This window comes from Citrobacter sp. Cpo045 (assembly GCF_030332875.1).
In the GTDB taxonomy this organism is placed as follows: Bacteria; Pseudomonadota; Gammaproteobacteria; order Enterobacterales; family Enterobacteriaceae; genus Citrobacter; species Citrobacter portucalensis.
In genome coordinates, this window is record NZ_JAOWGZ010000096.1 from 287,471 (window position 1) to 345,141 (window position 57,671).

A 57,671-nucleotide genomic window follows, 5' to 3' on the forward strand; every position below is an offset into this window, starting at 1 on the left:
CAGGCGCTGGAAACCCGTATCAATCAGCTTGCGCCAGGCATGGCGGGGCAACAGACGGCGATTGGCGACGCGTTGGGCGTGACGGTGAAACTGTTAGATTCCAGCGGTGATAATGAAGCCAGCAAATTGGCCATTCTTCTGACCGACGGTAACGACACAGCTTCGCAGTTGACACCTCGCCTTGCCGCACAGCTGGCGGCCAGCCATCACGTACAGGTCCACACCATCGCTTTTGGCGACGTCAACAGCAGCGGCGATGACAAGGTGGATTTAGGTCTTTTGCAGGATATCGCCCATACCACCGGCGGGCGCGCATGGACGGCGCAGAACAGCGGTGCGTCGCTGGATGCGGTCTGGCAAGAAATTGACGCCATCACGCCGGTGCAGGTGAAGAGTATTGGCTGGTCATGGCGAATACCGTTGTTTGCCTGGCCTCTCGCTGCCGCACTGGTTTTATTGCTGGCTTTTAATATTTATCGCGCGCTCAGGGAGAGAATGGCATGAGTGATTTTCACTTTTTATACCCCTGGCGTTTGCTGCTGTTGATTCCTGCCATCGCGCTGTGGTGGTTACCCTCTGCCGGGCGTAGCGCCTGGTCACGCATTATGGATAAGCCGCTAGCAAACGCGCTGATCGTCGGGCGACAACGTAAACTCAGTCGGGCGCTGCCGTGGCTGGTGATGCTTGGTGTTATCGCGCTCGCAGGCCCAAGCTGGCAGCGTCAGCTTCCCGCCGCCCTGACGCCAGAAAGCAACGTGATGGTGATTTTGCAGCAGGATACCGCGATGCTTGCCAGCGACCTGCCTCCCAGCCGACATCAGCGGATGCAGACCAAAATCATGTCGCTGATGGAACGCATGCCGGGAACACGCTTTGGCCTGGTGGTCTATAACGCCGGGGCCTGGCTTACCACTCCACTTACCGTCGATACGGCCTTTTACTCGCTGTTCCTGCATGCGCAAACGCCTGCACTATTACCCTCTGGCGAAGGTTCTGGATTACAACATGCGGTCTCGCTGGCAATGCACAATATGCCCGCCGCGCCGCGCAGCATTATCCTCGTGACCGATACCTTAAGCGCGGAAGACGCCAGATGGCTTGGTGAACAAAATACGCCGCTACAAATCTGGGTGCCCGGAACCGCGCAAGGGGGCGCGCTGCCCGAGAAATATGCCGCCAGCGGTACGGATACACGGTTGAACGTTTCGCGCTTCGAGCAGATGCGTGACGACGGAATTCCGGTCACGCTGGTAACCACCGATGATGAAGACCTGCCCGTGGTACAGAGCCACATCCAGCAAAGTGTCACCGCGCAAAACAATGCCCGCAGCGATTTACACTGGCGGAACGATGGCTGGATGCTAACGATCCCAATACTTGCCCTGCTGTTAATCTGGCGACGCCAGCTCTTTTGCTGGGTGTTGGTCGCGCCGCTGCTGCTCTGGCAGCCTTCCGGCCACGCCGCCTGGCTGGATGCCTGGATAAGCCCCGATGTGCAGGGGCAGCGTGCGTTCTCCAAAGGGGATTACGCCCGCGCGGCCCAGCATTTTAACGATCCACTCCGGCAAGGTATCGCATGGTATCGGGCGGGAAATTATCCCGCCGCTACCGCCGCGTTCCGACAAGCGGAACAAACCCCGGAAGCACTGCTCTGGACAGGCAATAGCTACGCCCAGCAAAAGCAGTGGCAACAGGCGTTGAACAGCTACGATCGGGCGTTAAGCCTGCGCCCGGACTGGAAGCTGGCGCAGGGTAACCGCGCAAAAATCGCCGCAATCATCATGCAACTGCGACAAAAGGAGCGCGAAAATAAATCGGCTCAGGAAGAAGAAGAAGATTATAAACCCGATGAAATTAAGCACGACCTGAAGCCCCACCAGGGGGCAGAACAAAAGGATATTCAGCCCATTGCCGGAGGGAATCCACAGGTGAATCAGTGGTATGAAAATCTGGCGGTTTCACCTTCTGGGCTGTTAGAAAGCCTCTACCGAACCCAGCCAGGAGAAGACCAATGAAGCTTATCTGGTTATTACTGCTGGCGGTACTTCCCTGCCAGGCGGCAATGACGGTCTCCCGCGAATTGATCGCCCCCGAACACGTTGTCCCTGGCCAGCCGGTGCGGGTAGCGGTAACGTTCTGGACAGATTCCTGGTTTAACCCGCCGCCGCAGTGGCCCGATTTCCCAGTAGAAAATGGCGATATTCTAACCAGCACGTCACCGAATCAATTGCTGACCCGTCACGATGGCGGTACAAGCTGGAGCGGCGTGCGCATGGAACGCCAAATCACTGCATGGGATCAGGGTAAGCTGGATTTACCGGCTTTCGAAATGACATTAACCGCATCCGGGCAAGCACCCGTTACGGTCAAACTGCCTGCACTGGAAACGGCGGTTAGCTGGCCGACAGGAGTCCAACAACCGGACCGTTTTCTGCCCGCTTCCAGCTTTTCGCTCAGCCAGAAGGTCAATATTTACCGCAGTGGTGAAGATAAAACGCTGCGCGCCGGTGACGTAATCGAACGCGTCGTCACAGCCAACGCTACCGATGTGATGCCCGCTCAGATCCCACAGCTGCTGTATGCTATAAACGGCACGCACACCCAACGGTTGACACCAGAAAACCGTATGCTGACGTCGGGGCGCGGTGACATTACAGGCGCTGAACGCGTGGAAACACTCCGCTATTTACCGGTTGTTGCAGGAGAAATCACACTACCGCCGATTAAATTACGTTGGTGGGATACAACCCATCAGCAATGGCAAATCGCTGAACTGCCCGGCAGTAAATATACCGTTGCCGCTTCACGCACCGCTGGGGCAGAATCTGTGTTAAAAGGCAGCCGCGACACCTTCACATGGTCGACCGTGCTGCTGCTGACGGGCAGCCTCGCTTTACTCGTTCTTATGTTTATTTTCCGCCGCACATTGCTGCGTAGCGCGCGTTATTTATCTCACCGCTGGTGCCGATTCTGGCAGCCGATTTCGTTACCGGGACAAACCCCAGATAACAGGAACTCACAATGAAGCGTACGTTAATTACACTGGCTTTATGCGGCCTTTGCAGCACCGCCGCGGCTGAGCCCCTCTCCGCATGGAATGACACGGCAGCCAAACACGCTATTGAAGAATGGGTACAAAATGCCACCAACCCCGATCGTCCAACGTTTATTCCCACTGATAAACGCTACGTCGTATTTGATAATGACGGGACACTGTGGCCGGAAGCGCCGATGACGTTTCAGATCCAGTTCGCGCTGGACGAGATTAAACGTCTTGCCCCAGAAAATCCCAATTGGTCGAACGATCCGCTGGTGCAGGCCGTATTGAAAGACGACCTCAAAAGCGTCGTCGGTTCAGGAGAAAAAGGGCTTATGCACCTGCTATCGCTCACGCACAGTGGCATGACAACGGAGGACTTTACTCAGCGGGTTGCCAACTGGGTTTCAACGCATAAAGACCCACGTTTTGGCTGCCAGTATGACCAGATGGGATATCAACCTATGCGTCAGTTGCTGGATTATCTACGAGAGAATGGCTTTAAAACCTGGATTGTTTCCGGCGGCGGGATAGATTTCATGCGCGTGCTCTCGCAAAAAATGTATGGTATTCCGCCAGAACAGGTGATCGGATCGTTCGCGCTCGGCGAGTTCGCGTTATCCGGAGATGGGACAACAATCACCAAGACGATATCGGGAGCCTTCAATGATGACGCGGCGAACAAGCCCGTGGCGATCCACCTGTTTATGGGGCAGCGCCCCGTGGGCGCATTTGGCAATAGCGATGGCGATCTCGCCATGCTGCAGTACACGGCCGCCAATCCGGACGCGAAAACCTTCGGACTGCTGGTCCATCATACCGATGCCGCACGTGAATACGCCTATGATAGTCACCCACCCGCAAGCGGAAAACTTGTTGATGGATTAACGCAGGCGAAATCGCATGGCTGGACCGTGGTTGATATGAAACAGGACTGGAAGACCGTATTTGACCCGGCGCAGTGCGTCGTGAAATCATCACCATAACGATCTGTTTAAGGCATCAGTCCATGTTCCTAAAAGACGATAACATCTTCTTACGTATCATATTATTACTACTTTCTACCTCTACGCTGTCGAGCTGCACATTAACCCGTGTTTCCGACAGCACACATGCCAAAGAGGTCGATGAGCTGAATGTTATTGGTCTGAGCCTGGAGGGAGCAAGGCAAAGAGCAACTGAAAAAGGTTTTGTGTGCAGCGAATACGGAAACGTGAACACGGTTGTAACCGAACAGGGTGAGCATCGATGGCTACAAACTGAATGCAGCAAGAAAAGTGCAGAGCTGTTCTGCCCGCAAATGCGTTTTGTCGTTCTTAATGTCGATCCCAACACGAATAGAGTCGTTGATGTTGGCAATTATGTTAATCAACACACCTGTTTTTAAAGACAACACCTGCATCTTGCGCTAATTATCGTATCGACTAAAGGACGTTATCTTGCTCATCAGAATCATCATCGCAATGGTCGCATTTGCCGGCAACTCCGTACTTTGCCGACTCGCATTGAAGGGGATGCATGCTGATGCTATTTCATTCAGCAGCCTCCGGTTGATAAGTGGCGCAATTGCCCTTTTCTTTTTTATTGCGATAACATCTGACAGCAGAAAATTTGAGTTCAAGTGGTTAAATGCCCTGCTCCTTTGTATCTATGTTTTTTCATTCTCCATTGCCTATGTTTCTCTCAGCACCGGTGCTGGTGCCCTGCTGCTCTTTGGTACCGTTCAGCTCGTCATGACAGTTTGGGGGATAGCTCAGGGAGAAAAGCTCGTAATTTTAAAAATAACAGGAATACTCGGGGCATTGGCTGGAATAGCCATATTGCTGCTTCCTGGTGCAGAACGCCCTTCCTTGTATGCTGCAATAATGATGGTTATTGCTGGGTTAGCCTGGGCTTTCTACAGTATCACAGGGAAAAAAATCACGGATGCTGCTGCCTCAACCGGGGGGAATTTCATCCTGGCAATCCCGGTCGCATTGATTATCCCTCTGTTCTTCCGCTCTCATCTTCATATTGATATATATGGATTAGTTCTGGGCGTGCTTTCTGGTGCAATTACATCGGGAGGTGCATATCTGCTCTGGTATTCATTGCTCCCCTTACTCAGGTCCACAACGGCCAGTACTATTCAACTCAGCGTACCTTGTCTGGCCACTCTCGGTGGGATCCTATTTTTGGGCGAAACGCTTACCGTCAGAATCCTTCTCGCAAGCGTCATTATTTTGGCTGGAATTGGCTTAGTTATTTTCTCTGATATGAGAAAAGGAGCAAAATAGACTGATTAATTATCGGCAAAGACGATACAGAACATGTTGTGCCAATCGATGATCTGGCGGCAACGCGGGATGCGTAAACTCTTCTGTTTTATTCATACCAAGTCGTATCATCAGATTCTCTGACGGTTTATTCAGCACAGAAGTAAATGAAACGACTTCATTTAGCGCCAGTACGTCAAAAGCAAATGCAAGACTCGCTTGCGCGGCTTCTAACGCCAGACCCTGGTGCCAGTATGCTTTAGCAAGGCGCCAGCCAATTTCGGTACAGGGTGAAAAATGAAATTTATCAGGTTGTGGATGCAACCCCACACAGCCCACAAACTGGTGTGTTTCTTTTAGCTCTACGGCCCAAAATCCCCAGCCGCGTTCTGCAATACCTTCACTAAATCTATCGGCCAGGTTATCGCTTTCAGCTTTCTGTAGCGGCGCGGGGAAAAAACGCATCACGTCAGAATCGGCATTGAGTGCAGCAAAAGGGGCTCGGTCTTTAGCCTCCCACTGTCGTAATATCAACCTTGATGTTTCCAGCATATTCCTGCCCTTATCATTCATTTTCATATAATCTTCTAAAATAAGTGGCTCATCGGCAAGGTCTTATACCGTCCTTTTCCGACTTTTCCTCTCATACTGGAGATTTATACATGGCCGACTGGAACCCTTCGCTTTATCTGCAATATGCAACTGAACGTTCAAGACCCGCAGCAGAATTACTCAGCCGTGTGGCGTTAGAAAATGTCCGCTCAGTTGTTGATCTTGGTTGTGGTCCGGGAAACAGTACGGCATTGCTGCATCAGCGCTGGCCCACGGCAAAGACAACAGGTGTCGATTCTTCACCTGCTATGCTGAATGAAGCGCGCAACGCATTACCTGACTGCCATTTTATCGAAGCGGATATTAGCCAGTTTCAGCCCGAGCATCCCGTGGATCTGCTTTATGCAAATGCGTCGTTACAGTGGGTGCCCGATCACTATGAATTATTCCCACATTTGGTCTCACAACTGAGTCACAACGGCGTTCTGGCCGTGCAAATGCCGGATAACTGGCTGGAGCCCACGCATGTACTGATGCGCGAAGTGGCTTATGAACAAGATTACCCCGACCGGGGGCGTGCTCCGCTTCCTGGCGTTCACGCCTACTATGATATTTTGACCGAAGCGGGTTGTGATGTGGATATCTGGCGTACAACGTATTATCACATTATGGATTCGCATCAGGCGATTATCGACTGGGTAAGCTCAACGGGACTACGCCCCTGGTTGCAGGATTTGAGCGAAAGCGAGCAGCGTCATTACCTGGCTCGCTACCATGAACTGCTTCAGGATCAATATCCGTTGCAGGAAAACGGCAATATTTTGCTGGCATTTCCGCGGTTGTTTATTGTTGCCAGACGCAATAGTTAAGCGTTTATCATCAGACAGATCACAGGACAGGGCTACCGAGTATGCGCGCCCTCGCCTTTTTATCATAAGGATCTAGTGGCTATGTCAGGCATCTGCTAGTGTCTTGCCACATGTTTCTGACGGGGGTTGTTATGTCTAAAGTCTACATTGGTGGGTGTCTGTGTGGCTCGATCCGCTTCACTGCCAGCAGTCCTAATAATTCCCATACCTGCTCATGTGATATATGCCGGAAACATACGGGTGCCCCGACCGTCGTCTGGATTGAGTTTGATGCAGAAAATGTAGAATGGACGGGAAAAGCCGGAAAACCGACAACCTGGCGCTCATCTGAAACCACCAGTCGGGCTTTTTGCCCTCAGTGCGGTAGTTCCGTGGGCGCCATCGATGACGCTCCGGTCATTGCGCTTTTAGCCGGCGCTTTTGACGATCCTAATGATGAAGATCTGGCGCCAGAGTTTCATTCGTTTTCTGATATGCGGCCAGCATGGTGGGAAACTGAACGAAACTAAGTTAGTTGGTAATGTTTATCCGGCATATGTTTTGCTGGCACATTGGTTTCATCGTTCATTTGCAGTAAATCGATTTCGATTGCATTGCAAATCGCATCCAGCGGCAGGTCATTGTTCTCAGTACCAAACGGATCTTCAAGCTCTTCCGCAAGCGCATCGAGCGAGATAAAAGTATAGGAAATAAGCACTGAAATAAACGGCGTCATGTAGTGAAGATCCACCACCAACGCGAATGGCAGCATGATACAAAACAGATAAACAGTGCGATGAAGGATCAAAGTATAAGCAAACGGAACGGGTGTATTCGCGATTCGCTCACAACCTGCCAGTACTGCCGACATATCATTTAATCTGTTGTTTAAACTATGAAATAATATATCGGACAGCTGTCCATCACGTCTGCGTACGGCCAACCACTCCCCCATCAGCAACAAAATGCGGTTTGCTGGCGATTGTGCGGCAAATACCGTCTGCAGATCTTTCTCGCTGAGATATTTCGTCAACGGCTCTGCCTGTGGGTTTCGACGTAATGTCATGCGTAAACAGTGGGCAAATGCGATTTGCAGACGAACAAACTGCCCCAGTTCAGCGTCATCCGGTAAGGTGGTTTTCACCTCGCGAAGTAGCGATCGGGAAGCAATCATCAACTGTCCCCACAGGTGTCGGGCTTCGACATAACGTGAATAGCAGGCGTTATTGCGAAAACCTAAAAAGATAGCAATCGCCACGCCCAGAATACTGAACGGTGCCAGGGTAAATTTGATACCCAACATCGTATACCAGGGCAACATGATGATAACGGCGATGGAGAGCAGGAAGTTCAGCAGCAACCGTGAGAATATTTTAGATAATACTGAACCATGCCAGACGAATATCAGGCGCAGCCAGTGTTGTTGGGGACGAACGATCATGGTTATCTTCGGGAAAATGTGAAATCCGTCACATTAGACGCGATAGCGATCAATGTTGCAAGTTAATAGCAACATTAACCCAACAACTTTTGCCCTGCTTAAAATGAAGCCGCACCTAAGTCACAGACCGGGTTTATGATATAAACCACACAGTATGTTGTAACTAATGTATATCCAGAAAAAACCCGGCCTGAGCCGGGTTGTCGGTAGTCGTCTTAGCACAGTGGCTTAACGGCTTCACGCATACCTTTTGCCAGAATGGTATCCAGATCGGCAGAGACCTGTTCCACCAGTCCAGAAACCTGCGTCAGATCTTGTTCCCAGTGTTCTTTGACACCCAGTACAGATTTGACCAACGCTTCGGTACTTATTTGGCGATCGCGATGCTGGGACCACAGCTGTTGAAAACGCTCTATCCAGTGCGCATCATCCTGAACCGGATAAGACTCACCGTTGCGCTCTCCACGATAAAAAGCAATTAACGCGGCAAGCGCAAACGTCAAACGCGCCGGCAGCTTACCGCTGGCCTGTTGCCCTGCCAGCAGTTGCGGCAATATACGGGTGCGGAATTTGGTCATGCCATTCAGGGCAATCGACAGCAGCTGATGTTTTATATACGGGTTGCAGAATCGACCGGTTACCGCGCTGGCGAAAGAAGCTAACTCATCACGTGGTAAATCCAGTACCGGAATGATCTCTTCATAGATCGCTTTCTCCACGAAAGCACAAATCTCAGCGTCATTCATCGCCTCGCCCACGGTGTCCAACCCTGCCTGCCAGGCAACAGGGACCAGCGCGGTGTGAGCACCGTTGAGAATCGCCACTTTGCGCTCTTTGTACGGTTTGATGTCATCCACGATCAGGACATTCAGCGGATACTTATCCAGACGTAGTTCTGCGGCTAATGACTTCGGCCCCTGAATGACAAACAGATAGAAATGTTCTGCGGTATCGAGGAAAGCATCATGATAGCCCAGTTCAGCTTCGAGCTTAGCTACCTCATCACGCGGATAGCCGGTAACAATACGGTCCACCAGCGTGGAGCAAAATGCATTGGCCTGATCCAGCCACTGAATAAACGCTTCCGGCAGCGCCCATTCCTGAGCGTAGCGCAGAACCAGTTCACGCAGCGCATCGCCGTTATAATCAATCAGTTCGCAAGGGATGATAATCCAGCCTTTATCCAATGCGCCGTTAAAATAGCTGAAGCGTTCGAACAGCAGACGCGTCAGTTTAGCCGGATAACTAACCGCTGGCGCGTCGTCAAACTTATCGCCTGCGTGGTAACTGATACCTGCTTCCGTGGTGTTAGAGAACACAAAACGCATATCAGGATTATGCGCCAGCTTCAGGAACTCATCGTATTCGCTATAGACGCTGATTTCACGGTTAACTGAACGAATTAGACGGGCATCACTGACGGCCTCGCCCTTCTCATTCAAACCACGAATGATAGTGGTATAGAGGCCATCCTGCGTACTCAGCGATGGCGGGAAGGAACTTTCGATAGGACGAACAATGACCACTCCAGCGTTCAGATCGGTATGCTCGTTGAGCAGATCTACCTGCCAGTCTACAAAGGCGCGCAGGAAGTTTCCTTCACCAAACTGAATAATGCGTTCAGGATACTGAGCACCGGGGAAATCGCGACGATTTAGTGTTTGCACAATGGGTTCCCTTTATGATTAGTCATACAACCTGATTGAATTGGTCCAATAGGTTAGCAAACTTTAATACATTGAAACCCTGTTTTGATCAATCCCCGGCGACAAATTAGAGCGTTTTATAGAAAAGTGTGGTTCCGGTCAGCGTCCCGTTGGGCATTTGGGCATAGTCAGGTATCACCCCTACCTTTTTCCACCCACAATTGTGGTAGAACAACTCCGCACCACTGCCCGTCGCCGTATCAAGCACCAGCAGCGTTTTACCTTGTTGACGCGCGCAACTTTCCAGTTCGTTCATCAATTCACGGGCCAGGCCACCGCGTCGCGCTGAGGGGTGAACCAGCAGTTTGGCGACATCAGCACGATGAGGTTGATTTTCGGGTTGATCGATAATGAGTTGGACGGTACCGACAAGCACCCCCTGCGCATTCTGCGTAGCAAGAACGATCCGTTCACCGCGAGAAACACTTTGCGCGACCTTCATCCAGAAAGGCTCTGATTTTTCGCGATTAAAGGGCAGCATAAAACTGATGGAGGCGCCGTCATTGACGCACTGTTCAAGAACATCGCTGAGCTCGTCGATTCTCGACAGAATCTGTGCCGCGCTCAGCACAAAGCAGGGTTTGCCGGAAGCCATGGTTTCTCCTTAGATTGACCCCTTCATACTGCTTTTAACAATTACACAACTCAAGGGGGCATATCATAGGATAATGTTATCTATGGCTTGTTCATTTGGAGCACTAACCAGTAGTAAATAACCGTGACAACGTAACGTTGCTGTTCATCGTTTAGCGCTACACCCTGAGGTATATCATGCCATTTCGCCAGACACCCTCGACAGCACGTCGCCGTAGCATGTTGAGCAATAAATACCGGGTGACCACGCATAGGAGTCTGTTTTCCATCATTGGCGGGAAACGCAGGTGCCAGTCGTTTAGCTATAAAATCCGCAGCATGTTGTTCGATAACTGGCGCCCCTTTATCCAGACAATACTGCCTTTCTTTCTGACCAAGACGAAACCGCGAGCGAAACGTTGATTTCGCCAGCCGGGCAAAAAGAGGATCGAGCGTTTTCATCAGTAAACCGAGCGCCCCAGCTGTTGTGTTAATTGCTCCAGCACGGCGATACCGGCCAGTGAATTTCCCGCCGGATCCAGTTCCGGACTCCAGACAGCAATCGCCATCTCGTGTGGCACGATCGCCACGATGCAGCCACCCACGCCTGATTTCGCCGGAAGCCCGACCCGCCAGGCAAATTCCCCTGCGTTCTGATACATGCCGCTGGTCGCCATCAGCGCATTGATCTGCCGGGCCTGCATCGGTGTGACCACAGGCTCCGCAAGATGAAAGGCATGCCCTTGATTTGCCAAAAAGACAAAAGTCCGCGCCAGTTCCACACAGCTCATTTTCAGCGCGCAGTAGTGAAAATAGTTCTGCAAAACGGTGGGCACGTCATGGTGAAAATTGCCGAAGGATTTCATCAGCCAGGCAATAGCGGCGTTACGCGCCGAGTACTCAAACTCCGATCGCGCGACCGTCGCATCATAGGCGATATCCGAAACGCCGCTTAATGCCCGCACCACTTCCAGCATCCGTTGACGCGGTGCGCTTAGACGCCCTTGCAGCATATCGCAAACCACCAGCGCCCCGGCATTAATAAAGGGGTTGCGAGGGATACCCTGCTCCATTTCCAGCTGCACCAGGGAGTTAAAAGGATGACCGGAAGGATCTTTGCCGACGCGCTGCCAGATCTCCTCTTCCTGATAGTGACGCATCGCCACGACCAGACTGAGCACCTTTGAAATCGACTGAATAGAAAAACGTTCTTGCGCATCTCCCGCCTGATAGTGCTGTCCATCAACGGTACAGATAGCAATACCCAGTTTTGAACCGTCGACGGAGGCTAATGCCGGAATGTAGTCAGCGACTTTACCCTGACCAATCAGCGGACGAACCTGCTGCACAATGGTCTCTAAAATTGAATTGTCCATGGCCCTGGCCACAACATGCTCCTTGCTCGCAGGTATGAAAGGCCTGCGAGTATAACAGAGCTGAATACGCAACGTCAGGCCGGAAGGCGGAATCTGGCCACGGCCTGCATAAGCTGGTTAGATTCATGGTGAAGCTGTAAGGAAGAATCAGATGCAGCATTCACCAGATCACTGGTTTGTCGGGCTTCGCCGTTCAGGACATGGAGCTGACGGGTTAACTGGTGAATACTGTTCCCCTGATTTAACGTTGCAGTCGAAATGTCGTTCAGTAACGCGCCGAGGTTTTCCACCAGTGCGATAACCTGCTGCAAATTCTTATCCAGTCCGTTAACCGCGTGAAAGCCCTCTTCAATGCCCTGTAACGAGTGTTTAATCAGTGTCTGAATGTTTTGCGTAGACTGACCGCTTTTTCGCGCCAGCAGCCCAACTTCTTTCGCAACCACGGCAAACCCGCGCCCTTGCTCTCCGGCATGTGCTGCCTCAATTGCGGCGTTGAGAGCCAGGATATTTGTCTGAAATGCAATGTTGTCGATAAGCGTTGTAATCCCTCGCATTTCAGACGAGCGAGTCACAATCGCCTGCATTGACGCATTTACCGTCGCCATCATTCGGTCTCCACCTGCCGCAATATCACGCGCCTGCACTGCGCGTTGATTCGCCAGTTCAGCAAAGCCACTGTTATCCTCAACATGCGTTTCCAGAACCGAAATATGCGATGTCACAGTGCTCAACTCTTCACTTTGTTTTGCCGACTGCTGGTATAGCTGTTTATTGTTCTGCGCAAGTTCGTTGATATTTCCTACCATTGCGGTGGTGGCATCATTCACCTGCCGCACCAGCGCGCAGAGCCCCAGCTGCATTGCAGCAATACGCGAACTTAATTGCGTCACTTCCCGATTAAACTGACTCACCTGCGGGGCTGGCCGAGAAAGATCCCCCGCCGCTAAAATATCGATATGATCGATCAGCCGTCGCAGCGGCATAATCACCCAACGGAACATACTACGCCAGACCAGAAAGGCGATAACCACCAGCACCAGAGGAATAAACAAAAATAGATTCTGTAAACGCTCAAGACTGGTCAACAGCTGCTGACGCCCAGCTTCCGCATGTCGCCCACTGTCCTGCTGAAAGCGCGCGTAATTAGCGTTAAAGTCTGTCTGAAAGGCCTGCACGGGTACGGCAAAAAACGCATCAATGGAACCTGACTGCATCAGCCCATCCGCCTGCTCCTGAATACCGCTATAAAAACGCTGATAGCTCTCAGTTAGTTCCTGATCCGACTGCGGCTTCATATCCCGCCAGGCATCCCATGCACTTTTTGACTGCGCCAGTGCCCGGTACGCCTCTTCCATTAACGGCCGCCAACTCCCGTCCGAACCGGTGGCGGCATCCTGCATAAAATAAATTCCCGCACGGTTAAGTAAATCGCTGGCAGATAATAACGCCACCCGCGCTTCATCGACCTTTGCCTGCTGCAAAAGCGCGAGTTGATTACGCCCTTCATTATGCTGTGCGTCACTGACTGAGGCCGAGAGCATCAAGGAGGACACGACCTGCAAAACAGAGAACAGCGCAATAATGCAAAAAATGCCGGTTAACAGACCGAACTGACGGGGTATTAGACGATGGAAAATTTGCGTTATGTTCATATTACTCTTCTGTATCAAAGCGTTAGCCGCGAGTGTACGGAGAGTAAATGACAGAAAAATTGCAGAAATAAGACAGGTGCCCCCAGCGGAGGCACCCACACCATCAAAGGCGGTTTTTCCAGACGGTCTGCACGTTACAAAACTCATGCAGGCCAAAGTGCGAAAGTTCGCGGCCAAAGCCACTTTTCTTCACACCACCAAACGCAACGCGGGCATCGCTGGCACTGTAACCATTGATAAATACGCCACCACACTCCAGGCGTGACGCCATCTCCTGCGCCAGCGCTTCATCCGCAGTAAACACCGTGGCGGATAAGCCGAAATCACTGTCATTCGCCAGCGCTAAGGCATGCTCAGCATTCTTCGCCACGGTAATTGCCGCAACCGGACCAAACAGCTCCTGGCGGAACGCCGTCATCTCTGGAGTGACATCGCCCAGTACCGTCACGGCATAGTAATTGCCCTGACCAGCAATTTTTTCCCCGCCGAGAAGTAACCGTGCCCCTTCGGCAAGGGTAGCTTCTACCTGCTGGTGCAGCTCATCACGCAGATCAAATCGCGCCATCGGCCCCAGATCGTTTTCTTCGTTCAGCGGATCACCCATTTTGAGCGCGCTCGCAGCGGCCACAAAGCGTGAAGTAAACTCTGCCGCAATCCCTTCTTCAATAATAAAGCGCTTGGCTGCCGCACAAACCTGCCCGGTGTTCTGATAACGCCCAGCGACCGCCGCCTTAACGGCCAGATCGAGGTCAGCATCATTGAGGACAATAAACGGATCGGAGCCGCCCAGTTCAAGCACACATTTTTTCAGAGCGGCCCCAGCCTGAGCGCCAATCGCCGCACCGGCACGTACACTGCCTGTCACCGTTACCGCCGTAATACGCGGGTCATTGATCATCTGACTGACCCCGGTGTTATCGGCATTCACCCAACCGTAAACCCCCGCGGGTACACCAGCATCAGCGAAAACCTGCGCAATAATTGCAGCACAGCCGGTTACGTTAGGCGCATGCTTTAACAGGTAGCCATTTCCGGCCAACAGAATCGGGACGGCACCTCGCATTACCTGCCATAGCGGGAAGTTCCACGGCATGATCGCCAGAATGGTTCCTACCGGACGATATTCAATCACTGCCTGGTTATTCTCCACCAGCGTAGGTTCCGGATTGAGCATCGCCGGTCCATGCTCGGCGTACCAGTCACACAATGCAGCTGACTTGGCGACTTCAGCACGCGCCTGCTTAATGGGTTTACCCATTTCACGTGAGATACACTGCGCCATCTCTTCCGCACGATGGCGCAGAGATTGCCCGATCTGGCGCAGCGTTTGCACACGGTGCTCAACGGAAGTATGTTTCCATTCGCTATAGCCATTCGCGGCAAGGTTCAGCGCATGATCAATCTCTTCCGCGCTGGCCCACGGCGTCGCCGTCAGCCTTTCACCGCTGGCAGGGTCAATGGAAATCGCATGTGTTGCTGCTGTGATAGTCATAAGTGCCTCTCTTTATCGCAGGGTATGGTTATATCATGAGCATATTTACTCTTTCTGAAAAATGAATAATATTAACCATACCATTCACGAATAGAGAAGATTATGGATCTGACGCAGCTGGAAATGTTCAATGCCGTCGCGGAGACTGGCAGTATTACGCAGGCCGCCGCGAAGGTGCATCGCGTGCCATCCAATCTCACCACCCGTATACGTCAGCTTGAAGCCGACCTGGGCGTTGATCTGTTTATTCGTGAAAACCAGCGCCTGCGGCTTTCACCATCCGGGCACAACTTTTTGCGCTACAGCCAGCGGATCCTGGCACTGGTTGAGGAAGCCAGGATGGTCGTCGCCGGGGATGAGCCACAAGGACTCTTCTCTCTCGGCTCGCTTGAAAGTACAGCAGCAGTTCGCATCCCCGCTACGCTGGCTGAATATAATCAGCGTTACCCCAAAATTCAGTTCGCGCTGGCGACAGGTCCTTCAGGCACAATGCTGGACGGCGTACTCGACGGAACATTGAACGCGGCCTTTGTCGATGGTCCAATTACCCATCCGGGACTTGAAGGAATGCCGGTCTACCGTGAAGAGATGATGATCGTGACGCCGCACGGCCATCCCCCCATTCAGCGGGCCAGCGACGTCAACGGTTGCAGTATTTACGCCTTTCGCGCCAACTGTTCCTATCGCCGCCATTTTGAAAGCTGGTTTCATGCAGATCGCGCCATGCCCGGCACCATTCATGAAATGGAGTCATATCACGGTATGCTGGCCTGCGTCATTGCCGGCGCGGGTATCGCACTGATCCCGCGATCGATGCTGGAGAGCATGCCAGGGCATCATCAGGTCAACGCCTGGCCACTAAGCGAGAACTGGCGCTGGCTGAATACATGGCTGGTCTGGCGCAGAGGTGCGATGACACGTCAACTGGAAGCGTTTATTGAGGTGTTGAACCCTCAGTTATCACACGACCCGGAGTAACTGGCGATCCTCAAAAAACATGAATACCTGTAAATCCGGGTGAAGTCATACGCCCGGAATTTCATTATTATTGAAATACTTAAAAATACGAGGAATGTTCGGCAGCAAATTGTAGCGCCCTGCCAATGAAATGAGATCCATATCACAAAATGATTGTATTTTCGCCAGCAAACGTTTTAAGATCGTGGCCTTACCTTTTCGCAGCTAATCCTCTTATTTGATATGACAACAGACACTGTTTCCCGCAAGGTCGCGTGGCTACGGGTAGTTACGCTTGCCATTGCCGGTTTTATTTTCAATACCACCGAGTTTGTCCCTGTCGGCTTGCTGTCCGACATCGCACAAAGCTTCAATATGCAGACCGCTCAGGTCGGGATCATGCTGACGATCTACGCCTGGGTTGTCGCCCTGATGTCGCTCCCTTTTATGTTACTTACCAGTCAGGTGGAGCGCCGAAAACTGCTGATCTGTCTGTTTGTTGTGTTTATCGCCAGCCATATGCTCTCTTTCCTGGCATGGAATTTTACCGTGCTGGTAATTAGCCGTATTGGTATTGCTTTTGCGCACGCTATTTTCTGGTCGATTACCGCATCGCTGGCGATCCGCCTGGCCCCTGCCGGTAAACGTGCACAGGCTCTCAGCCTGATTGCCACTGGCACCGCACTGGCGATGGTGTTGGGGCTGCCAATCGGGCGTATCGTCGGTCAGTATTTTGGCTGGCGCACGACCTTCTTCGCCATCGGTATGGGGGCGTTAGTTACCTTGCTTTGCCTGATAAAGCTCCTGCCCAAACTACCCAGTGAGCACTCCGGCTCTTTAAAAAGCCTGCCGGTGTTATTCCATCGTCCGGCATTGATGAGTCTGTATCTACTGACTGTGATTGTGGTCACCGCACATTACACGGCCTACAGCTATATCGAGCCGTTTGTGCAGACCGTCGCGAGCCTGAGCGCAAACTTTGCTACCGTGCTATTGCTGGTTCTGGGTGGCGCGGGAATTGTCGGTAGCGTCATTTTCGGTAAGCTGGGGAATCTGCATGCGTCAGTGCTGATTAGCAGTGCCATTGCCCTGTTGACGGTATGTTTGGTGCTGTTACTTCCCGCTGCTGACAGCGAAATGCACCTTGCTGTCCTGAGTATTTTCTGGGGCGTCGCCATCATGCTGATAGGTCTGGGTATGCAGGTGAAAGTGCTGGCGCTTGCTCCGGATGCGACTGACGTCGCAATGGCACTGTTCTCAGGTATCTTTAATATCGGTATTGGCGCTGGTGCGCTGGTAGGCAATCAGGTGAGTTTGCACTGGTCGATGTCTACGATTGGTTACGTCGGCGCAGTGCCTGCCGTGGTGGCGTTGATATGGTCGGTGATTATCTTTCGTAAATGGCCGGTATCGCTGGAAGAACAACCTCAGCATTCATAAAAAAATATGCCCGGTAGATATTACCGGGCACAGTGTTCTAAGCGTAGGTTTTAATAATTTCCAGCACGCCGTTAATAATAAACTGCACGCCCATACACACCAGTAAGAAGCCCATCAAACGAGAAATCGCTTCGATACCACCTTTGCCGACGAGGCGCATGATCCCCCCGGAACTGCGCAAACAGCCCCACAGGATAATCCCAACAACCGCAAAAATAATCGGCGGTGCGACCATGATCACCCAGTCCGGAAATTCGGAACCATGACGCACGGTTGACGCGGAACTGATGATCATCGCAATCGTCCCCGGACCGGCAGTGCTTGGCATAGCCAGCGGTACAAAGGCGATATTGGCAGTCGGCTCGTCTTCCAGCTCTTCTGACTTACTTCTCGCTTCCGGAGAATCATGCGCCTTCTGCTGCGGAAACAGCATCCGGAAGCCGATAAACGCAACGATTAACCCACCCGCAATACGTAGTCCGGGAATCGAAATCCCGAAGGTATTCATCACAAGTTGCCCGGCATAGTACGCCACCATCATGATGGCAAACACGTAAACGGACGCCATGAGTGACTGACGGTTACGCTCTGCGCTGTTCATATTGCCGGCAAGGCCAAGGAACAACGCTACGGTGGTTAACGGGTTTGCCAACGGTAACAGGACTACCAGCCCAAGTCCTATCGCTTTAAACAAGTCCATCATAATGTCATCTTTCCTGTGCGTTAATCGTCAACGGCAAGTATACGGTGAAATCCGCGAGATAAGCCATTTTCGTGGTGTAAGGATTCATTTTTCATCAGCACGTATAAACCATAATTATCAAACCGTTAAAATTCCACTCGCCAGGTATTAAGTCTGATGATTTAGCAAAACGTGGCATTTGCTGACTCATTCATTTGACTTATATTTGCCTAAGCAATAATATCAGCCGTGACTAACTACTTGCCAGGGCAACCATTGTGAAAAACACCAGTGATCTGTTTAACGAAATCATCCCACTGGGTCGTTTGATCTATATGGTTAATCAGAAAAAAGATCGTTTGCTAAACGACTATCTGTCACCGCTGGATATCACGGCATCGCAGTTCAAGGTGCTCTGCTCCATCCGTTGCGCGGTGTGCATCACCCCTGTCGAATTGAAAAAAGTGCTGTCTGTCGACCTTGGCGCCCTGACGCGAATGCTGGACAGACTGGCCTGTAAAGGCTGGATCGAAAGGCTTCCGAATCCACATGACAAGCGTGGCGTGCTGGTGAAACTCACTGAGCATGGCGCAGCAATTTGCGAGCAGTGTCATCAATTAGTAGGGCAAGACCTGCACCAGGAACTAACAAAAAACTTAACGGCGGATGAAGTAGCCACACTTGAGCACTTGCTTAAGAGAATCCTGCCGTAAACAGAAAGAGGTATGACGATGTCCAGACGCAATACTGACACAATCACTATTCATAGCATTTTGGACTGGATCGAAAATAACCTTGAATCGCCGCTCTCGCTGGAAAAAGTGTCTGAGCGTTCAGGTTACTCCAAATGGCACCTGCAACGGATGTTTAAAAAAGAAACCGGTCATTCACTGGGTCAATACATTCGCAGCCGTAAAATGACTGAAATAGCGCAAAAATTAAAAGAGAGTAACGAGCCCATTCTTTATCTGGCAGAGCGTTACGGTTTTGAGTCTCAGCAGACGCTGACCCGGACATTCAAAAACTATTTTGATGTTCCGCCGCATAAGTACCGTATGACGAATATGCACGGCGAATCACGCTATTTGCTTCCACTCAATCAATGTAATTGCTAATCGCCAGTTAACGACGTAACCGAGGAAATCATGAAACTTCTGTCTTATGCAATGCTGGCCCTGCTGTTTGTTGTTTCGGGCCAGAGCATGGCGGAACAGACCGCGCAACCTGCCACCCAGAACAGTCGCGACGCGATGATTATGCCCCCTGCGCACGATCAGTCCCCGTTCGATTTTAATCATATGGGTGCAGGCAGCGACAAGTCCGACGAATTAGGTGTGCCTTATTACAATATGCGCAACCTGTAATTATATTGCCCCGCCACTGCGGGGCTTTTTTAGCCCCTCACCGACGCAACCTTACGCAACCGAAAGCCAAACACATTGATATACAACCCTGCCATGATCAGTAGCGCACCGAGCAGTTGCAATCCGGTCAGCGTTTCATCCAGCAGCACGACCGCACTCGCCAGTCCAACGACCGGCACCAGCAGCGACAACGGCGCGACACGCCAGGTTTCATAGCGTCCGAGTAACGAACCCCAGATACCGTAACCCACAATGGTCGCCACAAACGCCAGATAAACCAGTGAAAGAATGGTGGTCATATCTATCTCCACCAGACTGTGGGTCATTTGCGTTGGACCATCCAGAAGCCATGATGCCAGGAAGAACGGAACAATGGGAATTAACGCGCTCCATACCACCAACGACATAACGGCCGGACGCGATGTATGCTGCATGATTTTTTTGTTAAAGATATTACCGCAGGCCCAGCTTAGCGCCGCCGCCAGCGTCAGCATAAAACCGAGCATGCCAACATGCTGACCATTCAGACTGGCCTCAATCAGCACCAGCACGCCAAATACCGCCAGCGCAATCCCAACCAATTGTTTACCCTGCAGGCGCTCACCGAAAGCAAATGCGCCCAGAACAATGGTAAAAAACGCCTGAGCCTGCAATACCAGAGAAGCTAACCCTGCAGGCATGCCGAATTTGATAGCGCTAAAGAGAAATGCGAACTGCCCAAAACTGATGGTCAGGCCATAGCCGAGCAATAACGAAAGTGGGATTTTCGGCCTGGCAACAAAGAGTATTGCCGGAAACGCCACCAGTAAAAAACGTAATCCCGCCAACATTAGCGGTGGCATATTGTGCAGACCCACTTTAATAACGACAAAGTTCAGTCCCCAAACCACGACAACCAGTAACGCTAACAACCCGTCTTTACGCGACATACCACCGCCCCTGCAAATATTAAATTTTTGTAAACAAGTTAAAGTAACGGAAATCGTTGTGCCGTAACAGATCATTATTTCAGGTAGGCCACGCAAGGCATTTTCGGACAACTTATTGAGTGTACATCACAGTTTTGGCATGCTATTTGTTTCTTATATCTAAAAAAAACATAACAACAGCATTGTCGGGCAGGCAAATGAATATCTCCTTGAGAAGGTCCACTCTCGCGTTACTCGCGTCATCATTATTATTAACAATTGGCCGTGGCGCCACTCTGCCATTTATGACGATTTACCTCAGTCGGCAGTATCATCTGAGCGTTGACCTGATCGGCTATGCGATGACGGTCGCGCTGACCATTGGCGTGGTGTTCAGCCTTGGCTTTGGTATTCTGGCCGACAAGTTCGATAAAAAACGCTATATGCTGCTGGCAATTTGTGGCTTTGCTTCTGGCTTTATTGCAATCCCGCTGGTGCATAACGTGGTGGTAGTGGTTTTACTCTTTGCCCTGATCAACTGTGCCTACTCCGTCTTCGCCACGGTGCTGAAGGCCTGGTTTGCCGATAATCTGTCTGCCACCAACAAGACTAAAATTTTCTCGCTTAACTATACCGTGCTGAATATTGGCTGGACCGTTGGTCCACCGCTGGGCACTCTACTGGTGATGCAAAGCATTAACCTGCCATTCTGGCTGGCTGCCGCCTGTTCAGCATTGCCACTGGTGTTTATCCAGACCTGGGTAAAACGTTCGACAGCACCATCAGAAGGTTTAAACGCCGCGGTGTGGTCCCCTTCGGTACTCCTGCGCGACCGGGCATTATTTTGGTTTACGTTATCGGCCTTTCTGGCATCGTTTGTTGGCGGTGCTTTTGCGTCCTGTATTTCGCAATACGTTATGGTGGTAGCGGATGGCGATTTTGCCGAGAAAGTGGTAGCAGTCGTCCTGCCCGTTAACGCCGCCATTGTAGTATCACTGCAATACGCACTTGGCCGCAGGCTCACCGCCACGAATATCCGCCCGTTGATGACAGTGGGTACAGTCTTCTTTGTCGTTGGCCTGGTCGGTTTCGCTTTCTCCGGCAACAGCCTGTTGTTATGGGGAATTTCTGCTGCCTTTTTCACTATCGGCGAAGTCATTTACGCGCCGGGTGAATACATGCTTATCGACAACATCGCGCCAGCAGGCATGAAAGCCAGCTATTTTTCCGCCCAGTCGTTGGGCTGGCTTGGCGCAGCGGTTAACCCATTAGTCAGCGGCGTCATTTTAACCACATTGCCGCCATGGTCGCTGTTTGTCGCGCTGATAGTGGCGATCGTTCTTGCCTGGGCGCTCATGATAAAAGGCATGCGCGCCAAGCCCTGGGGGCAGACGGTGGTCTGCTGATGAGTATAGCGACAGAGCCGAAGCCGCTCTGTCGCATACCTCAGATTGCAACCAGTCCCCGAACGCCCTCGGCCTCCATATTTTTACCATCGCCGCTTTGAATAATGCTGCCCCGCGACATGAGCAGGTATTTGTCGGCCAGCTGCTGCGCAAAATCGTAGAATTGCTCCACCAGCAATATAGCCATATCCCCCCGATGCGCCAGTTGAGAAATCACCTGACCAATCTCTTTAATCACCGACGGCTGGATCCCTTCCGTTGGCTCATCAAGAATCAACAACTGTGGGCGACTTGCCAGCGCTCGTCCAATGGCCAGTTGCTGCTGTTGCCCGCCGGACAAATCTCCGCCACGCCGATGCTTCATCTCCTGTAAAACCGGAAAGAGCGCGTAAATATCATCCGGCACATGCCTGGCCTCCGGTGCTGAAAAACGGGAAAGACCGAGCAGCAGATTCTCTTCGACCGTCAAACGCGGAAAAATATCACGCCCCTGTGGGACATACGCCACACCGGCCCTGACCCGCTGATGCGGCTTCCAGTGAGTGACATTTTTATCCTGCCAGAGCACGCTTCCGCTACGGGCCGGAATAAGTCCCATCAGACACTTTAGTAGTGTTGTTTTCCCCACGCCGTTACGCCCCAGCAGGCATGTCACCTCACCGATACGCGCTTCAAAGCTCACCCCGCGCAGAATATGGCTGCCACCATAATATTGATTCAGTTCTTTCACCTGCAGCATATGAACTCCTTAACGCCCGAGATAAACTTCAATAACCTGCTCGTTGGCCTGCACATCGCGAAGACTCCCCTGAGCGAGGACACGTCCCTGATGTAATACTGTGACGCGATCGGCAATGGTTTCAACAAATCCCATATCGTGCTCAACAACCATCAGAGAGTGCTTACCGGCAAGCTGGCGAAACAGCTCCGCCGTGTATTCCGTTTCCGCATCCGTCATCCCCGCCGCGGGTTCATCCAGTAGCAGTAAATGCGGCTCCTGCACCAGCAGCATGCCAATTTCGAGAAACTGTTTTTGCCCATGCGAAAGCAGACCGGCGCGGCGGGCCCGCTCATTACCCAGCCGCAACAGCGCCAATACTTCGTCAATACGATCCCGTTGTTCGCCTGAGAGTCGTGCCCGTAGAGCCCCCCAGACAGATTTATCATTTTTCAGCGCCAGCTCCAGGTTCTCTTCCACCGTTAATGCTTCAAATACCGTGGGCTTTTGAAATTTCCGTCCAATCCCCTGACGCGCGATGGCAATGGGATCGAGCGTTGTTAAATCGGTCGACTGATCGTATATCGCACGACCACTTTGCGGTCTGGTTTTACCGGTTATGACATCCATTAACGTCGTCTTCCCGGCGCCGTTAGGGCCAATAATACAGCGCAGCTCCCCGACGCCAATATTGAGCGAGAGATCCGTTAACGCCTGGAATCCGTCGAAATTAACGTTAATTTTTTCCAGTTGGAGCACTGGGTCCGTTTGTTCGCGAAACCGATCGCCAGGCATCTGGCGAGTAAAAAGTCCTTCATCCGGCTGCATTATTTGTCTCCTTTGCGAAACAGGCCAATCACACCACGGGGTAAAAAAAGCGTAACGCCAATAAAGATCAGGCCAAGAAACAACTGCCAGTATTCCGGCATAATGACGGTAAACAGGCTTTTAGCACCGTTCACCAGTACAGCGCCAAATACCGGGCCGATCAGGGTTCCACGTCCGCCGAGAGCAACCCAAATCGCCGCTTCAATCGAGTTGGTCGGCGACATTTCGCTGGGGTTGATAATCCCTACCTGCGGGACATAAAGCGCCCCGGCCAGGCCGCACAGTACAGCGGAAAGCGTCCACACCAGTAACTTGAAACCTTTCGGATCGTAACCACAGAACATCAAACGGTTCTCGGCATCGCGTACGGCGGTCAGAATACGCCCAAACTTACTGCGGGCCAGCGCAAGTCCCAGCCATATTGCCAGCACCAGTAGCATTACCGTCGCCAGAAACAGCGCGATCCTGGTGGACGTCGCGGTCACCGGAAACCCCAGAATGGTGGTAAAACCGGTAAAACCGTTATTTCCGCCAAAGCCGGTTTCATTGCGGAAAAACAGCAGCATTCCGGCGAAAGTCAGGGCCTGGGTCATGATGGAGAAATAGACACCTTTGATTTTTGAACGGAAGGCAAACCAACCAAATACCAGCGCCAGCAGGCCCGGCACCAGAACAACCAGCAGCATCGCCCAGAGAAAATGTTGCGTCCCCCACCAAAACCAGGGCAGCTCGCTCCACGACAGGAACGACATAAAGGCCGGTAATCCTTCGCCGGAAGCCTGGCGCATCAGGTACATTCCCATCGCATAGCCCCCCAGCGCGAAGAAGATACCGTGTCCCAGCGAGAGCATTCCGGCATAACCCCACACCAGATCCAGCGCAACGGCCACAATGGCATAGCAGAGAATTTTCCCGGCCAGCGTCAACGTCCACACCGATATGGCCAGCGGATGCTCCGCAGGTAACAGCGCAAGAAACGGCAGAATAATCAACGCCAGCAGTAAGCACAGACCCAGCACGCGTGTTGTACGCGGCGCTTTACGCGCCAGCGTTATTGTCATTGGCATCGTCATCAGTCAATAACCCTCCCTTTCAGCGCGAACAGTCCTTGAGGTCGTTTCTGAATAAACAGAATGATCGACACCAGGATCATGATTTTGCCAAGAACCGCCCCCACCTGAGGCTCCAGAATTTTATTGAAGATCCCCAGCCCAAATGCCGCAGCCACGCTCCCGGCAAGCTGTCCAACGCCGCCCAGTACCACCACCAAAAACGAATCGATAATGTAGCTTTGCCCCAGCTCCGGCCCTACGTTACCTAGTTGCGAGAGCGCCACACCTCCCAGTCCGGCAATTCCTGAACCAAGGCCAAAGGCCAGCATATCGACTCGTCCGGTAGGTACGCCGCAGCAGGCCGCCATATTGCGATTTTGCGTCACGGCACGCACGCGCAGCCCGAGGCGCGTTTTATTCAACAGCATCCAGGTGAAGAACAGCACCAGCATGGCAAAGCCAAGCACCACTATTCGGTTCCACGGCAATATCAGATTGGCATAAACCTGAATGCCGCCGGAAAGCCATGCCGGATTGGCGACTTCCAGGTTTTGCGCGCCGAAAGTCATACGCACCAACTGGATGAGCATCAGGCTGATACCCCAGGTCGCCAGTAGCGTTTCAAGCGGGCGGCCATATAAATGGCGTATCACCCCACGCTCGAGCAGCATTCCTACTGCCGCAGTCAGCAAAAAGGCGACCGGAAGTGCAATAACCGGATACCAGGCTAACCCGTGCGGGAAAAACTGCCCCATCAACTGTTGCACCATCCAGGTACAGTACGCCCCGAGCATTAACATCTCGCCATGCGCCATATTGATGACGCCGAGTAATCCATAGGTGATGGCCAGACCCAATGCCGCAAGCAGCAAAATAGAACCCAGTGACAGTCCCATGAAAGCCTGCCCAAGAAGATCCCCAACCTTCATGCGATGCGAGATGGAATTCAGACTTTCGTCAGCGGCAGCACGCACTCGGGCATCGGGTTCATGTTCAGCCCGGGTGAATGGCTGCAGGCGCGCCTGAGTTTCAGGATCATTTGACGCCCCTAATAGTTCGATTGCCTGAAGCCTGACCTCCGGCGAGGTGCTGCTCAGTTGCAGATTTGCCAGTGCAATAGCGAGTGCGGATTTCACATCACCATCTGACTCCTGAGCCAGTCGTTGCTGTAAAAACGGCAGCATGCCCGGCTGCGCCTCACGCTGTAATGTACGAGCTGCCTTTACCCTTACCGTGACACTGTCACTTAAGAGCTGATGGACAGCCAACGCTCCGGCTACCAGATTACGCAGGCGGTTAGTCAGGCGAATTTTTTTTAGCTCGCCGTTTGGGGCTGTCGCTGTTCCTAACGGCTGTACGTGCGAGCCGTTCATGATGAAGGCATTTTTCGTGTTATCGGTCAGCAGGTTCTCATCTCGCAGCGCGCTGAGCAGCGGGATGCGCTGAACGTCGGGATTCACCGCCCATTGTTCAAGCAAGGCGGCCTGCTGAGCACGGTTGGCGGCGGTAAAGGTATCAGCATCTGCGGCCTGGGCTATCCACGGCAAAAACCACATCAGCAACAACACACCACGAATAAAGCGCATAGCTTTCATGAGCGTTCTCCAAAGCATTACCCTCCCGCAGGAGGGCGTTAGATCAGTTGCTGGCGGTTTTCACAGGCTGTTCAGATTTTTTATCATTACCAGCGATGTACGGACTCCACGGCTGGGCGCGGACTGGCTCGTCGGTTTGCCACACCACGTTAAACTGGCCGTTGCCTTCAATCTCGCCAATCATGACGGGTTTATGCAGGTGATGGTTGGTCTCATCCATGGTCAGGGTAAAACCTGATGGCGCAGCGAAGGATTGCCCCGCCATAGCAGCACGAACTTTATCCACATCGGTGGTTCCGGCTTTTTCTACCGCCTGCGCCCACATGTGCAGGCCAACATATGTGGCTTCCATTGGGTCGTTCGTCACCACCGAATCAGCATTCGGTAATTTGTGCGCTTTGGCATACGCCCGGTAATCCGCGACAAACTTCTTGTTGGCCGCATTATCGACGGACTCAAAGTAGTTCCAGGCGGCAAGGTTGCCCACCAGCGGTTTGGTATCAATACCGCGTAGCTCCTCCTCACCCACGGAAAAAGCCACCACCGGTACATCGGTGGCTTTCAGCCCCTGATTCGCTAACTCTTTATAGAACGGTACGTTAGAATCCCCATTGATGGTTGATACCACCGCCGTTTTTCCCCCTGTGGCGAATTTTTTAATACTGGCGACAATGGTCTGGTAATCGCTGTGTCCGAATGGGGTGTACACCTCTTCGATGTCTTTATCGGCGACCCCTTTTGAGTGCAAAAAGGCGCGTAAAATTTTGTTGGTCGTGCGTGGATAAACATAATCCGTGCCCAGCAGGAAGAAGCGTTTCGCGCTACCGCCGTCCTCACTCATCAGATACTCAACCGCAGGGATCGCCTGCTGATTGGGGGCTGCGCCGGTATAGAAGACGTTAGGCGACATCTCCTCTCCTTCATATTGCACCGGGTAAAACAGCAGACCGTTTAACTCTTCAAATACCGGTAGAACCGATTTACGCGAAACCGATGTCCAGCAGCCGAAAACTGCCGCCACCTTGTCCTGACTCAGCAGTTGTCTTGCTTTTTCAGCAAATAACGGCCAGTTCGAGGCCGGGTCAACCACCACCGGTTCCAGCTTTTTACCCAACACACCGCCCTGAGCATTTATTTCATCGATGGTCATCAACGCCACATCTTTTAGCGGCGTTTCGGATATGGCCATCGTGCCGGATAACGAATGCATGATGCCAACCTTAATGGTGTCGGCTGCCTGAACGCTAAAACTCACGCCCATTGCGACAACAGAGGCAGAAAGTGCAAAAGCTTTTAAAAATGTACGACGCTGCATAGTTTCACTCCTGAAATTAGACTTGCTGAAAGCTCCGGTGCAGCCGGACAGACAAAACGGTGCAAATTAAGGGTGTTCAGAAGTGATAAGGCAAAAACGATGCCAGATATTAAAACCTCATATAAAATCAACAAATTAGCATCTCGCGCACATAGTTCAGTATTACATTTTCCCGCCAAAAGGATTAATCAAACGAAAAATTGAACCACCATGAGACAACTCTGCATTATAAACGTGCAACAATCTGTATCAGCAGCACACCGTCATAACAGCGTCTCAGGGTTTAAAAACAGGGTTATTTGTGCGCAGATAAATGTGTCTCGTCACTATTATTTATTTTATTCGACGTGATCATGTCAAAAATTTACTTTTCAGTCGAAATAATCACACAGTTCAGCCTTTGTTTAAGATTGAATTGCTACTATAGTCATAAGCGAGGTGAACTTAAGGTAAGAGAGGAAACTCACAGATAAAGGAGCATTTACTATGCTGGGTAATATGAATATTTTTATGGCTGTTCTGGGAATTATTTTATTTTCCGGTTTCCTGGCCGCGTATTTTAGCCACAGATGGGATGATTGATGAACGGAGATAGTCCTGCACCGACCCGGCCCCTTGTAGCGTAACTGCACAAGGGGCCATTTTTTTACCTGAATCGCACTCGCTGTGCCTTTTTCTTGATTTACAGATAAAAAAAACCGCCGGATAAACCAGCGGTAAATGCTTGCATGGATAGATTTGTGTTTTGCTTTTATACGCTATCTGGCAATTCCCTGCGAAGATAACGGATAGTCAGCTAACCTATCACCGACAACCCCAATGAAAGTTAAACGAAACGCAACTACCTCAAAGCGTTTTTCGAAAACTCACGCACTGAGGGGATACGAGGTTCCGTCATTGGTGTCCACCAACGCAATTTGCTCATTTTCATCCATAAACATGCAGCGATTCCTGCCGGTCTGTTTCCCCTGATACATCGCCCTGTCGGCCCGACCAAGCGCGGTATCCAGCGTTTCACCCTGTTGAACCCGGGTTATGCCTGCCGTCACCGTGATACCGATCTCTCCCTCAGCGTAGGGAATTTTTTTCTGACCAATCAGACGACAAAGTCGCAAACCCGCCTGGCATGCCTGCTCGTCCGTTTTTGTCCTGATGATGATAATGAACTCTTCTCCACCGTAGCGGTACGCCGCCTCATCATATCGCGTCCATGACAATAAATTTGATGCCAGAGCCCGCAATACCACGTCACCAACCAAATGGCCGTAGGTATCGTTAACGTATTTAAAACGATCGATATCTAACAACAATATATAAAGATTAAGCGGTTCGGCATCGAGCAACTGCCGATCAAAAGACTCATCGAGCATTCTTCTGCCAGGTAAACCTGTTAATGCGTCGATATTACTGCGGATACTCAATAAATATATTTTGTAGTCCATTACAGATGAGGTAAATGCCAGCAGCGCGTCCTGGAAACTGTCGAAATGCCATGAATGGCTACGATTCTCCACGATAGCCATTAGCAATTTCTTGCCTGATAAATGCATCTTTTCGTGGGTGGCGCTTATCTTGCTTACGTAACTACAATCATCCTCATTGTACCGTGATTGATTATTAAGCCACTGTCCAAATCGACAAGCAAAATGCGAGTTTTCACCCATAATATCTGGCTGCGTAACATCTGAAGACACCACGCAGCGGAACATTGTCACTAACCATTTGTAGTGGGCATCAATGGACTTGTTCAACTCAATCAAAATTGCATCTATTTCCTTCGTATTTCTCATCATCACGTTCTCCCTCCCTGTTCGAGCGTTTCTGATGGAATTATCTTAACGATAAAAAAGAAAATTTATGTAAATTTTTTAATAGTAATTAATAAATCGTAATTAACAGGATATTACGCTATACCATCTGGTGTGGCATAGCGTTGTCACTAAAGCGGTCAAACCAATAACGGTTCATTCAGCATTTCATTAAGCCCAATCACCTCTAATTGATCGGATGTGTAGGTTTTGTCGCCTCTGGCATATTGATACGCAGAACCATGGGAAAACCCGGATTCACGCGCTTCCTTATACCGTGCGATGATTTCAGCATTTGAGCGTGAAACATGTGGCGTAAACGGAGTGACGCTGGATTGCACAATTGTACTATCTGCACATCCGGACATAACAAGCACAGCTATTAGAACCCCTATTTTCATTAACAATTACCTGAGAAACCTGCCCGTACATGAACGCTAATCTTATCAAACATCCAAAGGCATCATCATTATTAAACTAGCATTCCTGAATATATTTCATCATCATTTGTTGATAACCATTATTGTCAACTTTCATATAAAACCCTAAAAATTGCCATCTTTAAAAATAATAAAAAACCGGGCATCACGCCCGGCTCAATATTCTGGCTAATAATCTCTTAGACGCTCAAACCACGATGTTCCAGCATTGGCTCCATTTTTGGAGCACGCCCGCTCCATTGGCGATAAAGTTCAGTTAAATCAGTACCGTTACCGCGGGACAAAATCGCTTCACGGAACTTTTGCCCGTTTTCACGAGTTAATCCGCCCTGCTCTACAAACCACTGATAGCCGTCATCGGCCAGCATTTGCGTCCACAAATAGGCGTAATAACCTGCGGCATAACCGCCGCCGAAGATATGGGCAAAATAGCTGCTGCGATAACGAGGCGGCACAGCCTTGAGATCCAAACCTTCAGCCGCCAGCGCCTGCTGTTCAAATTGATCGACCGAAAGAGATAACGCGCTCTTTTCCAGACTGTGCCAACGCATATCCAACAATGCGGCACTGAGCAGTTCGGTCATGTCGTAACCTTTGTTAAACAGGCTGGCCCGCTGCATCTTATCCCGCAACGCCTGTGGCATTTGCTCCCCGGTATCAACATGACGAGCAAAACGAGCAAAGACCTGCGAATGACTCGCCCAGTGTTCGTTGATCTGCGAAGGAAACTCAACAAAATCACGCGGAGTGTTGGTCCCTGAAAGCGTGGCATAACGCTGAGTGGCGAACAGGCCGTGCAACGTGTGCCCAAACTCATGAAATAACGTAATAACATCATCCCACAATAACAATGCAGGCTGACCCTTTGCCGGTTTTTGATAATTACACACGTTGTAAATAACCGGCCGGGTTTCATTGAGTTGCGATTGCTCAACAAAATTGCCCATCCAGGCACCACCGCTTTTCGATTCCCGGGCAAAGAAATCGCCGTAAAATAACGCCAGCCCTACGCCATCGTGATCGAATATTTCCCATACCCTAACATCCGGGTGATAAACAGGAATGTCGAACCGTTCTATAAATTTTATGCCAAAGAGTTGATTAGCTGTCCAGAAAACGCCCTCGTTCAGCACCGTATCAAGGGCAAAGTAAGGTTTGAGCTGCGCCTCATCAAGTGCATATTTTTCACGACGAACCTGCTCGGCATAAAATGTCCAGTCCCAGGCCTCGACGTTAAATTGCCCCTGTTCGTGATTGATAACATTCTGGATTTCGGCCTGTTCATCCAATGCCCTGGCTCGCGCAGCGGGAACAATCGCCCGCATGAAATTGAGTGCCGCTTCCGGTGTTTTTGCCATCTGATCGGCAATTTTCCATGCAGCGTAATTGGCAAAACCGAGTAGTTTCGCCTGCTGCATCCGGATCTCGACCAGTCGCTGAATAATCGCCCGAGTATCGTTAGCGTCATTGTTTTCTGCTCTCGCCCATGCGCGGTTGAACAGATTCTCACGGGTCTGGCGATCGCGTAACGCCGCAAGCGCCGGTTGCTGAGTCGTGTTCAATAGCGGGATAACCCAACGCGCTTCAAGCCCTTTCTCCTTTGCAGCTTCGGCGGCAACAGCAATTTCCTCTGCGCTGAGTCCGTCCAGGTAACGTGCATCATCCACCACCAGAGCACCGGACTTGTTCGCCGCCAGCAGACGTTGATTAAACTGGCTGGTCAATGTGGCGGACTCTGTATTGAGCGCTTTAAGGTTCGCTTTATCGACCTCATTCAAACGCGCGCCGGCTAATACAAAACGCTGGTGGATGACCTCCAGCAAGCGTAATGATTCGCTATCCAACCCCAGCGAACCTCGCTGTTGCCAGACCGCTTCAACGCGCGAAAAAAGCGCGCCATTGAGATAAATATCATTGGCAAGGTTCGCCAGTTCTGCGGAAAATTCTTCGTCAAGGCGCTGTAGTTCATCGTTGGTGTGCGCCGCCGTCATCGCGAAGAAAACGCTGATTACGCGTGTCAGCAAAGCGCCGCTTTGTTCAAGCGCCAGCAACGTATTGGCAAAATCAGGGGCCTGCGGGTTTTGCACAATCGCCTCGATCTCTGCACGTTTTCGCCGCACGCCTTCATCGAACGCTGGGCGATAGTGCTGCACCTCTATCTGATCAAACTGCGGTGCCTGGTACGGCAACGTGCTGTGACGTAAAAAAGGATTCGTTAACGACATCTTTCACTCCTGAAAACGATTTGTTTACCAGAGTAGACTTCCCAGGAATCAACCGCAATCGCGTTACGCAGGAATAGCTCTGAACGGAAATGACGTGCTATGGTAGTACGACATAAAAAGCGTTGAGGAACAGTGAGATGATCGTTTTAGTAACCGGAGCAACCGCAGGTTTTGGTGAGTGCATTACGCGTCGTTTTATTGAGAATGGGCATAAAGTTATTGCCACCGGACGCCGCCAGGAGCGCCTGCAGGAACTGAAAGAGGAATTGGGTGACCGCCTCTATACCGCGCAACTGGACGTACGTAATCGTGCATCGATTGAAGAGATGATGGACGCCCTTCCTGCTGAATGGCGCAATATTGATGTTCTGGTCAACAACGCGGGTCTGGCGCTGGGCCTTGAGCCTGCTCACAAGGCCAGCATTGAAGACTGGGAGAATATGATCGACACCAACAACAAGGGGCTGGTTTATATGACCCGTGCCGTTCTGCCTGGCATGGTTGAACGCAACCGCGGTCATATTATCAATATCGGTTCTACCGCGGGCAGCTGGCCATACGCTGGCGGTAACGTCTACGGTGCGACCAAAGCGTTTGTTCGCCAGTTTAGCCTGAATTTACGTACTGATTTACACGGCACTGCAATTCGCGTTACCGACATCGAGCCGGGTCTGGTTGGCGGTACGGAGTTCTCTAATGTCCGTTTTAAAGGTGATGACGCCAAAGCTGAAAAAGCCTACGAAAATACCACGGCGCTGACTCCGCAAGATGTTACAGAAGCGGTATGGTGGGTGGCTTCTTTACCGGCTCATGTCAATATCAACACCCTTGAAATGATGCCTGTCACACAGTCTTTTGCCGGGCTGAGTATCCACCGGAGCTAATTTCTCTGCCCGGCCTTGTGCCGGGTATAGATAGCCTGAAAGAAGTGATAAAATATCCGGGTTAACTCTCTAAAAAGTAAGAATGAATGACCGTAGAAACGCAGCTCAACCCTACACAGCCAGTAAATCAACAGATTTACCGTATTCTTCGCCGTGATATCGTGCATTGTCTGATTGCACCCGGTACACCGCTGTCGGAGAAAGAGGTTTCTGTACGCTTTAATGTGTCACGCCAGCCGGTACGAGAAGCATTCATCAAACTGGCCGAGAACGGTCTGATTCAGATCCGCCCGCAGCGTGGCAGCTACGTGAATAAAATTTCGCTGTCGCAAGTGCAAAACGGCTGTTTTGTTCGTCAGGCAATTGAATGTGCTGTGGTACGCCGCGCCGCATCGCTGATCAACGATCAACAGTGCTATCAGCTTGAACAGAATTTGCATCAGCAGCGCATCGCAATTGACCGAAAACAGATTAATGATTTCTTCCAGCTTGATGATGAGTTTCATCAGAAACTGGCTTTAATCGCCGAGTGCCAACTCGCCTGGGATACCGTTGAGAATATAAAGGCTACAATTGACCGCGTTCGTTATATGAGCCTGGATCATATTTCCCCGCCTGAGATGCTGCTACGCCAGCATCACGATATCTTTGCCGCCCTTGAGAAGCATGATGGCGATGCGGTCGAGCGCGCAATGATGCTCCATCTTCAGGAAATTGGTGAGTCCGTTCAGCTTATTCGCCAGGAAAATAGCGACTGGTTCAGCGAAGATTAATACTACGCTCACCTCACTCCGGGGTGAGTTTCTCCTGCGTTTTCCCCGCGCCCGCATAACTGCATAAAAAAAGCTGTGATTTTGATCGAAAACAAAAAAAATCATTAACGAGAAGCGTATTTATATTGCGCCCGTTACGTGGGACTAAAAGCCCACGGGCTTTGACGGTAAGTTGGAAAGGAGAAAACACCATGAAAACATACGATCGTAACCGTAACGCAATCACCACTGGCAGCCGCGTCATGATCAGCGACACCGGACTCACAGGCCGCATTACAGCAATAGATACCGATGGCCTGACCGCTGAGCAGATTCGCCGCGGGAAAACAGTGGAAATCGAAGGATGTGAAGGCAAATACGCCCCCCTCGAGCTGATTCGTTTAGGCATGAACTAATTGGTGTGAATGCCAGAAAACACAGCGCCATCTGGCCGTTGCAAGCCAGATGGCGACATAAAGCATAATCTTCGTTACTTCAGTTTTGCTGCATACTTCGCAACCGTCGCCTTCGCCCCTTCAGCCAGTAAAGTAAGATACGCTTGTGTGACCTGACGGTTGAACAGTTCAACCTGTGGCAGTTCACGGCCAAAAATAGCATCGATTGCCAGCAGCGCCTGAACGCGCTCTTCGCCCTCGTTGCTGCTACGCACCGCATTCTGGATCACCGGCAACAGTGGATCGCTAATTTCAATCGCCTGGCCCTGTTCATCCACACCACCGACGTAACGCATCCAACCAGCGACACCCAGTGCCAGCAGCGCAAAGTCACTACCGTGCACAATGTGCCAACGAATGGAATCAAGCATACGCTGCGGCAGTTTTTGGCTACCGTCCATGGCGATCTGCCAGGTACGATGACGCAGCGCCGGATTGCTGTAGCGTTCAATTAACAGATCGGCGTAGCGCTGTAGGTCAACACCTTTTACTTTCAGCGTAGGTGCTTGTTCCTGCAACATCAGCGCACGTGCAGCAAGACGATAGTGTTCATCGCCCATGCAATCGTTAATATGTTGATATCCCGCCAGATACCCAAGATACGCAAGGAAAGAGTGGCTGCCGTTGAGCATACGCAGTTTCATCTCTTCAAACGGAATGACATCAGCTACCAGTTCCGCCCCGGCCTTTTCCCATTCAGGACGGCCGGCAACAAAGTTATCTTCAATTACCCACTGACGGAACGGTTCGCATGCCACGCCTGCCGGGTCGCGTACACCGGTGATATGTTCAATTTTGTCCAGCGTCTCCTGCGTAACCGCCGGGACAATGCGGTCAACCATTGTTGATGGGAATGTCACATGTTTTTCGATCCACGCGGCCAGTTCCATATCCACCGCTCGGGCATATGCAGTGACAACATTGCGCATCACATGACCGTTTTCTGGCATGTTATCGCAGGACATCACGGTAAAGGCGGCTAAACCCGCAGCTTTGCGACGCGCCAGGGCTTCAACCACCACGCCCGGCGCAGTTTTAGGCTGTTTGGGGTTTTGCAGATCGGCTGCAATCATCGGGTTGTCTAACATCAGTTGGCCGGTCGCCGGAGAATGGCAGTATCCTTTCTCGGTGATGGTCAGGGAAACGATCGCAACCTGCGGTTCACACATCGCTGACAGTACGCTTTCCAGACCATCAACCTGCGCATGCAATGCATTTTTCACCACGCCCACGACTCTCGCAGTCCAGGCATCAGCAGACATCTCTGCAACGGTATACAGATTATCTTGCTGTTTCAGATCGAAAATCTGCTGCTCGCCGCCAATCAGGTTCACCTCGTAGTAGCCCCAGTCACTGCCGTGATCGGCGGCCAGAATGTCAGCGTAAACACCCTGATGTGCGCGGTGAAACGCGCCAAACCCCAGATGAACAATACGCGGAACCAGTTTTGTACGATCGTAGTCAGGAAGTGCAGCCTTTGCCGCTAAGAGCTTGTTTTGCATGGTATGGCCTACTTATAAATGAAATCAGGACTGTTCCAGAGTAACGCCTGTATGGTTGTATGTTTTGATTTGCATTAAGCTTTTTATGATTGGTATGACATCATTTGTTGAGTTATATACCAAAGTCAGTGAATTTGGCGGCATACTGCCGCCAAAGGATATTAATGTTTCTGCCACTGCTGGTATTCACGCTTAAGTCTTTGCGGAGCGGTTTCCGGCATCATCAACAAACCAATAATTGAGATAACTCCAAGTACAATCACATAGGTTGCAAGTCCATAGTAATGTCCACCTGTTACTTGCAGAATTTTTACTGCTACCAAGCCAAGAATGCCACTGCCTATTAGCGACCCCAGTTGCCAAATTAAAGCTATTCCGCTACAGCGAATATGAGTTGGGAAAAGCTCCGGAAAATAAGAAGCCTGAGGTGCATAACACATACTATGCCCAACACTCAGCACCAGGATCATTACTATTTGTGTAAGCCAAAAACTATCCTGATTAATCGCAAGGAAGAAAGGAATAATCATCACGACCTGCAGCAGCGCACCGATAATATAGACTGGTTTACGTCCAATTTTATCGCATAGCAACCCCATCAACGGTATTGCAATTATTTCTATTATGACCGCAACGATCATTGTCTCCATCAAAATATTAGCATCAAGATTGTTTGCCTTACCGTAAGCCAAAACAATCACTGTGAACATTGCAAATGTGCAAGCTTCAATCAGTTTCGCGCAGACCCCCTTGGCAACAATGCCAGGAAAATCGCGTATAACTTCAACTAATGGACGTGATTCTTCTGCTTTTGTCTCCCTAATCTGAGCAAAGACAGGTGATTCATCAATTTTTAAGCGGATAAACAGTCCAACAATAACCAGCAACAGACTCAACAGAAACGGTATACGCCACCCGTAATCCATCATTGCCTCTGGAGAAAGTGTGGCATTTAACAGCGCAAAGAGCGCTAACGGCAGGAGGAAACCAACCGGCGCACCGATTTGAACCCAACTGGAAAAAAATCCACGATGTTTGGGTTCAGAATATTCAGCCGTCATCAGTACTGCACCAGCTTGCTCACCTCCAACGCCAAATCCCTGTAATACACGAATAAAAATAAGTAAAGCTGGAGCCCAGACACCTATTTTCTCATATGTAGGTAATAACCCTATACAGAACGTCCCCAAACCAACAATTAATATAGTAATAACCAGTGCTTTTTTACGCCCAACCTTATCGCCAATATGCCCAAAGACGATTCCTCCTAATGGTCTTGCAAGGAAACCAACAGCATAGGTTGCAAAAGCAGCGAGAGTACTTATTAACGGATCGTCACTCGGGAAAAATAGATGACCAAAAAAGAGTACAGCTGCAGTCCCGTATGCAAAAAAATCATAATACTCAGCAGCAGTACCAATTGCGGATGCTGAAGCCACTCGACGAATAATAGGCTTATTATCTACGTTATTTTTAATATCGACTGAACTAACCATAAGTTTAACCTTCTGTAGGGTATTGGGTTAATCAACATCTTTCGTACGTAAAATTTATATTTACCAGTTCCACAGCGTGCCATCTTCCAGGCGAGCAACGGGCAGATATGCAGGGTCATACGGATATTTCGCCGCCAGTTTTTCGTCAAACTCGATCCCAAGACCAGGTTTGTCTCCTGGGTGCATATAGCCGTTATCAAAGGTCCAGTTATGTGGGAACACCTCCAGCATCTGCTCGGAATAGCCCATATATTCCTGTACGCCGAAGTTCGGTACCCACAGATCAAAATGCAGCGCGGCAGCCATGCACACAGGCGACAGATCGGAAGGTCCATGTGAACCGGTACGAACCTGATACAGCGACGCGAAATCAGCAATCCGGCGCATACCGGTGATACCACCCGCATGGGTGATGGTGGTGCGGATATAGTCGATCAGTTGTTCTTCAATAAGCTGTTTACAGTCCCAGATGCTGTTGAACACTTCCCCTACCGCAATCGGCGTGACGGTATGCTGGCGGATCAGGCGGAAGCACTCCTGGTTTTCAGCTGGCGTTGGGTCTTCCATCCAGAACAAACGGTACTGTTCAATGCTTTTGCCAAAACGGGCCGCTTCAATTGGCGTCAGACGGTGGTGCATGTCGTGCAGGAGATGTTCGTTAAAACCAAACTTGTCACGCACGGCAGCAAACAATTTTGGTGTGAAATCCAGGTATTTCTCCGTTGACCACAACTGCTCTTCCGGCCATTGCCCTTTGGTGGCGGGTTCGTAGGCCTGTCCTTTGCCTTTAGACATACCGTAAGTGGTTTTCATACCCGGCACGCCGCACTGCACGCGAATCGCTTTAAAGCCCATTTCTTTATGACGTGCATAATCTTCGAGTACGTCATCAACGGTATGGCCTGTGGTGTGGCAGTAGACCATAACCCCTTCACGAGAAGCACCGCCGAGCAACTGGTACAACGGCATATTCGCCGCTTTCGCTTTGATATCCCAGAGAGCCATATCCACCGCAGAAATCGCCGACATGGTGACCGGACCACGACGCCAGTAAGCGCCTTTGTAGAAAAACTGCCAGATGTCCTCAATACGATGCGCATCGCGACCAATAAGCTGCGGACACACGTGATCTTTCAGATAGGACGCCACGGACAGCTCGCGTCCATTTAACGTGGCATCTCCCAGCCCGGTGATCCCATCTTCTGTCGTAATTTTCAACGTTACAAAATTACGCCCAGGACAGGTGACAAACACTTCAGCCCCAACAATCTTCATTTCTTATTCCCTACATCTGTTCTTGTGATGCAGGAAATTTACTCAACTGAGCTACTACCATACAAGTATAAAGATCAAAAAAACGCTGTTTGATCACAAAAAAGGCGCTATGCGCGCCCCCATCCAGCCACAATGATCAGCATGCCGCACAACGCCACCAGCGCGCCAGACCAGTCATATAAACTGAGTTTTACACCATCGACAATACGTAGCCATAGCAGCGCGGTCACCACGTAAACACCGCCATAGGCTGCGTATACACGCCCGCTGGCTGCCGGATGCAGTGTCAGCAACCAGACGAATAAAGCCAGTGACACCCCGGCGGGTATCAGCAACCAGGCTGTAGCTCCTCGCTTAAGCCAAAGCCAGGGTAAAAAGCAGCCAATAATTTCGCATAACGCGGTGATGAAAAAAAGAAATGTGGTCTTAAGCATTGATGTTATTCAGTTACCTTCGGTTTAACCATGATACGACAGAATCTCGTTAGCGTATCCATATCCACCGGGTGGGTATGCCCGCAAACTGGAATAGTGTAGAATTTAACCCTGTTTTATCGTTTTTACCCTTTCCCATAAAAGGAATTCACCATGAAAATTACACTGACCAAACGCCTGTGCCTGACGGCTATGCTGACGCTGGCTGCGGCTGTGTGCACCTCTTCCGCATTTGCTGAAACCAGTAAACTGGTCATTGAATCCGGAGACAGTGCGCAAAGTCGTCAACAAGCCGCAATGGAAAAGGAACAATGGAACGATACGCGTCAGCTTCGCCAGAAAGTCAATAAACGTGCAGAGAAAGAGTGGGACAAAGCCGATACGGCCTTTGATAGCCGTGATAAGTGCGAGCAGAGCGCTAATATTAATGCGTACTGGGAACCTAACACCCTGCGCTGCCTCGACCGCCGTACTGGCCGCACCGTTGCCCCATAATCATTGCACTTTGAAGGATATTGAAAGGATACGATATGACTAGCGCCCTCAGTGTTAAGTTGCGCCCGCTGGAGCGTGAAGATTTACGATTCGTCCATCAGCTTGATAATAATGCCAGCGTAATGCGCTACTGGTTCGAAGAGCCTTACGAAGCGTTTGTTGAGCTGTCAGACCTGTATGACAAACACATCCACGACCAAAGCGAACGCCGCTTCGTGGTGGAGTGCGACGGTGAAAAAGCCGGGCTGGTGGAATTGGTTGAAATTAACCATGTACACCGCCGGGCCGAGTTCCAGATTATTATTTCGCCGGAATATCAGGGGAAGGGTCTGGCCTCACGGGCAGCAAAGCTGGCAATGGACTATGGCTTTACCGTGCTCAACCTCTATAAGCTGTATCTGATCGTCGATAAAGAGAACGAAAAGGCTATCCACATTTACCGTAAACTCGGTTTTATGGTCGAAGGCGAGCTGATCCATGAGTTCTTTATCAACGGCCAATACCGCAACACGATTCGTATGTGTATCTTCCAGCAGCAGTATCTGGCAGAGCACAAAACGGCAGGCCCTACTCTGCTGCCGCCTACCGCTCAGTAAACACGACTAGTAGTAGTCGATCGTGTTTTCAATCGAGTAATGATGTTCAACTGCCGGCTTCACGCTCTCATCAACGATAACAAGCTGGCAGTTGACCGGATTTGCGTATTCATCGTATTTGCACGTTTGTTTGACATTGCCTAACGGATGATTGTTGAGCATACTCACCGCGGTGTAATCTAACTTCTTCAATGGATCAACCGACGGTTTAGCATCAACCTGCAAAGTGCTGTCCTTGCTGACGGTTGTTTTGCCCAGCGGGTAGCCTTCGGCATCATATCGATACTGCACCTTCATCTCTTTCCCCGTGGCGGAAACGACAAAACCGTTATCGTCGGTATCCCACACCACACCGGCAGCAGGCAGTTCCGCTAGCTGGCATTTACCTTGTAAGCGGATCTTTTTTTCCAGCGTTTCGGCATCCCGATAGTAGTTAGCATCCAGGACCAGCGCCATACCGGTATTGTTTTCGATATCGTGCAGTTCAAGTGTATCGAAACACCCTTCCTGTGACAGGGTACCAGCGACGCGCTTGGTGACCTCACCTTTGTCGTTGAGCAGCGTTTGACTGAAATCTTTCACCGGCCCGCGCAGCGGATCGAAATCAAACTCATTGGAAAAACTGGCCATTTCCGGCGTAAAGGAAACCAGCCCTTTGGCGTTATCACACCCGACCAGCACGACACACAGGAAACCTAACAGGGTCTGTTTCTTCACATTTTTCACCGGGATAAGAAGATAATTCTCAATCATATTAGCAAATACAGTTATTTACACCAGAAATGCTAATCTTAGTCTATGTCGATCATAAAGGAGCTGATGATGAAATACGTAACAGGAATTGCCGCGATCTTACTGGCAGTTGCATCCCCACAGGTTCTGGCCGCACCTGCGTCATGTGAACGCGTGAAAAGCGATATCGAGCAGCGCATCATCAATAATGGCGTCGCAGAGTCCAGTTTTACGCTGAACATTGTCCCCAACGATCAGGCCGATCAACCTGATTCACTGGTGGTAGGACATTGTGCAAACGATACGCACAAAATTCTCTACACCCGGACTAACAGTGGAAACGCCCCTGCCAACAGCTCGCCTGCACAGGACGGGCACGTCGCCGAACCGCAATAAATCATACCCTCCGTACGCGGAGGGTTACTCCAGTTTGATATGCATTAAGATGCCATACTCATAAATGGGTAAACTCACTCTATTATTAGCATGCTATTAATTTCGCTGTAGAGATTAATATATAGCGATAACTATAATGGAGTGAGTTATGTCTGATACTGAGCAATATGGAGGCATTAGCCGCAGGATGTTAGTGAAATCCTCGGCTATAGGTTCGTTGGCGCTTGCCGCTGGCGGGTTATCGTTACCTTTTGGGATGCGCACCGCAGCTGCTGCGGTACAACAGGCGATACAACCGGCTGAAGAGAAAGTGGTTTGGGGCGCTTGTTCCGTGAACTGCGGCAGTCGTTGTGCCCTGCAACTCCACGTCAAAGATGACGAGGTCGTATGGGTAGAGTCTGATACGACCGGAGACGATATTTATGGTCAGCACCAGGTGCGTGCCTGTTTACGTGGACGCTCAATCCGTCGACGGATCAATCATCCGGATCGCCTCAATTATCCTATGAAGCGCGTGGGCAAACGCGGTGAGGGTAAATTCGAACGCATAACCTGGCAGGAAGCGCTGGATACCATCAGCACCAGTTTAAAAAATACCGTACAAAAATACGGTAATGAGGCCGTGTACATCAACTACACCTCTGGCATTGTCGGCGGCAATATTACTCGCTCCTCCCCTTATGCCTCGCTGGTCGCTCGATTGATGAACTGCTATGGCGGATTCCTGAGCCATTACGGCACATACAGTACCGCACAAATCGCGGCGGCAATGCCTTACACCTACGGCTCAAATGACGGCAACAGTACCTCCGACATTGAAAACACGAAGCTGGTGGTGATGTTCGGCAATAACCCTGCCGAAACGCGCATGAGCGGCGGTGGCATAACATACTTCCTTGAGCAGGCCCGGGAGCGTTCTAACGCCCGCATGATCGTCATCGACCCGCGTTATACCGATACCGCTGCGGGTCGTGAAGATGAGTGGATCCCTATCCGTCCGGGAACCGATGCCGCACTGGTGGCGGGAATCGCCTGGGTCCTGATTAACGAAGATCTCGTCGACCAGGCATTCCTTGACACATATTGCGTCGGTTATGACGAGAAAACCCTACCCGCTGACGCCCCCGCTAACGGACATTACAAGGCCTATATACTTGGCAATGGCGATGACGGTGTCGCTAAAACGCCCCAATGGGCCTCGCATGTCACAGGGATCCCGGCCGAGCGCATCATTAAACTGGCACGAGAAATCGGTAGTACAAAACCGGCGTATATTTGTCAGGGTTGGGGTCCACAACGTCAGGCTAACGGCGAACTGACTTCGCGCGCGATCGCAATGCTGCCAATCCTGACTGGCAACGTTGGCATCAACGGCGGCAATAGCGGTGCACGAGAATCAACCTACACCATCACGATTGAACGCATGCCGCTGCCGGATAATCCCATCAAAACCCAAATATCCTGCTTTAGCTGGACCGACGCCATCGCCCGGGGTCCGGAAATGACCGCAACCCGCGATGGCGTGCGCGGTAAAGATAAGCTCGATGTACCGATTAAATTTATCTGGAACTACGCGGGTAACACCATTACTAATCAGCACTCAGATATCAATAAAACGCATGAGATCCTTCAGGATGATACGAAATGCGAAATGATAGTGGTCATCGAAAATTTCATGACATCTTCGGCGAAATATGCCGATATTCTGCTGCCGGACCTAATGACCGTCGAACAGGAAGACATCATTCCTAACGACTATGCGGGCAACATGGGATACCTCATTTTTATTCAACCCGCGACGTCACCGAAGTTCGAACGCAAACCGATCTACTGGATAATGAGCGAAGTCGCCAAACGCCTTGGCAATGATATCTATCAACGGTTTACGGAAGGCCGTACTCAGGAACAGTGGCTCCAGTATCTGTATGCAAAAATGCTGGCCAAGGACCCCGCGCTCCCTTCTTATGACGAGCTGAAAAAAATGGGGATCTATAAACGCAAAGATCCTAACGGGCATTTTGTCGCTTATAAAAAATTCCGCGACGATCCGCAGGCCAATCCGCTCAAAACACCGTCTGGAAAGATTGAAATTTACTCCAGCAGGCTGGCGAAAATTGCCAACACATGGGAGTTGCAGAAGGATGAAGTAATTAGCCCACTTCCCGTCTACGCCTCCACGTTTGAAGGGTGGGACGATCCCAAACGCAGCGCATTTCCGCTGCAGTTGTTTGGCTTCCATTACAAATCCCGTACGCACTCCAGCTACGGCAATATCGATGTTCTGCAGGCGTCCTGTCGTCAGGAAGTGTGGATCAATCCCGTCGATGCCCAAAAGCGTGGTATTGCAAATGGCGATATGGTGCGGGTCTTTAACGACCGCGGGGAAGTACGTATTCCGGCCAAAGTGACGCCACGGATCCTGCCTGGCGTCAGCGCAATGGGCCAGGGTGCATGGCACGATGCCGATATGGCCGGCGACAAAATTGACCATGGCGCCTGCGTCAATACGCTGACAACACAGCGCCCTTCACCGCTGGCAAAAGGCAACCCACAGCACACTAATCTGGTCGAGATCGAGAAGGTTTAAGGACTAACCCATGACAACTCAGTATGGATTTTTTATTGATTCCAGTCGTTGCACCGGGTGCAAAACCTGCGAGCTGGCCTGCAAAGACTACAAAGACCTCACCCCTGACGTCAGTTTCCGGCGGATTTACGAATACGCAGGTGGTGACTGGCAGGAAGACAACGGCGTCTGGCACCAGAACGTTTTTGCCTACTATCTTTCAATCTCCTGTAACCACTGCGAGGATCCGGCCTGCACCAAGGTTTGTCCAAGTGGTGCGATGCATAAGCGTGAGGATGGTTTTGTGGTGGTCGATGAAGACGTGTGCATTGGCTGTCGCTACTGTCATATGGCCTGCCCGTACGGTGCGCCACAGTACAATGCTGCAAAAGGACATATGACCAAGTGTGATGGCTGCCATGATCGTGTTGCAGACGGCAAAAAGCCCATCTGCGTCCAGTCCTGTCCGCTGCGTGCGCTGGATTTTGGCCCCATCGACGAACTGCGCAAAAAACATGGTGAACTGGCTGCCGTCGCCCCGCTGCCGGGTGCGCACTTCACCAAACCAAATATTGTGATCAAACCAAACGCCAATTGCCGCCCGACCGGGGATACCACGGGTTTTCTGGCTAATCCAAAGGAGGTGTAAAATGGGAAATGGATGGCATGAATGGCCGCTGGTACTGTTCACGGTGCTGGGCCAGTGCGTAGCCGGGGCGCTGATCGTCAGTGGTTACGGCTGGCTGACCGCTAAAGACGAGCTGGTAAAACAACGTATCGTTTGCAGTATGTTTTTTCTCTGGCTGGTAATGGGCATCGCCTTTCTCGCCTCGGTTATGCATTTAGGTTCGCCGCTGCGCGCGTTTAACTCGCTGAACAGAATTGGCGCATCGGCGCTAAGTAACGAAATCGCCAGCGGTTCGCTGTTTTTCGCCGTCGGTGGCCTGTGGTGGCTGGTGGCGTTTCTCGGTAAAATGCCCGCAGCGTTAGGTAAAATCTGGATGCTGTTGAGCATGTTGCTGGGCCTGGTATTTGTCTTTGCGATGACCAACGTCTACCAGATAGACACCGTCCCAACCTGGTATAACGGTTATACTACACTGGCGTTTTTCATGACGATGCTGCTCAGTGGACCGCTATTTGCCGCTCTGCTGCTGCGTGCTGCAGGTGTTTCTTTTAACGCCGCCAGATACGCCGGTATCAGCGTATTGGCTCTGCTGGTTACGGTGGCCGTTATTGTGCTGCAGGGACTGTCGCTCGGCGAGATCCACAGTTCGGTACAATCCGCCAGCGCGCTGGTTCCCGACTACGGCAGTTTACAGGTCTGGCGAGTCCTGCTGCTGGCCGCGGGTCTGGGTTGCTGGATATGTCCGTTGATCCGTCGCAAAGGACCGTCCGTTGGCGGGTTGGCGCTCGGGTTAATTCTGGTGCTTGTCGGTGAAATCATTGGCCGCGGTTTGTTTTACGGTTTACATATGACAGTCGGAATGGCTGTCGCAGGTTAACTTTCGGGTGCGGGGCAACCCGCACTGTTCAGGATTGTTTGCATGACCCATTTTTCACAACGTGACAACTTTTCTACCGCAGCGCGCGTGCTCGGCGCGCTATTTTACTATGCCCCAGACAGTGCAGAAGCTTCGGCACTGGTCAGTGCGTTAAGAACCGATGGCTGGCAGTCGCAGTGGCCGCTTGAAAAAACAACGCTTTCGTCGTTAGTCGATCAGTTTCAGGCTGAGGCTGATGAGTCTCTCCCGCAGGCCTGGCAACGTCTGTTTGTTGGACCTTATGCGCTCCCTTCTCCGCCATGGGGTTCCGTCTGGCTGGATCGTGAAAACGTGTTGTTTGGCGACTCCACGCTAGCATTACGCCAGTGGATGCGGGACAACGGCATCCAGTTTGCCATGCAGCAAAATGAGCCAGAAGATCACTTTGGTTCGCTGCTGTTGCTGACGGCCTGGCTTGCCGAGAACGAACGCCACACCGAGTGCGAGCAACTGCTGGCCTGGCATCTGTTCCCATGGTCATCACGCTTTCTTAATGTGTTTATCGAAAAAGCCGATCACCCGTTCTACCAGGCGCTTGGTGAGCTGGCGCGCCTGACGCTGGCACAGTGGCAATCACAGTTACTGATCCCGGTAGCCGATAAGCCTTTGTTCCGTTAGTTTCGTCACAGGCAGGAATTGTCCTGCCTGTGGTGCATCCTGTTGCGCACGCTGAGCTTTTGCTTCTGTTACCTAATAGCCGCAAAATAGAGCGTCTGAATTTTCCAGTCTGGCCACTCATGCATCATTTACATGCTTACCCTGACCTGCGAGCAATGTTCCGCCGCCTGCTGTTCGCCGCGTTGATTGGCGTCCTTGCTGCGCTGGCCGTCGCAGGATTTCGTCATGCCATGCTGCTTCTCGAATGGTTGTTTCTGAGCAACAACACGGGAAGTCTGGTCAACGCAGCGACAAACCTTTCGCCTTTAAGGCGTATGCTGACACCTGCACTCGGCGGTCTGGCGGCTGGATTACTACTGTGGGGTTGGCAAAAATTTAACCGTTTACGTCCGCAGGCTCCCACTGATTATATGGAAGCCCTGCAAACCGACGGACAATTTGACGTCAGTGCAAGCCTGGTGAAATCGCTGGCCTCGTTACTGGTCGTCGCCAGCGGGAGCGCCATCGGACGTGAAGGTGCCATGATTTTACTGGCGGCGCTGGCGGCCTCCTGCTTTGCTCAACGCTTTACCCCGCGTACAGAATGGAAGTTATGGATTGCCTGCGGCGCCGCTGCAGGTATGGCTGGAGCCTATCATGCCCCGCTGGCGGGCAGTTTATTTATTGCCGAAGTATTGTTTGGCACGCTGATCCTCGCCTCACTGGGACCGGTAGTGGTGTCCGCCGTAGTCGCATTACTCACCACCAATCTGCTTAGCGACAGCAATGCGCTGCTGTATACCGTGCACCTGTCGCGGGAATTACATGCTCTGGAATACGTTATGATTGTCAGCACCGGTCTGGCTGCTGGCATCTGCGGACCGCTCTTCATGTGGTTGATGACCGCCAGCCATAATGTATTTTTGCGCTTAAAACTCTCGCCACCGTGGCAACTGGCGCTTGGCGGGTTGATCGTTGGCCTGCTTTCATTGCTCACGCCTACGGTCTGGGGTAATGGCTACAGCGTGGTGCAGTCATATTTACTTTCACCACCGCTGCTGGCCGTGGTTAGCGGGATTTTTATCTGCAAATTACTGGCGGTGCTTGCCAGCAGTGGATCCGGTGCCCCGGGTGGCGTGTTTACGCCAACGCTGTTTGTCGGCTTGTCGGTGGGCATGTTGCTGGGTCAGGTATGGGGATTATGGCTTCCGGGCTCGGATGAAATTGCCATTTTGCTGGGATTAACGGGGATGGCCACGCTGCTGGCGGCTACCACGCATGCACCAATAATGTCGACGTTGATGGTTTGTGAAATGACCGGGGAGTATCGCCTGCTCCCCGGATTACTGATTGCCTGTGTCCTGGCGTCGGTACTGTCGCGTACGTTACGCCACGACTCTATCTACCGACAGCACGCTGCCGAGCATTGACAGGCGGATGTACTGCGACAACTCACGCTGCTCTGCACGAGGCAGATAAGGCAGTTCACCGATCAGCGGTGCAGGTAATTTTTTACCCAGCACATCAATGATTTCCGCATAATGCGCCAGCCCCGGGTTAATGCGATTCGCAACCCAGCCAATCAACGGCAGTCCGTCGCTGGCTATCGCCTGCGCGGTGAGGATCGCATGATTAATACAGCCTTCCTGTATACCCACTACCATCAGCACCGGCAGTTGTTCCTGCACCACCCACTCCGATAACGGACGCAGATCGTTCATCAAGCTCCGCCAGCCTCCGGTGCCTTCCACGACAACGTGATCGACTTTTTCGCTGAGGCTTGCGAGACCGTTGGATAACAGGGTGTAATTGACCGGACCACTATGCGCCACGCTACTTTCATCTTCGCTCAACGCAATTGGGTTAATCGCCTCATAAGGCAGCTCGATAGATGACACACTTTGCAGTACCAGTGCATCTTTGTTGCGCAGACCTTCGGGCGTCTCTTTGCTGCCTTTGGCTACAGGTTTGTAACCCGCAACGCTTTTACCCCCTGACGCTAACGCTTGTAGTAATGCGCGGGAAACCACGGTCTTCCCAACAGAAGTGTCTGTACCTGTAATAAAGAAACGCTTCAGCATCACTAACTCCACCGTTATGCTTTGAAAATATAAGTCAGGAAAATAAAACAGTGGAGAAAGTCTAAGGTATGACGACCAGGATCAGCTTGAGATAGCGCAATTTTTCGTACAACAGTTAAAAAATGTTAACCCTGTAATAGACGAATCAACAAAGAACCGTTATACATCGCGTCCTTCACGAGCGCCGCCCCCGCCATCGTCCCCTGATTGGTAAACTGGGTACTTTCAACGACTATATGCTGACTGTAAGCCGGAAGCGCCTGCTGACGAATGCTGTCCGCAATGGTAGGGAACAAGATATCTGCCGCTTTACTGAGCGGAGAGCCAATCAATATCTTTTGCGGGTTGAACAAATTCACCATGATGGCAAGAATTCGACCGACGTGGGTCCCAACGCCGCTAATGATATCTTTCGCCAATAAATCACCCTGCATGGCCGCCAGACACAGCGCGTCTACCGTTAACGGTTGTCCATGTAGAGAAGAACTCATTGACTGCTTCAGGCGCACCTGCGCCAATTCGAGCACGCTGTCGACGCTGGCGATTGTTTCCAGACAACCATGGTTGCCGCAGTAGCAGCGTTTACCGTAGGGATCGACCTGCGTATGGCCAATCTCCACCAGGCTACTGCTGCCTGCATGCAGCAAATGGCCGTCAGTGATCACCCCTGCACCCACGTTATGATCGATCACCACCTGAATGACGTCGCGCGCACCGCGCGATGCGCCAAAAAGCGCCTCGGCCATCGTCCAGGCGCTGATATCGTGCTGAATATACACCGGCACGCCGGTATGGTTCTCAAGCGCTTCGCCCAACGGCATCTCTTTGACATCTTCGTAAAATGGCATGCGATGAACGATACCGTTTTCAGTATCAATAATGCCGGGTAAGGTGATGGCGATGGAGGTTAAGCGCTCCAGCTTTTGCTGGTGGCGGATGAAAAACTGATCGACCTGGGTTATCACGCGAGCCAGCAACGGCGTTTCACTGACCAGTGGCATGTCCAGGCAATCTTCAACCACCAGCTTGCTGCTCAGATCGCGTAGCGCCAGAAAAATCTCGCCACGACTGATACGAATGGATAAGTAGTGCCAGGCCTCCGTTTCGACAACCAGCCCAACGGCCGGACGACCACGGCTACCCGCTTCCTTGATTTCCAGCTCTTGCACCAGATGCGCTTCGAGCATTTCGCGGACAATTTTGGTAATGCTGGCAGGCGCCAATTGTGCCAGGCGGGAGAGATCAATACGCGATACCGGACCCAGCTGATCAATCAGGCGATAAACCGCACCCGCATTGGTCTGCTTAATTTGATCGATATGCCCAGGCTGACTATCAGCAACCACCACTTACTCCCTTTATTTTCGCGCTCCGAAATAATCTGCGGGCTATGGTGAAGCACTTCAATGGCTTCCGTCAACTTTTTACTTAGCCTTGTGATTTACTGCACATTTTCGCCCATTTTTAAACTAAATTAACCGCTCTGAACGGCCGCCAGAAGCTGCTCGCGAAAGCGTTGCGCGGCGTGACTTTGCTCATGATGCTTTGGCCACACTAACCACATTTCCGAGACAGCATCTTCTTCCGCTATCGGGATCCAACACATTTCATACAGTTGCACCCGTTTAAAAGAAGCAGGAAGTATAGAAACCCCTAATCCTGCGGCCACCAGCCCAATGATAGTCATCGCCTCGCCAACCTCCTGCGCAATCGTCGGCTTCAGTCCATAGCGACGCATCAGGCCCAGAATATCGTCATACAACCCTGTCCCCACATGGGGGTCAAAAAAGACAAATGGCTCATTCGCCAGTTCGGCCAACGTGACCACGGGTTTTTGCGCCAACGGATGCGCACGTGGGATCATTGCCATCAGTGGTTCATGCAGAATGATTTCACGCTCCAGCGTTTCCGGAAGCTGCGTATTGCGCAGAAGCCCCAAATCCAGCGTTCCTTCATTGAGCGGAGCAATTTGCTCACGCGTGTTCATTTCGCGGGTTTGCATATGCACTGCCGGGTAGCTTTGGCGAAACAGAGATAACGTATCTGAAACCGCTTTGATAAACGGCGCGGACGACGTAAAGCCGATACGCAATTCCCCTGCTTCTCCCAGATGCAAACGCTCAGCCCTGGCGGCGGCTTCATTAACCAGCCCGAGGATCTGCCGACTGTCCGCCAGAAACTGCTTTCCGGCAGAGGTCAGTGCCACGCTACGGTTAGTTCGGGCAAGTAACCGGGCGCCAACCTGCTGTTCAAGGATCTGGATCTGCTGACTTAGCGGCGGTTGCGAAATGTTTAACCGCGCTGCCGCCCGACCAAAATGCAACTCTTCGGCAACGGCCACAAAGTAACGTAAATGACGCAGTTCGATATTCATATTTTTAAAATATTATTTGAGATTATTAATATATTAGACAGAATATTGTGATTTTCATACTCTTAAGGCTGGTCCTGTAGACGTAATTGAATGAGCAAGGATTTCAAGTGAGCCGTACAACAACTGTCGATACCGCGCCAACAAGCGATGTTGATGAACAGATAGTTACCCCGCCGGATGGATTTATCAAACGCGGAACATCCCCATTTATGCGCGTCACGCTGGCGCTGTTTTCCGCCGGACTGGCGACTTTTGCCCTCCTCTATTGCGTACAACCCATACTGCCAGTGCTCTCGCACGAGTTTGGGGTCTCTCCCGCAAGCAGCAGTATCTCGCTTTCCATCTCGACGGCGATGCTGGCGATAGGGTTACTGTTTACCGGCCCACTTTCAGATGCTATTGGCCGCAAGCCGGTGATGGTTACCGCGCTGCTGCTCGCCTCTTGTTGTACGCTGCTTTCAACGATGATGACCAGCTGGCACGGTATTTTAATCATGCGTGCTCTGATAGGACTTTCACTGAGCGGCGTCGCGGCGGTAGGGATGACCTATCTGAGTGAAGAAATTCATCCCAGTTTCGTCGCCTTCTCAATGGGCTTGTATATCAGCGGTAACTCGATTGGCGGTATGAGTGGTCGCTTGATCAGCGGTGTGTTTACCGACTTTTTTAACTGGCGTATCGCGCTGGCGGCGATCGGCTGTTTTGCCCTTGCCTCTGCACTGATGTTCTGGAAAATCTTACCGGAATCCCGTCATTTCAGACCTACGTCGCTGCGCCCGAAAACGTTGTTTATCAACTTCCGCTTGCACTGGCGCGACAAAGGTTTGCCGCTGCTGTTTGCGGAAGGTTTTTTACTGATGGGATCGTTTGTCACGCTGTTTAATTACATCGGCTACCGCCTGATGCTCTATCCGTGGGAGCTCAGCCAGGCGGTTGTCGGTCTGTTATCTGTGGCGTATCTGACCGGGACCTGGAGTTCGCCGAAAGCGGGTTCTATGACCACTCGTTATGGCCGTGGCCCGGTAATGCTCTTTTCAACTGGCGTGATGCTGGTTGGACTGCTGATGACCCTGTTCACATCGCTATGGCTGATCTTCGCCGGGATGCTGCTCTTTTCAGCCGGTTTTTTTGCCGCGCACTCCGTAGCAAGCAGCTGGATTGGACCACGGGCAAAACGCGCTAAAGGCCAGGCTTCTTCCCTGTATCTGTTCAGCTATTATCTGGGATCCAGTATTGCCGGTACGCTGGGCGGTGTGTTCTGGCACAGCTATGGCTGGAACGGCGTGGGCGGATTTATCGCCCTGATGCTGGTGTTGGCGTTGCTGGTCGGTGCGCGTTTGCACCATCGTCTGCACGTATAATCCGCGATGCCCGGGTTCCGGGCATCACCTTCATCACCCTGGCTGTAACGTCTGAGCCGCCATCTGCAGAGCAACAACTGTCCCGTTCATCACTATATGCAGCAAAATTGGCATCAACAGACCGTTGCTTTTCAGTCTGGCCAGGATCAACACCTGCGACACAAGAAACAACATCAGCAACGTGCGTAGATCCACATACTGCGTATGCATGATGGCAAAAATGACCGATACCACCACTGACGACAGCCAGGTTTTATTATTGAACCAGTACTGGAACGCGTTGAATAAACAGCCTCTGAAAACAATTTCTTCATAAACTGGCGCGATAAATATCAGGGTCAACGTAGATAACCACAACGCATAACTACTTAAGGATATTTGGCTGGTCACCCACGCTTCAGTTTGTCTGAGACCCAAAATCAATGGCAGGATAAGCTGAATAAACAGCAGCGCCGCGAACAAAATGGCAAACCACCTGGCGTTGAAAATGCCTTTGCCCAGTCCCTCTCTTTTTCTAAAGAAGAAATAATACAGCGGAACCAGCACAACAAATTCCAGCGCAAACAGCAGCGGAAAAAGTAACCCTTTGGCAAGCAGGTCCTGACTCGCGGGGAAAAACAACGGGGTAAACGTGAGGCCAAACATCAGTAAAAACATTGAAAAGCAGCCAGCAACTGCTTTAGTCCTGACGATATACAGGTTGTCGGCATCCTGTGACATACGATCTCCTTGCGCTCATCGAAGATAAGTTGATGAATTACCTATGCATGATAAAAATTCTCATTATCACTGACAACCTACCAACTTTTACGCAATGCCCATGAGTACAATGCCAAAACCCTCTTTACTCCGGAACTTCACCGTCAACTACTCAGAGGAGAATCTGCCAACGGCAACGAGAAACGGAAGCAGGCCCCTGCCGTTGAGTTAACCAGATGTATATCTCCTCCATGCAGTTCGAGCATTCTACGCACGATCAGTAAGCCCAGGCCGCCGCGCTCGGCCCGCTGCTCACGGGGAATTAACGCGGTCGGGCGCTGAAACAATACTTCTCGCACAGCGTCTTCTACCCCTGGCCCACTGTCCTGCACTTCGGCTAACAAACGGTCTTCATCACGCCAGACTTTTAGCCGCACTTCGCCTCCGTCAGGCGTATGACGGATAGCGTTATCCAGCAAATTCGTCACGACTCTTTCTATCATCGATAAATCGGCATTCACCAGCGGTAACGGCCCCGTTACGTCAAGGTGCAACTGCAAATGACGCGTGGCAACAGGGAGATCAAATTTCTGTGTCACATCCTGGATCAATTCACCAATAGCAAAACGTTCACGCTGCGGTTTTATACCGCCGTGCTCCAGCCTTGCCAGCTCAAACAGCTGTTGTGACAGATGACGAACTTTATGCCCCTGGCGCAGCGCGATGCTAAGATAATGCCGATTTTCCTCCGGCGTCATCGTATCGGCTTTCAGCGACAGCATTTCCAGATATCCCAACAGTGAAGTCAACGGCGTGCGTAAATCGTGCGAAATATTGGCAATAAACTCTCTGCGCTGACGATCGCTGTCTGCTAATAAATCCCACTGCTGGGCAATTTTCTGCGCTAACTCAATAAACGCATTGTTCAGCAGCGCTATTTCATTCTCCGGTACCGGTTCGGGATTTTTTTGTGCCAATTGTTTGATGACGGTAATGCTGTCCTTCTCCAGTTTTACCACCTGTCCGGTTAGCCTTTTTACTGGATTCGTCACCCATCGCCACACCAGAAAACCTGCAATTCCACCGGCTAATAAAACCAGTATTAACGTCCAGGCCACGGTATTCCAGAGCGTTTTTTGCCAGGCGGTATTCGCCAGCATATTCAGATCTTCGCCCTGCAGAATAATGTACAAATAGCCATGTAGCTCACCGTTATATAAAACCGGCGCGGCGCTGAATACCTTTTGCTGGCTGCTACGCGGATCGTTGCCATAGACGGGCAACGCATCTGAATTAAGGAAATTCTGAATCGGCTGTACGCTAATTTTCTGCCGCTGGATATGCCCCGGCGGTGCGGCATCAGCAAGTATTTCACCTGACGGTGAAATCAGATACAGCTCCACGCTGGGGTTGAGCGTCATCAGGTGATTAAACAATCCTTTTAAGGTCTGGCGATTAATCTGCCCGCTGGCATCAATAAGCGACTCACTTTTGACAATCTTGCTCGCCAGCTCCAGCGAGAGCCTTTGCACCATGGCGTCACCATACTGTTTACTGCTGCGAATCTGGACAGCGCTGACGGCAACCGCGCAAATCAGCATAATGGCAGTAAAGACCAGAGTCAGACGCTGGCTCAGCGACAGGCGATAAATCATTGCTGATGCTCCGCATTAACCGCTGCTAACTTATAGCCTCGTCCCCAAACCGTGAGAATAATTTCCGGCTCCGCAGCATCCTTTTCAATTTTGGTCCGCAGGCGATTAATATGACTGTTCACCGTATGCTCATACCCTTCATGCTGGTAGCCCCACACCTGATCTAACAGTGCCTGACGCGAAAAGACCTCGCCTGGATGACGGGCGAAAAAATAGAGCAGATCGAATTCGCGCGGCGTTAAATCGAGGGATTTACCATGCAGCCGGACTTCCCGGGCTAATGGGTCAATCTCTACGCCATGAACGGTGATAATCCCCGCCTCCATACGCAGGTTCTGACTCATCGCTTCCTGACGACGAAACAATGCCTTTACCCGGGCCATCAACTCCAGCACCGAGAAAGGTTTGGCCAGATAATCATCGGCACCCATTTCCAGCCCCAATACACGGTGCGTTTCGCTGGTGCGGGCGCTGATGATAATGACGGGCAAATAAAAACTCATTTGGCGAATGCGACGACAAATCTCCAGCCCGTCGACACCCGGCAGCATCAGATCGAGGATAACGGCATCCCAGACGTGTTTCTCCAGTTGTTCAAGCGCGCGAGCTCCGTCTGCCTCATGAACAATCTCGTAACCCTCATCCTTCAGGCTAAGCTGCAAAAGTGAGGCAATATCGCTGTCATCTTCCACCAAAAATATCTTTTTCGCGCCTGCCATCAGTGTCATCCCCCTCTCGTCGTGCTGAAAGCTTACCTCAGGCAAGGGGCGGAAGTTATCACAAAATTTTTAACTTTTCGTGAGGATCCAGGGATACGCATGCGAGCAGTATGTCGTTACAGACACGTCAGACATCAACAGGGAAACGTCGCTTTGTTTTCCTTAACATGAAAATAAGAAGGAAAAGTCATGCTAAAAAAACGTCCACTTCGGGAAGCAGATGTTACAGCCGAGTCAGTATTTTTTATGCAACGACGACAGATCCTCAAAGCTCTAGGGATAGGTGCGGCTGCGGCCACGCTGTCCTCCCCTACACAGGCTAATTTGCTGGATTGGTTTAAAGGCAACGTTCGTCCACCCGCACCCGCAGGCAAAGCGCTTGAGTTCACAAAGCCCGAACGCTGGCAAAACAGCCTGTCACTGACGCCAGAAGACAAGGTGACGGGCTACAACAATTTCTACGAATTTGGTCTGGATAAAGCCGATCCTGCGGCCAATGCCGGTAGCCTGAAAACCGATCCCTGGACGTTAACCATCAGCGGTGAGGTCAACAAACCTTTAACCTTAGATCATGATGCGCTGACCACACGCTTTCCATTAGAAGAGCGTATTTATCGGATGCGTTGCGTTGAGGCCTGGTCAATGGTTGTGCCGTGGGCGGGTTTTCCGTTGCATAAATTACTGGCGCTGGTTGAGCCAACTAGTCACGCCAAATACGTCGCTTTTGAAACACGCTACGCCCCTGATGAAATGCCGGGCCAGAAAGACCGCTTTATTGGCGGTGGGTTGAAATATCCCTATGTCGAAGGTCTTCGTTTGGATGAGGCTATGCACCCGCTCACACTTCTCACCGTAGGCGTATATGGCAAAGCATTGCCGCCGCAAAACGGGGCGCCGATACGCCTGACCGTACCCTGGAAATACGGCTTCAAGGGCATTAAATCGATAGTCAGTATCAAGCTGACGCGTGAACAGCCGCCGACGACCTGGAATATGTCAGCACCGAATGAATACGGATTTTACGCCAACGTAAATCCGCAGGTGGATCACCCTCGCTGGTCTCAGGCTACTGAGCGTTTTATCGGTTCGGGTGGCATTCTCGATGTACAGCGACAGCCCACGTTACCTTTTAATGGTTATGCCGATGAGGTGGCATCGTTATATCAGGGCATGGATCTTCGGGAGTATTTTTAAGTGAGGTTGACTGCAAAACAGATAACCGGTCTGAAAGTGCTGCTGCATCTCGCCGGTTTTTTACCCCTGCTATGGCTCTTCTGGGCCGCGCAGCATGGCGGGTTGGGCGCCGACCCGGGAAAAGATATCCAGCACTTTACGGGCATTACCGCTCTGAAGTTTTTGCTGGCTACCCTGCTGGTATCGCCGCTTGCGCGCTATGCAAAGCAGCCTTTGTTGTTTCGTACCCGGCGGTTGTTAGGTTTATGGTGCTTTGCCTGGGCCACACTGCATATAACCAGCTATGCTCTGCTGGAACTGGGTATACAAAACCTGGGATTGTTGGGTCGTGAACTGGTTTCACGCCCATGGCTAATGCTGGGTATGGCCGGTTGGATTATCTTATTCCTGTTGACGTTGACCTCGACACAAGCCGCTCAGCGTAAAATGGGCAAACGCTGGCAAACATTGCACAACTACGTCTACCTGGCCGCCATTTTGCTACCGCTGCATTATCTGTGGTCGGTAAAAGTGCTATCACCGCTCCCTATTATCTACGCCATCTGTTTTGTGGTTCTGCTGGCTTTTCGCTATAAAAAGCTGTTACGGAAAACCGGGTACAAAGGTGTGTTTATGAAAAGTGAGTGAATCACGGTAAACTTCTTAACCACACCTAAACAGAACGAGAACAAAAAATGAGTAACAATGATAATTACCATCAGCTCACCCGCACGTTCCAGCGGCTCTCTCGCTTCTCCCACCTCTCGGCAATCGCCAGTTGGGACATGTTTACCATGATGCCGCCAGGAGGCAGTAAAGCCCGGGGCGAAGCGCTGGCCGAGCTGAGCGTGCTTGAGCACCAACTGTTAACCGATCCGAAAGTGGCAATGTGGATCGCCGCAGCGCAACAGGAAGATCTCAACGATGTAGAACAGGCGAACCTGCGCGAAATGTCGCGATTGCATCACCAGGCATCCTTGTTGCCCGAATCGTTGGTAGAAGCAAAATCTCTTGCGGGAAGCCGCTGTGAGCATGCCTGGCGTAGCCAGCGACCAGCTAATGACTGGGAAGGATTTTCCGATAACCTGAAAGAAGTTGTGAAGTACAGCCGCGAAGAAGCCCGACTGCGCGCAGAAGCAAAAGGTTGTTCTCCATATGATGCACTCCTGGACATCTTTGAACCAGGAATGACCAGCGGTCAGTTGGATATCCTTTTCGCGGACGTTAAAAGCTGGCTGCCCGATCTGCTAAACAAGGTGGTGGCAAAGCAGTCTCAACAGTCGCTCATCGCCCCGGTAGGTCCCTTCCCAACAGCTGTACAGCGAGAGCTGGGTCTTGAAACAATGGCACAGCTAGGTTTCGACTTTACCGCTGGTCGGCTGGATATCAGTGCACATCCTTTTTGTGGCGGCGTACCAGAAGATGTCCGCATTACCACCCGCTATGATGAAAACGAATTACTCAGCGCGCTGTTTGGCGTGATCCATGAAACCGGTCATGCGCGCTATGAGCAAAACCTGCCACGCAGCTGGTCTGGGCAACCTATTGCTCTGGCACGCTCAACCGCCATTCATGAGTCCCAGAGTCTGTTCTTTGAGATGCAGCTGGGACGCAGTAAAGCCTTTCTGATGCGGTTGATTCCGGCTGTAACGCGCCACTTTGGCGATCAGGCAGCGTTTGAAGAAAGCAATTTCATCGCCTGGAACCAGCAGGTCAAACCCGGGTTTATCCGTGTTGATGCCGACGAGGTAAGCTATCCCGCTCACGTGATCCTGCGTTATGAAATTGAACGTGCGCTTATTAATGGCGATATTGAAGTGGATGATATCCCGGCATTGTGGAACGAGAAAATGCAGGCCTGGCTGGGGCTGTCAACGATCGGAAACTATCGTAACGGTTGTATGCAGGATATTCACTGGACTGACGGCGGCTTTGGCTACTTCCCTTCCTATACCTTAGGCGCCATGTATGCAGCGCAGTTGTTCAGTGCCGCTAACCGCGCATTGCCTGATTTGAATCAGTCTATTGCCCAAGGTGAGTTTGGTGCTCTGTTTGACTGGTTACGTCAGAATATCTGGCAGCATGGCAGCCGCTTTACTACTGAACAGCTTATTACCCAGGCGACCGGAGAGCCGCTCAGCAGCCGTTATTTCCGTTCTCATCTGGAAGCCCGCTATTTGTAATCTCATACCGTGAGTCATTGTACATATCGTTA

General features: G+C 51.2%; 59 protein-coding genes (1 of these 59 cut by a window edge). 30 read left to right on the forward strand and 29 right to left on the reverse strand.

Annotation, left to right across the window (positions count from 1 at the left end; translation table 11 throughout):
* The 6 genes in view from OGY13_RS12965 to OGY13_RS12990 are tightly spaced (at most 52 nt apart) and all read left to right on the forward strand, a layout consistent with a single transcriptional unit that may run on beyond the window.
* A protein-coding gene (locus OGY13_RS12965) for a VWA domain-containing protein (RefSeq protein ID WP_071446458.1) crosses the window boundary here: on the forward strand, positions 1–504 show its 3' portion. Its footprint begins 474 nt before the window's first position; only the last 504 of its 978 coding nucleotides appear in the window; the start codon falls outside the window, past its left edge; its stop codon occupies positions 502–504.
* Complete coding sequence (locus OGY13_RS12970) at positions 501–2,015, forward strand: tetratricopeptide repeat protein (RefSeq protein WP_213752213.1); 1,515 nt, start codon at positions 501–503, stop codon at positions 2,013–2,015. Before OGY13_RS12965 ends, OGY13_RS12970 begins: the two co-directional genes overlap by 4 nt.
* Positions 2,012–3,025, forward strand: a complete 1,014-nt coding sequence (locus OGY13_RS12975) for a BatD family protein (RefSeq protein WP_213752212.1) — start codon at positions 2,012–2,014, stop codon at positions 3,023–3,025. The genes OGY13_RS12970 and OGY13_RS12975 overlap by 4 nt, the downstream gene beginning before the upstream one ends.
* Positions 3,022–4,023, forward strand: a complete 1,002-nt coding sequence (locus OGY13_RS12980; RefSeq protein ID WP_213752211.1) for an HAD family hydrolase — start codon at positions 3,022–3,024, stop codon at positions 4,021–4,023. Before OGY13_RS12975 ends, OGY13_RS12980 begins: the two co-directional genes overlap by 4 nt.
* Positions 4,024–4,046: 23 nt before the next feature.
* Positions 4,047–4,424 (forward strand): hypothetical protein, encoded by a 378-nt coding sequence (locus OGY13_RS12985; protein ID WP_048235393.1) that lies wholly within the window; start codon positions 4,047–4,049, stop codon positions 4,422–4,424.
* Between the two features lie 52 nt (positions 4,425–4,476).
* Positions 4,477–5,313, forward strand: a complete 837-nt coding sequence (locus OGY13_RS12990; protein ID WP_153753091.1) for a DMT family transporter — start codon at positions 4,477–4,479, stop codon at positions 5,311–5,313.
* A 9-nt stretch (positions 5,314–5,322) separates the two neighbouring features.
* Here OGY13_RS12990 and OGY13_RS12995 read toward each other — a convergent pair whose 3' ends face one another.
* Positions 5,323–5,844: a GNAT family N-acetyltransferase gene (locus OGY13_RS12995; RefSeq protein WP_048226507.1), complete on the reverse strand. Its 522-nt coding sequence runs from the start codon at positions 5,842–5,844 to the stop codon at positions 5,323–5,325.
* 110 nt (positions 5,845–5,954) lie between these two features.
* On the opposite strand from OGY13_RS12995, the gene tam reads away from it, so the two are divergent.
* The gene (gene tam, locus OGY13_RS13000; RefSeq protein WP_032943429.1) at positions 5,955–6,713 is read left to right on the forward strand and encodes a trans-aconitate 2-methyltransferase; all 759 of its coding nucleotides are present in this window, start codon (positions 5,955–5,957) and stop codon (positions 6,711–6,713) included.
* A gap of 131 nt (positions 6,714–6,844) precedes the next feature.
* Positions 6,845–7,222: a GFA family protein gene (locus OGY13_RS13005; RefSeq protein WP_003832953.1), complete on the forward strand. Its 378-nt coding sequence runs from the start codon at positions 6,845–6,847 to the stop codon at positions 7,220–7,222.
* Here OGY13_RS13005 and OGY13_RS13010 read toward each other — a convergent pair.
* From OGY13_RS13010 to sad, 7 genes are all read right to left on the reverse strand, one after another.
* A complete protein-coding gene (locus OGY13_RS13010; RefSeq protein WP_057067520.1) occupies positions 7,219–8,133 on the reverse strand; it encodes a bestrophin family protein in 915 nt (304 codons plus the stop codon). The two genes, OGY13_RS13005 and OGY13_RS13010, sit on opposite strands and share 4 nt — an antisense overlap.
* Before the next feature lie 215 nt (positions 8,134–8,348).
* On the reverse strand, positions 8,349–9,800 hold the full coding sequence (locus OGY13_RS13015) for a tagaturonate reductase (RefSeq protein WP_008784755.1): 1,452 nt from the start codon (positions 9,798–9,800) through the stop codon (positions 8,349–8,351).
* Between the two features lie 106 nt (positions 9,801–9,906).
* Positions 9,907–10,434, reverse strand: a complete 528-nt coding sequence (locus OGY13_RS13020) for a GNAT family N-acetyltransferase (protein ID WP_008784754.1) — start codon at positions 10,432–10,434, stop codon at positions 9,907–9,909.
* An 80-nt stretch (positions 10,435–10,514) separates the two neighbouring features.
* The gene (locus OGY13_RS13025) at positions 10,515–10,874 is read right to left on the reverse strand and encodes a DUF4186 domain-containing protein (protein WP_048235398.1); all 360 of its coding nucleotides are present in this window, start codon (positions 10,872–10,874) and stop codon (positions 10,515–10,517) included.
* Entirely contained in the window at positions 10,874–11,800 is a 927-nt protein-coding gene (gene glsB / locus OGY13_RS13030; RefSeq protein WP_213752210.1) for a glutaminase B, read from the reverse strand. The genes OGY13_RS13025 and glsB overlap by 1 nt, the downstream gene beginning before the upstream one ends.
* Before the next feature lie 62 nt (positions 11,801–11,862).
* Positions 11,863–13,440 (reverse strand): methyl-accepting chemotaxis protein, encoded by a 1,578-nt coding sequence (locus OGY13_RS13035; protein WP_213752209.1) that lies wholly within the window; start codon positions 13,438–13,440, stop codon positions 11,863–11,865.
* A 103-nt stretch (positions 13,441–13,543) separates the two neighbouring features.
* The gene (sad, locus tag OGY13_RS13040; protein ID WP_213752208.1) at positions 13,544–14,932 is read right to left on the reverse strand and encodes a succinate-semialdehyde dehydrogenase; all 1,389 of its coding nucleotides are present in this window, start codon (positions 14,930–14,932) and stop codon (positions 13,544–13,546) included.
* 102 nt (positions 14,933–15,034) lie between these two features.
* Between sad and ptrR the strand changes: the two genes are divergently transcribed.
* On the forward strand, positions 15,035–15,910 hold the full coding sequence (gene ptrR / locus OGY13_RS13045) for a putrescine utilization regulator PtrR (RefSeq protein ID WP_008784750.1): 876 nt from the start codon (positions 15,035–15,037) through the stop codon (positions 15,908–15,910).
* Positions 15,911–16,132: 222 nt separating this feature from the next.
* Positions 16,133–17,329 carry a sugar transporter gene (locus tag OGY13_RS13050; RefSeq protein WP_213752207.1) on the forward strand — a complete coding sequence of 399 codons (1,197 nt, stop codon included), beginning with the start codon at positions 16,133–16,135 and terminating at the stop codon, positions 17,327–17,329.
* Positions 17,330–17,366: 37 nt separating this feature from the next.
* Here the strand turns inward: OGY13_RS13050 and OGY13_RS13055 are convergent, their stop codons facing one another.
* Entirely contained in the window at positions 17,367–18,032 is a 666-nt protein-coding gene (locus OGY13_RS13055; RefSeq protein ID WP_003832936.1) for a MarC family NAAT transporter, read from the reverse strand.
* 257 nt (positions 18,033–18,289) lie between these two features.
* On the opposite strand from OGY13_RS13055, the gene marR reads away from it, so the two are divergent.
* The 3 genes from marR to marB are packed head-to-tail and all read left to right on the forward strand — an operon-like array spanning position 18,290 to position 19,375.
* Positions 18,290–18,724 carry a multiple antibiotic resistance transcriptional regulator MarR gene (gene marR, locus OGY13_RS13060; protein WP_003832935.1) on the forward strand — a complete coding sequence of 145 codons (435 nt, stop codon included), beginning with the start codon at positions 18,290–18,292 and terminating at the stop codon, positions 18,722–18,724.
* A gap of 18 nt (positions 18,725–18,742) precedes the next feature.
* A complete protein-coding gene (marA, locus tag OGY13_RS13065) occupies positions 18,743–19,126 on the forward strand; it encodes an MDR efflux pump AcrAB transcriptional activator MarA (RefSeq protein WP_003032424.1) in 384 nt (127 codons plus the stop codon).
* Positions 19,127–19,156: 30 nt separating this feature from the next.
* Positions 19,157–19,375: a multiple antibiotic resistance protein MarB gene (marB, locus tag OGY13_RS13070; RefSeq protein WP_003832934.1), complete on the forward strand. Its 219-nt coding sequence runs from the start codon at positions 19,157–19,159 to the stop codon at positions 19,373–19,375.
* A 29-nt stretch (positions 19,376–19,404) separates the two neighbouring features.
* On the opposite strand, the gene eamA is transcribed toward marB, so the two are convergent.
* Positions 19,405–20,304: an O-acetylserine/cysteine exporter gene (gene eamA, locus OGY13_RS13075; RefSeq protein ID WP_100272486.1), complete on the reverse strand. Its 900-nt coding sequence runs from the start codon at positions 20,302–20,304 to the stop codon at positions 19,405–19,407.
* A gap of 197 nt (positions 20,305–20,501) precedes the next feature.
* Between eamA and ydeE the strand changes: the two genes are divergently transcribed.
* Positions 20,502–21,689: an efflux MFS transporter YdeE gene (gene ydeE, locus OGY13_RS13080; RefSeq protein ID WP_032943415.1), complete on the forward strand. Its 1,188-nt coding sequence runs from the start codon at positions 20,502–20,504 to the stop codon at positions 21,687–21,689.
* Between the two features lie 40 nt (positions 21,690–21,729).
* Here ydeE and urtE read toward each other — a convergent pair whose 3' ends face one another.
* The 5 genes from urtE to urtA are packed head-to-tail and all read right to left on the reverse strand — an operon-like array spanning position 21,730 to position 27,197.
* Positions 21,730–22,428 carry an urea ABC transporter ATP-binding subunit UrtE gene (gene urtE / locus OGY13_RS13085; protein WP_048214207.1) on the reverse strand — a complete coding sequence of 233 codons (699 nt, stop codon included), beginning with the start codon at positions 22,426–22,428 and terminating at the stop codon, positions 21,730–21,732.
* Positions 22,429–22,437: 9 nt separating this feature from the next.
* Positions 22,438–23,235 carry an urea ABC transporter ATP-binding protein UrtD gene (urtD, locus tag OGY13_RS13090; RefSeq protein ID WP_008784743.1) on the reverse strand — a complete coding sequence of 266 codons (798 nt, stop codon included), beginning with the start codon at positions 23,233–23,235 and terminating at the stop codon, positions 22,438–22,440.
* A complete protein-coding gene (gene urtC / locus OGY13_RS13095; RefSeq protein ID WP_213752206.1) occupies positions 23,235–24,308 on the reverse strand; it encodes an urea ABC transporter permease subunit UrtC in 1,074 nt (357 codons plus the stop codon). Before urtC ends, urtD begins: the two co-directional genes overlap by 1 nt.
* Entirely contained in the window at positions 24,308–25,882 is a 1,575-nt protein-coding gene (gene urtB, locus OGY13_RS13100; RefSeq protein WP_213752205.1) for an urea ABC transporter permease subunit UrtB, read from the reverse strand. The genes urtC and urtB overlap by 1 nt, the downstream gene beginning before the upstream one ends.
* A gap of 43 nt (positions 25,883–25,925) precedes the next feature.
* Positions 25,926–27,197, reverse strand: coding sequence for an urea ABC transporter substrate-binding protein (urtA, locus tag OGY13_RS13105; RefSeq protein WP_213752204.1), 1,272 nt, complete (start codon positions 27,195–27,197; stop codon positions 25,926–25,928).
* Between the two features lie 486 nt (positions 27,198–27,683).
* Between urtA and mgtS the strand changes: the two genes are divergently transcribed.
* Positions 27,684–27,779, forward strand: a complete 96-nt coding sequence (mgtS, locus tag OGY13_RS13110) for a protein MgtS (RefSeq protein WP_003032406.1) — start codon at positions 27,684–27,686, stop codon at positions 27,777–27,779.
* A gap of 284 nt (positions 27,780–28,063) precedes the next feature.
* On the opposite strand, the gene OGY13_RS13115 is transcribed toward mgtS, so the two are convergent.
* From OGY13_RS13115 to dcp, 3 genes are all read right to left on the reverse strand, one after another.
* Complete coding sequence (locus OGY13_RS13115; RefSeq protein ID WP_008784739.1) at positions 28,064–28,990, reverse strand: diguanylate cyclase; 927 nt, start codon at positions 28,988–28,990, stop codon at positions 28,064–28,066.
* Positions 28,991–29,145: 155 nt separating this feature from the next.
* Entirely contained in the window at positions 29,146–29,406 is a 261-nt protein-coding gene (locus OGY13_RS13120; RefSeq protein WP_020996405.1) for a hypothetical protein, read from the reverse strand.
* A 218-nt stretch (positions 29,407–29,624) separates the two neighbouring features.
* Positions 29,625–31,670, reverse strand: coding sequence for a peptidyl-dipeptidase Dcp (dcp, locus tag OGY13_RS13125; RefSeq protein WP_213752203.1), 2,046 nt, complete (start codon positions 31,668–31,670; stop codon positions 29,625–29,627).
* 137 nt (positions 31,671–31,807) lie between these two features.
* Between dcp and ydfG the strand changes: the two genes are divergently transcribed.
* The 3 genes from ydfG (at position 31,808) to ydfZ (ending at position 33,722) form a co-directional block, all read left to right on the forward strand.
* Positions 31,808–32,554 carry a bifunctional NADP-dependent 3-hydroxy acid dehydrogenase/3-hydroxypropionate dehydrogenase YdfG gene (gene ydfG / locus OGY13_RS13130; protein WP_020996406.1) on the forward strand — a complete coding sequence of 249 codons (747 nt, stop codon included), beginning with the start codon at positions 31,808–31,810 and terminating at the stop codon, positions 32,552–32,554.
* A gap of 86 nt (positions 32,555–32,640) precedes the next feature.
* Complete coding sequence (locus OGY13_RS13135; protein WP_003032396.1) at positions 32,641–33,327, forward strand: GntR family transcriptional regulator; 687 nt, start codon at positions 32,641–32,643, stop codon at positions 33,325–33,327.
* Between the two features lie 191 nt (positions 33,328–33,518).
* A complete protein-coding gene (gene ydfZ, locus OGY13_RS13140) occupies positions 33,519–33,722 on the forward strand; it encodes a putative selenium delivery protein YdfZ (RefSeq protein ID WP_003032393.1) in 204 nt (67 codons plus the stop codon).
* A 74-nt stretch (positions 33,723–33,796) separates the two neighbouring features.
* Here the strand turns inward: ydfZ and OGY13_RS13145 are convergent, their stop codons facing one another.
* The 4 genes from OGY13_RS13145 to OGY13_RS13160 all read right to left on the reverse strand — a co-directional run bounded on the left by OGY13_RS13145 (position 33,797) and on the right by OGY13_RS13160 (position 38,468).
* Positions 33,797–35,263 (reverse strand): mannitol dehydrogenase family protein, encoded by a 1,467-nt coding sequence (locus OGY13_RS13145; protein WP_167819924.1) that lies wholly within the window; start codon positions 35,261–35,263, stop codon positions 33,797–33,799.
* A gap of 161 nt (positions 35,264–35,424) precedes the next feature.
* Complete coding sequence (locus OGY13_RS13150) at positions 35,425–36,759, reverse strand: MFS transporter (protein WP_213752202.1); 1,335 nt, start codon at positions 36,757–36,759, stop codon at positions 35,425–35,427.
* Positions 36,760–36,819: 60 nt separating this feature from the next.
* Positions 36,820–38,034, reverse strand: a complete 1,215-nt coding sequence (gene rspA / locus OGY13_RS13155) for a starvation-sensing protein RspA (RefSeq protein WP_043016367.1) — start codon at positions 38,032–38,034, stop codon at positions 36,820–36,822.
* Between the two features lie 107 nt (positions 38,035–38,141).
* Positions 38,142–38,468 carry a YnfA family protein gene (locus OGY13_RS13160; protein ID WP_008784733.1) on the reverse strand — a complete coding sequence of 109 codons (327 nt, stop codon included), beginning with the start codon at positions 38,466–38,468 and terminating at the stop codon, positions 38,142–38,144.
* 153 nt (positions 38,469–38,621) lie between these two features.
* Here OGY13_RS13160 and OGY13_RS13165 point away from each other — a divergent pair, with 153 nt between their 5' ends.
* Positions 38,622–38,963 (forward strand): DUF1283 family protein, encoded by a 342-nt coding sequence (locus tag OGY13_RS13165; RefSeq protein WP_213752201.1) that lies wholly within the window; start codon positions 38,622–38,624, stop codon positions 38,961–38,963.
* Between the two features lie 35 nt (positions 38,964–38,998).
* A complete protein-coding gene (gene speG, locus OGY13_RS13170; protein ID WP_213752200.1) occupies positions 38,999–39,559 on the forward strand; it encodes a spermidine N1-acetyltransferase in 561 nt (186 codons plus the stop codon).
* Positions 39,560–39,565: 6 nt separating this feature from the next.
* On the opposite strand, the gene OGY13_RS13175 is transcribed toward speG, so the two are convergent.
* Positions 39,566–40,276, reverse strand: coding sequence for a YnfC family lipoprotein (locus OGY13_RS13175; protein ID WP_286594095.1), 711 nt, complete (start codon positions 40,274–40,276; stop codon positions 39,566–39,568).
* Positions 40,277–40,378: 102 nt separating this feature from the next.
* Between OGY13_RS13175 and OGY13_RS13180 the strand changes: the two genes are divergently transcribed.
* The 6 genes from OGY13_RS13180 (at position 40,379) to clcB (ending at position 46,824) form a co-directional block, all read left to right on the forward strand.
* Positions 40,379–40,687 carry a DUF1161 domain-containing protein gene (locus tag OGY13_RS13180; RefSeq protein WP_008784729.1) on the forward strand — a complete coding sequence of 103 codons (309 nt, stop codon included), beginning with the start codon at positions 40,379–40,381 and terminating at the stop codon, positions 40,685–40,687.
* A 148-nt stretch (positions 40,688–40,835) separates the two neighbouring features.
* Positions 40,836–43,274 (forward strand): selenate/tellurate reductase subunit YnfE, encoded by a 2,439-nt coding sequence (ynfE, locus tag OGY13_RS13185; protein ID WP_071446475.1) that lies wholly within the window; start codon positions 40,836–40,838, stop codon positions 43,272–43,274.
* Positions 43,275–43,284: 10 nt separating this feature from the next.
* Positions 43,285–43,902: a dimethylsulfoxide reductase iron-sulfur subunit DmsB gene (gene dmsB / locus OGY13_RS13190; protein WP_137377885.1), complete on the forward strand. Its 618-nt coding sequence runs from the start codon at positions 43,285–43,287 to the stop codon at positions 43,900–43,902.
* Between the two features lies 1 nt (position 43,903).
* The gene (locus OGY13_RS13195; RefSeq protein WP_213752198.1) at positions 43,904–44,758 is read left to right on the forward strand and encodes a dimethyl sulfoxide reductase anchor subunit family protein; all 855 of its coding nucleotides are present in this window, start codon (positions 43,904–43,906) and stop codon (positions 44,756–44,758) included.
* A gap of 42 nt (positions 44,759–44,800) precedes the next feature.
* Positions 44,801–45,415, forward strand: coding sequence for a Tat proofreading chaperone DmsD (gene dmsD / locus OGY13_RS13200; RefSeq protein WP_186413412.1), 615 nt, complete (start codon positions 44,801–44,803; stop codon positions 45,413–45,415).
* Positions 45,416–45,534: 119 nt separating this feature from the next.
* A complete protein-coding gene (gene clcB / locus OGY13_RS13205) occupies positions 45,535–46,824 on the forward strand; it encodes a voltage-gated ClC-type chloride channel ClcB (RefSeq protein WP_048236436.1) in 1,290 nt (429 codons plus the stop codon).
* Here clcB and bioD read toward each other — a convergent pair.
* The 3 genes from bioD to ynfL form a co-directional block, all read right to left on the reverse strand.
* Positions 46,780–47,475, reverse strand: coding sequence for a dethiobiotin synthase (bioD, locus tag OGY13_RS13210; RefSeq protein ID WP_020996409.1), 696 nt, complete (start codon positions 47,473–47,475; stop codon positions 46,780–46,782). The two genes, clcB and bioD, sit on opposite strands and share 45 nt — an antisense overlap.
* A gap of 125 nt (positions 47,476–47,600) precedes the next feature.
* Positions 47,601–48,821, reverse strand: a complete 1,221-nt coding sequence (gene mlc, locus OGY13_RS13215) for a sugar metabolism global transcriptional regulator Mlc (RefSeq protein WP_213752197.1) — start codon at positions 48,819–48,821, stop codon at positions 47,601–47,603.
* A 128-nt stretch (positions 48,822–48,949) separates the two neighbouring features.
* Positions 48,950–49,849, reverse strand: coding sequence for a multidrug efflux transcriptional activator YnfL/SxtR(Kp) (gene ynfL, locus OGY13_RS13220; protein WP_032943386.1), 900 nt, complete (start codon positions 49,847–49,849; stop codon positions 48,950–48,952).
* A 107-nt stretch (positions 49,850–49,956) separates the two neighbouring features.
* On the opposite strand from ynfL, the gene ynfM reads away from it, so the two are divergent.
* On the forward strand, positions 49,957–51,210 hold the full coding sequence (gene ynfM, locus OGY13_RS13225; protein WP_213752196.1) for a multidrug efflux MFS transporter YnfM/SxtP(Kp): 1,254 nt from the start codon (positions 49,957–49,959) through the stop codon (positions 51,208–51,210).
* A gap of 33 nt (positions 51,211–51,243) precedes the next feature.
* On the opposite strand, the gene OGY13_RS13230 is transcribed toward ynfM, so the two are convergent.
* From OGY13_RS13230 to OGY13_RS13240, 3 genes are all read right to left on the reverse strand, one after another.
* Positions 51,244–51,930 carry a CPBP family intramembrane glutamic endopeptidase gene (locus tag OGY13_RS13230; RefSeq protein WP_198802153.1) on the reverse strand — a complete coding sequence of 229 codons (687 nt, stop codon included), beginning with the start codon at positions 51,928–51,930 and terminating at the stop codon, positions 51,244–51,246.
* Positions 51,931–52,073: 143 nt separating this feature from the next.
* On the reverse strand, positions 52,074–53,564 hold the full coding sequence (locus OGY13_RS13235; protein ID WP_213752195.1) for a sensor histidine kinase: 1,491 nt from the start codon (positions 53,562–53,564) through the stop codon (positions 52,074–52,076).
* Positions 53,561–54,283 carry a winged helix-turn-helix domain-containing protein gene (locus tag OGY13_RS13240; protein WP_213752261.1) on the reverse strand — a complete coding sequence of 241 codons (723 nt, stop codon included), beginning with the start codon at positions 54,281–54,283 and terminating at the stop codon, positions 53,561–53,563. The genes OGY13_RS13235 and OGY13_RS13240 overlap by 4 nt, the downstream gene beginning before the upstream one ends.
* 189 nt (positions 54,284–54,472) lie before the next feature.
* Here OGY13_RS13240 and msrP point away from each other — a divergent pair, with 189 nt between their 5' ends.
* From msrP to OGY13_RS13255, 3 genes are read left to right on the forward strand one after another with little or no spacing between them, the layout of a single operon-like run.
* Complete coding sequence (gene msrP, locus OGY13_RS13245) at positions 54,473–55,477, forward strand: protein-methionine-sulfoxide reductase catalytic subunit MsrP (RefSeq protein WP_213752194.1); 1,005 nt, start codon at positions 54,473–54,475, stop codon at positions 55,475–55,477.
* Complete coding sequence (gene msrQ, locus OGY13_RS13250; protein WP_008784717.1) at positions 55,478–56,104, forward strand: protein-methionine-sulfoxide reductase heme-binding subunit MsrQ; 627 nt, start codon at positions 55,478–55,480, stop codon at positions 56,102–56,104.
* Between the two features lie 47 nt (positions 56,105–56,151).
* Positions 56,152–57,639, forward strand: a complete 1,488-nt coding sequence (locus OGY13_RS13255; RefSeq protein WP_213752193.1) for a carboxypeptidase M32 — start codon at positions 56,152–56,154, stop codon at positions 57,637–57,639.
* Positions 57,640–57,671: the final 32 nt, after the last annotated feature.

Coding starts and splice junctions, on each gene's coding strand:
- OGY13_RS12970 (WP_213752213.1), top strand. CDS start 501: ATGAGTGATTTTCACTTTTTATACCCCTGGCGTTTGCTGCTGTTGATT.
- OGY13_RS12975 (WP_213752212.1), top strand. CDS start 2,012: ATGAAGCTTATCTGGTTATTACTGCTGGCGGTACTTCCCTGCCAGGCG.
- OGY13_RS12980 (WP_213752211.1), top strand. CDS start 3,022: ATGAAGCGTACGTTAATTACACTGGCTTTATGCGGCCTTTGCAGCACC.
- OGY13_RS12985 (WP_048235393.1), top strand. CDS start 4,047: ATGTTCCTAAAAGACGATAACATCTTCTTACGTATCATATTATTACTA.
- OGY13_RS12995 (WP_048226507.1), bottom strand. CDS start 5,844: ATGCTGGAAACATCAAGGTTGATATTACGACAGTGGGAGGCTAAAGAC.
- tam (WP_032943429.1), top strand. CDS start 5,955: ATGGCCGACTGGAACCCTTCGCTTTATCTGCAATATGCAACTGAACGT.
- OGY13_RS13005 (WP_003832953.1), top strand. CDS start 6,845: ATGTCTAAAGTCTACATTGGTGGGTGTCTGTGTGGCTCGATCCGCTTC.
- OGY13_RS13010 (WP_057067520.1), bottom strand. CDS start 8,133: ATGATCGTTCGTCCCCAACAACACTGGCTGCGCCTGATATTCGTCTGG.
- OGY13_RS13020 (WP_008784754.1), bottom strand. CDS start 10,434: ATGGCTTCCGGCAAACCCTGCTTTGTGCTGAGCGCGGCACAGATTCTG.
- OGY13_RS13025 (WP_048235398.1), bottom strand. CDS start 10,874: ATGAAAACGCTCGATCCTCTTTTTGCCCGGCTGGCGAAATCAACGTTT.
- OGY13_RS13035 (WP_213752209.1), bottom strand. CDS start 13,440: ATGAACATAACGCAAATTTTCCATCGTCTAATACCCCGTCAGTTCGGT.
- sad (WP_213752208.1), bottom strand. CDS start 14,932: ATGACTATCACAGCAGCAACACATGCGATTTCCATTGACCCTGCCAGC.
- ptrR (WP_008784750.1), top strand. CDS start 15,035: ATGGATCTGACGCAGCTGGAAATGTTCAATGCCGTCGCGGAGACTGGC.
- OGY13_RS13050 (WP_213752207.1), top strand. CDS start 16,133: ATGACAACAGACACTGTTTCCCGCAAGGTCGCGTGGCTACGGGTAGTT.
- OGY13_RS13055 (WP_003832936.1), bottom strand. CDS start 18,032: ATGATGGACTTGTTTAAAGCGATAGGACTTGGGCTGGTAGTCCTGTTA.
- marA (WP_003032424.1), top strand. CDS start 18,743: ATGTCCAGACGCAATACTGACACAATCACTATTCATAGCATTTTGGAC.
- marB (WP_003832934.1), top strand. CDS start 19,157: ATGAAACTTCTGTCTTATGCAATGCTGGCCCTGCTGTTTGTTGTTTCG.
- eamA (WP_100272486.1), bottom strand. CDS start 20,304: ATGTCGCGTAAAGACGGGTTGTTAGCGTTACTGGTTGTCGTGGTTTGG.
- ydeE (WP_032943415.1), top strand. CDS start 20,502: ATGAATATCTCCTTGAGAAGGTCCACTCTCGCGTTACTCGCGTCATCA.
- urtE (WP_048214207.1), bottom strand. CDS start 22,428: ATGCTGCAGGTGAAAGAACTGAATCAATATTATGGTGGCAGCCATATT.
- urtD (WP_008784743.1), bottom strand. CDS start 23,235: ATGCAGCCGGATGAAGGACTTTTTACTCGCCAGATGCCTGGCGATCGG.
- urtC (WP_213752206.1), bottom strand. CDS start 24,308: ATGACGATGCCAATGACAATAACGCTGGCGCGTAAAGCGCCGCGTACA.
- urtB (WP_213752205.1), bottom strand. CDS start 25,882: ATGAAAGCTATGCGCTTTATTCGTGGTGTGTTGTTGCTGATGTGGTTT.
- urtA (WP_213752204.1), bottom strand. CDS start 27,197: ATGCAGCGTCGTACATTTTTAAAAGCTTTTGCACTTTCTGCCTCTGTT.
- mgtS (WP_003032406.1), top strand. CDS start 27,684: ATGCTGGGTAATATGAATATTTTTATGGCTGTTCTGGGAATTATTTTA.
- OGY13_RS13115 (WP_008784739.1), bottom strand. CDS start 28,990: ATGATGAGAAATACGAAGGAAATAGATGCAATTTTGATTGAGTTGAAC.
- OGY13_RS13120 (WP_020996405.1), bottom strand. CDS start 29,406: ATGAAAATAGGGGTTCTAATAGCTGTGCTTGTTATGTCCGGATGTGCA.
- dcp (WP_213752203.1), bottom strand. CDS start 31,670: ATGTCGTTAACGAATCCTTTTTTACGTCACAGCACGTTGCCGTACCAG.
- ydfG (WP_020996406.1), top strand. CDS start 31,808: ATGATCGTTTTAGTAACCGGAGCAACCGCAGGTTTTGGTGAGTGCATT.
- OGY13_RS13135 (WP_003032396.1), top strand. CDS start 32,641: ATGACCGTAGAAACGCAGCTCAACCCTACACAGCCAGTAAATCAACAG.
- ydfZ (WP_003032393.1), top strand. CDS start 33,519: ATGAAAACATACGATCGTAACCGTAACGCAATCACCACTGGCAGCCGC.
- OGY13_RS13145 (WP_167819924.1), bottom strand. CDS start 35,263: ATGCAAAACAAGCTCTTAGCGGCAAAGGCTGCACTTCCTGACTACGAT.
- OGY13_RS13150 (WP_213752202.1), bottom strand. CDS start 36,759: ATGGTTAGTTCAGTCGATATTAAAAATAACGTAGATAATAAGCCTATT.
- rspA (WP_043016367.1), bottom strand. CDS start 38,034: ATGAAGATTGTTGGGGCTGAAGTGTTTGTCACCTGTCCTGGGCGTAAT.
- OGY13_RS13160 (WP_008784733.1), bottom strand. CDS start 38,468: ATGCTTAAGACCACATTTCTTTTTTTCATCACCGCGTTATGCGAAATT.
- OGY13_RS13165 (WP_213752201.1), top strand. CDS start 38,622: ATGAAAATTACACTGACCAAACGCCTGTGCCTGACGGCTATGCTGACG.
- speG (WP_213752200.1), top strand. CDS start 38,999: ATGACTAGCGCCCTCAGTGTTAAGTTGCGCCCGCTGGAGCGTGAAGAT.
- OGY13_RS13180 (WP_008784729.1), top strand. CDS start 40,379: ATGATGAAATACGTAACAGGAATTGCCGCGATCTTACTGGCAGTTGCA.
- ynfE (WP_071446475.1), top strand. CDS start 40,836: ATGTCTGATACTGAGCAATATGGAGGCATTAGCCGCAGGATGTTAGTG.
- dmsB (WP_137377885.1), top strand. CDS start 43,285: ATGACAACTCAGTATGGATTTTTTATTGATTCCAGTCGTTGCACCGGG.
- OGY13_RS13195 (WP_213752198.1), top strand. CDS start 43,904: ATGGGAAATGGATGGCATGAATGGCCGCTGGTACTGTTCACGGTGCTG.
- dmsD (WP_186413412.1), top strand. CDS start 44,801: ATGACCCATTTTTCACAACGTGACAACTTTTCTACCGCAGCGCGCGTG.
- clcB (WP_048236436.1), top strand. CDS start 45,535: ATGCATCATTTACATGCTTACCCTGACCTGCGAGCAATGTTCCGCCGC.
- bioD (WP_020996409.1), bottom strand. CDS start 47,475: ATGCTGAAGCGTTTCTTTATTACAGGTACAGACACTTCTGTTGGGAAG.
- ynfL (WP_032943386.1), bottom strand. CDS start 49,849: ATGAATATCGAACTGCGTCATTTACGTTACTTTGTGGCCGTTGCCGAA.
- OGY13_RS13230 (WP_198802153.1), bottom strand. CDS start 51,930: ATGTCACAGGATGCCGACAACCTGTATATCGTCAGGACTAAAGCAGTT.
- OGY13_RS13235 (WP_213752195.1), bottom strand. CDS start 53,564: ATGATTTATCGCCTGTCGCTGAGCCAGCGTCTGACTCTGGTCTTTACT.
- OGY13_RS13240 (WP_213752261.1), bottom strand. CDS start 54,283: ATGGCAGGCGCGAAAAAGATATTTTTGGTGGAAGATGACAGCGATATT.
- msrP (WP_213752194.1), top strand. CDS start 54,473: ATGCTAAAAAAACGTCCACTTCGGGAAGCAGATGTTACAGCCGAGTCA.
- OGY13_RS13255 (WP_213752193.1), top strand. CDS start 56,152: ATGAGTAACAATGATAATTACCATCAGCTCACCCGCACGTTCCAGCGG.